This window comes from Streptomyces zinciresistens K42, from assembly GCF_000225525.1.
Lineage (GTDB): Bacteria > Actinomycetota > Actinomycetes > Streptomycetales > Streptomycetaceae > Streptomyces > Streptomyces zinciresistens.
Map to the genome: position 1 here is coordinate 1 of NZ_AGBF01000022.1, position 56,287 is coordinate 56,287.

At 72.8% G+C, this 56,287-nt stretch carries 56 protein-coding genes (1 of these 56 cut by a window edge); 17 read left to right on the forward strand and 39 right to left on the reverse strand.

Annotation, left to right across the window (positions count from 1 at the left end; all coding sequences use genetic code 11):
* Nucleotides 1-44 precede the first annotated feature (44 nt).
* Genes SZN_RS10105 through SZN_RS10130 form a run of 6 tightly spaced genes read left to right on the forward strand, consistent with a single transcriptional unit; the run spans nt 45 to nt 6,635 of the window.
* Nucleotides 45-1,139: an ADP-ribosylglycohydrolase family protein gene (locus SZN_RS10105; protein WP_063741744.1), complete on the forward strand. Its 1,095-nt coding sequence runs from the start codon at nt 45-47 to the stop codon at nt 1,137-1,139.
* A 7-nt stretch (nt 1,140-1,146) separates the two neighbouring features.
* Nucleotides 1,147-2,322: an ADP-ribosylglycohydrolase family protein gene (locus tag SZN_RS10110; RefSeq protein ID WP_007493916.1), complete on the forward strand. Its 1,176-nt coding sequence runs from the start codon at nt 1,147-1,149 to the stop codon at nt 2,320-2,322.
* The gene (locus tag SZN_RS10115; RefSeq protein ID WP_007493917.1) at nt 2,310-3,692 is read left to right on the forward strand and encodes an ADP-ribosylglycohydrolase family protein; all 1,383 of its coding nucleotides are present in this window, start codon (nt 2,310-2,312) and stop codon (nt 3,690-3,692) included. The genes SZN_RS10110 and SZN_RS10115 overlap by 13 nt, the downstream gene beginning before the upstream one ends.
* Complete coding sequence (gene rbsK / locus SZN_RS10120; protein ID WP_007493919.1) at nt 3,689-4,582, forward strand: ribokinase; 894 nt, start codon at nt 3,689-3,691, stop codon at nt 4,580-4,582. Before SZN_RS10115 ends, rbsK begins: the two co-directional genes overlap by 4 nt.
* Complete coding sequence (locus SZN_RS10125) at nt 4,579-5,787, forward strand: CaiB/BaiF CoA transferase family protein (protein WP_007493921.1); 1,209 nt, start codon at nt 4,579-4,581, stop codon at nt 5,785-5,787. Before rbsK ends, SZN_RS10125 begins: the two co-directional genes overlap by 4 nt.
* Nucleotides 5,784-6,635, forward strand: coding sequence for an HpcH/HpaI aldolase/citrate lyase family protein (locus SZN_RS10130; protein ID WP_007493923.1), 852 nt, complete (start codon nt 5,784-5,786; stop codon nt 6,633-6,635). The genes SZN_RS10125 and SZN_RS10130 overlap by 4 nt, the downstream gene beginning before the upstream one ends.
* 65 nt (nt 6,636-6,700) lie before the next feature.
* Here the strand turns inward: SZN_RS10130 and lgt are convergent, their stop codons facing one another.
* The 11 genes from lgt to hisI form a co-directional block, all read right to left on the reverse strand.
* On the reverse strand, nt 6,701-7,711 hold the full coding sequence (gene lgt / locus SZN_RS10135; RefSeq protein WP_007493925.1) for a prolipoprotein diacylglyceryl transferase: 1,011 nt from the start codon (nt 7,709-7,711) through the stop codon (nt 6,701-6,703).
* A 99-nt stretch (nt 7,712-7,810) separates the two neighbouring features.
* A complete protein-coding gene (locus SZN_RS10140) occupies nt 7,811-8,584 on the reverse strand; it encodes a DsbA family protein (protein WP_007493927.1) in 774 nt (257 codons plus the stop codon).
* A 129-nt stretch (nt 8,585-8,713) separates the two neighbouring features.
* Complete coding sequence (trpA, locus tag SZN_RS10145) at nt 8,714-9,532, reverse strand: tryptophan synthase subunit alpha (RefSeq protein ID WP_007493929.1); 819 nt, start codon at nt 9,530-9,532, stop codon at nt 8,714-8,716.
* Nucleotides 9,529-10,815: a tryptophan synthase subunit beta gene (gene trpB / locus SZN_RS10150; protein WP_007493931.1), complete on the reverse strand. Its 1,287-nt coding sequence runs from the start codon at nt 10,813-10,815 to the stop codon at nt 9,529-9,531. The genes trpA and trpB overlap by 4 nt, the downstream gene beginning before the upstream one ends.
* 59 nt (nt 10,816-10,874) lie before the next feature.
* Nucleotides 10,875-11,090, reverse strand: coding sequence for a tryptophan biosynthesis modulator TrpM (gene trpM / locus SZN_RS38430; protein WP_078508519.1), 216 nt, complete (start codon nt 11,088-11,090; stop codon nt 10,875-10,877).
* 21 nt (nt 11,091-11,111) lie between these two features.
* Nucleotides 11,112-11,921 (reverse strand): indole-3-glycerol phosphate synthase TrpC, encoded by an 810-nt coding sequence (trpC, locus tag SZN_RS10155; protein ID WP_043729669.1) that lies wholly within the window; start codon nt 11,919-11,921, stop codon nt 11,112-11,114.
* Nucleotides 11,922-12,055: 134 nt separating this feature from the next.
* A complete protein-coding gene (locus SZN_RS10160; protein WP_043729682.1) occupies nt 12,056-12,502 on the reverse strand; it encodes a DUF2752 domain-containing protein in 447 nt (148 codons plus the stop codon).
* 80 nt (nt 12,503-12,582) lie between these two features.
* The gene (locus tag SZN_RS10165; RefSeq protein WP_007493935.1) at nt 12,583-12,834 is read right to left on the reverse strand and encodes an HGxxPAAW family protein; all 252 of its coding nucleotides are present in this window, start codon (nt 12,832-12,834) and stop codon (nt 12,583-12,585) included.
* A gap of 218 nt (nt 12,835-13,052) precedes the next feature.
* A complete protein-coding gene (locus SZN_RS10170; protein ID WP_007493936.1) occupies nt 13,053-13,694 on the reverse strand; it encodes a TIGR02234 family membrane protein in 642 nt (213 codons plus the stop codon).
* Nucleotides 13,695-13,764: 70 nt separating this feature from the next.
* Nucleotides 13,765-15,258 carry an anthranilate synthase component I gene (locus SZN_RS10175; protein WP_007493937.1) on the reverse strand — a complete coding sequence of 498 codons (1,494 nt, stop codon included), beginning with the start codon at nt 15,256-15,258 and terminating at the stop codon, nt 13,765-13,767.
* Nucleotides 15,259-15,269: 11 nt separating this feature from the next.
* Nucleotides 15,270-15,677, reverse strand: a complete 408-nt coding sequence (gene hisI, locus SZN_RS10180) for a phosphoribosyl-AMP cyclohydrolase (protein WP_007493938.1) — start codon at nt 15,675-15,677, stop codon at nt 15,270-15,272.
* Nucleotides 15,678-15,772: 95 nt separating this feature from the next.
* On the opposite strand from hisI, the gene SZN_RS10185 reads away from it, so the two are divergent.
* The gene (locus SZN_RS10185; RefSeq protein WP_007493939.1) at nt 15,773-16,408 is read left to right on the forward strand and encodes a TIGR03085 family metal-binding protein; all 636 of its coding nucleotides are present in this window, start codon (nt 15,773-15,775) and stop codon (nt 16,406-16,408) included.
* A 31-nt stretch (nt 16,409-16,439) separates the two neighbouring features.
* On the opposite strand, the gene hisF is transcribed toward SZN_RS10185, so the two are convergent.
* The 8 genes from hisF to hisD are packed head-to-tail and all read right to left on the reverse strand — an operon-like array spanning nt 16,440 to nt 22,180.
* A complete protein-coding gene (hisF, locus tag SZN_RS10190; protein WP_007493941.1) occupies nt 16,440-17,195 on the reverse strand; it encodes an imidazole glycerol phosphate synthase subunit HisF in 756 nt (251 codons plus the stop codon).
* On the reverse strand, nt 17,192-17,605 hold the full coding sequence (locus SZN_RS10195) for a RidA family protein (protein WP_007493943.1): 414 nt from the start codon (nt 17,603-17,605) through the stop codon (nt 17,192-17,194). The genes hisF and SZN_RS10195 overlap by 4 nt, the downstream gene beginning before the upstream one ends.
* A 16-nt stretch (nt 17,606-17,621) precedes the next feature.
* Entirely contained in the window at nt 17,622-18,344 is a 723-nt protein-coding gene (priA, locus tag SZN_RS10200) for a bifunctional 1-(5-phosphoribosyl)-5-((5-phosphoribosylamino)methylideneamino)imidazole-4-carboxamide isomerase/phosphoribosylanthranilate isomerase PriA (protein ID WP_007493945.1), read from the reverse strand.
* A 4-nt stretch (nt 18,345-18,348) separates the two neighbouring features.
* Nucleotides 18,349-18,993: an imidazole glycerol phosphate synthase subunit HisH gene (gene hisH, locus SZN_RS10205; protein WP_007493947.1), complete on the reverse strand. Its 645-nt coding sequence runs from the start codon at nt 18,991-18,993 to the stop codon at nt 18,349-18,351.
* Nucleotides 18,990-19,157, reverse strand: coding sequence for a hypothetical protein (locus SZN_RS41310; RefSeq protein ID WP_007493949.1), 168 nt, complete (start codon nt 19,155-19,157; stop codon nt 18,990-18,992). The genes hisH and SZN_RS41310 overlap by 4 nt, the downstream gene beginning before the upstream one ends.
* A gap of 4 nt (nt 19,158-19,161) precedes the next feature.
* Nucleotides 19,162-19,755 (reverse strand): imidazoleglycerol-phosphate dehydratase HisB, encoded by a 594-nt coding sequence (gene hisB, locus SZN_RS10215; protein WP_007493951.1) that lies wholly within the window; start codon nt 19,753-19,755, stop codon nt 19,162-19,164.
* Entirely contained in the window at nt 19,752-20,858 is a 1,107-nt protein-coding gene (locus SZN_RS10220; protein ID WP_007493954.1) for a histidinol-phosphate transaminase, read from the reverse strand. Before SZN_RS10220 ends, hisB begins: the two co-directional genes overlap by 4 nt.
* Entirely contained in the window at nt 20,855-22,180 is a 1,326-nt protein-coding gene (gene hisD, locus SZN_RS10225) for a histidinol dehydrogenase (RefSeq protein ID WP_007493955.1), read from the reverse strand. The genes SZN_RS10220 and hisD overlap by 4 nt, the downstream gene beginning before the upstream one ends.
* A 174-nt stretch (nt 22,181-22,354) precedes the next feature.
* Here hisD and SZN_RS10230 point away from each other — a divergent pair, with 174 nt between their 5' ends.
* The 4 genes from SZN_RS10230 to ybaK all read left to right on the forward strand — a co-directional run bounded on the left by SZN_RS10230 (nt 22,355) and on the right by ybaK (nt 26,413).
* The gene (locus tag SZN_RS10230; protein ID WP_007493956.1) at nt 22,355-23,932 is read left to right on the forward strand and encodes a hypothetical protein; all 1,578 of its coding nucleotides are present in this window, start codon (nt 22,355-22,357) and stop codon (nt 23,930-23,932) included.
* Between the two features lie 159 nt (nt 23,933-24,091).
* On the forward strand, nt 24,092-25,135 hold the full coding sequence (locus SZN_RS10235; protein ID WP_007493957.1) for a hypothetical protein: 1,044 nt from the start codon (nt 24,092-24,094) through the stop codon (nt 25,133-25,135).
* An 11-nt stretch (nt 25,136-25,146) separates the two neighbouring features.
* Nucleotides 25,147-25,884 (forward strand): LON peptidase substrate-binding domain-containing protein, encoded by a 738-nt coding sequence (locus SZN_RS10240; RefSeq protein WP_007493959.1) that lies wholly within the window; start codon nt 25,147-25,149, stop codon nt 25,882-25,884.
* 28 nt (nt 25,885-25,912) lie between these two features.
* Entirely contained in the window at nt 25,913-26,413 is a 501-nt protein-coding gene (gene ybaK, locus SZN_RS10245; RefSeq protein ID WP_007493961.1) for a Cys-tRNA(Pro) deacylase, read from the forward strand.
* Nucleotides 26,414-26,578: 165 nt separating this feature from the next.
* On the opposite strand, the gene SZN_RS10250 is transcribed toward ybaK, so the two are convergent.
* The 4 genes from SZN_RS10250 to SZN_RS10265 form a co-directional block, all read right to left on the reverse strand.
* Entirely contained in the window at nt 26,579-27,334 is a 756-nt protein-coding gene (locus SZN_RS10250; RefSeq protein WP_050815043.1) for a hypothetical protein, read from the reverse strand.
* A gap of 34 nt (nt 27,335-27,368) precedes the next feature.
* Nucleotides 27,369-28,193, reverse strand: a complete 825-nt coding sequence (locus SZN_RS10255; protein ID WP_007493965.1) for an ABC transporter permease — start codon at nt 28,191-28,193, stop codon at nt 27,369-27,371.
* A gap of 82 nt (nt 28,194-28,275) precedes the next feature.
* A complete protein-coding gene (locus SZN_RS10260; RefSeq protein WP_007493967.1) occupies nt 28,276-29,250 on the reverse strand; it encodes an ABC transporter ATP-binding protein in 975 nt (324 codons plus the stop codon).
* 202 nt (nt 29,251-29,452) lie between these two features.
* Nucleotides 29,453-30,667 (reverse strand): NYN domain-containing protein, encoded by a 1,215-nt coding sequence (locus tag SZN_RS10265; RefSeq protein WP_007493968.1) that lies wholly within the window; start codon nt 30,665-30,667, stop codon nt 29,453-29,455.
* 248 nt (nt 30,668-30,915) lie between these two features.
* On the opposite strand from SZN_RS10265, the gene SZN_RS41315 reads away from it, so the two are divergent.
* Complete coding sequence (locus SZN_RS41315) at nt 30,916-31,080, forward strand: hypothetical protein (protein ID WP_007493970.1); 165 nt, start codon at nt 30,916-30,918, stop codon at nt 31,078-31,080.
* A gap of 95 nt (nt 31,081-31,175) precedes the next feature.
* Here the strand turns inward: SZN_RS41315 and dnaE are convergent, their stop codons facing one another.
* Nucleotides 31,176-34,715, reverse strand: a complete 3,540-nt coding sequence (dnaE, locus tag SZN_RS10270; protein WP_007493972.1) for a DNA polymerase III subunit alpha — start codon at nt 34,713-34,715, stop codon at nt 31,176-31,178.
* 201 nt (nt 34,716-34,916) lie between these two features.
* Between dnaE and SZN_RS10275 the strand changes: the two genes are divergently transcribed.
* The 3 genes from SZN_RS10275 to SZN_RS10285 all read left to right on the forward strand — a co-directional run bounded on the left by SZN_RS10275 (nt 34,917) and on the right by SZN_RS10285 (nt 37,942).
* The gene (locus SZN_RS10275; protein ID WP_007493974.1) at nt 34,917-36,242 is read left to right on the forward strand and encodes a DUF2252 domain-containing protein; all 1,326 of its coding nucleotides are present in this window, start codon (nt 34,917-34,919) and stop codon (nt 36,240-36,242) included.
* Nucleotides 36,243-36,330: 88 nt separating this feature from the next.
* Nucleotides 36,331-37,026 carry a hypothetical protein gene (locus SZN_RS10280; RefSeq protein WP_007493975.1) on the forward strand — a complete coding sequence of 232 codons (696 nt, stop codon included), beginning with the start codon at nt 36,331-36,333 and terminating at the stop codon, nt 37,024-37,026.
* A 76-nt stretch (nt 37,027-37,102) separates the two neighbouring features.
* Nucleotides 37,103-37,942: a thioredoxin domain-containing protein gene (locus tag SZN_RS10285; protein ID WP_043729722.1), complete on the forward strand. Its 840-nt coding sequence runs from the start codon at nt 37,103-37,105 to the stop codon at nt 37,940-37,942.
* Between the two features lie 175 nt (nt 37,943-38,117).
* On the opposite strand, the gene SZN_RS10290 is transcribed toward SZN_RS10285, so the two are convergent.
* On the reverse strand, nt 38,118-38,687 hold the full coding sequence (locus tag SZN_RS10290) for a dienelactone hydrolase family protein (protein ID WP_007493979.1): 570 nt from the start codon (nt 38,685-38,687) through the stop codon (nt 38,118-38,120).
* A 95-nt stretch (nt 38,688-38,782) separates the two neighbouring features.
* On the opposite strand from SZN_RS10290, the gene SZN_RS10295 reads away from it, so the two are divergent.
* A complete protein-coding gene (locus tag SZN_RS10295; RefSeq protein WP_007493981.1) occupies nt 38,783-39,901 on the forward strand; it encodes a mechanosensitive ion channel family protein in 1,119 nt (372 codons plus the stop codon).
* A gap of 45 nt (nt 39,902-39,946) precedes the next feature.
* Here SZN_RS10295 and SZN_RS10300 read toward each other — a convergent pair whose 3' ends face one another.
* From SZN_RS10300 to SZN_RS38435, 6 genes are all read right to left on the reverse strand, one after another.
* Nucleotides 39,947-40,687 (reverse strand): SDR family NAD(P)-dependent oxidoreductase, encoded by a 741-nt coding sequence (locus tag SZN_RS10300; RefSeq protein ID WP_043729688.1) that lies wholly within the window; start codon nt 40,685-40,687, stop codon nt 39,947-39,949.
* A gap of 38 nt (nt 40,688-40,725) precedes the next feature.
* Complete coding sequence (locus tag SZN_RS10305) at nt 40,726-42,312, reverse strand: Na+/H+ antiporter (RefSeq protein ID WP_043729729.1); 1,587 nt, start codon at nt 42,310-42,312, stop codon at nt 40,726-40,728.
* 86 nt (nt 42,313-42,398) lie between these two features.
* Nucleotides 42,399-42,869: a GNAT family N-acetyltransferase gene (locus SZN_RS10310; protein WP_007493984.1), complete on the reverse strand. Its 471-nt coding sequence runs from the start codon at nt 42,867-42,869 to the stop codon at nt 42,399-42,401.
* Entirely contained in the window at nt 42,866-43,810 is a 945-nt protein-coding gene (locus SZN_RS10315) for an RluA family pseudouridine synthase (RefSeq protein ID WP_007493985.1), read from the reverse strand. Before SZN_RS10315 ends, SZN_RS10310 begins: the two co-directional genes overlap by 4 nt.
* Nucleotides 43,811-43,872: 62 nt before the next feature.
* On the reverse strand, nt 43,873-44,529 hold the full coding sequence (gene lspA / locus SZN_RS10320) for a signal peptidase II (protein ID WP_007493986.1): 657 nt from the start codon (nt 44,527-44,529) through the stop codon (nt 43,873-43,875).
* Between the two features lie 70 nt (nt 44,530-44,599).
* Complete coding sequence (locus SZN_RS38435; RefSeq protein WP_078508520.1) at nt 44,600-45,796, reverse strand: TraR/DksA family transcriptional regulator; 1,197 nt, start codon at nt 45,794-45,796, stop codon at nt 44,600-44,602.
* Between the two features lie 594 nt (nt 45,797-46,390).
* Between SZN_RS38435 and ileS the strand changes: the two genes are divergently transcribed.
* Nucleotides 46,391-49,528, forward strand: a complete 3,138-nt coding sequence (gene ileS / locus SZN_RS10335) for an isoleucine--tRNA ligase (RefSeq protein WP_007493990.1) — start codon at nt 46,391-46,393, stop codon at nt 49,526-49,528.
* 210 nt (nt 49,529-49,738) lie between these two features.
* Here ileS and SZN_RS10340 read toward each other — a convergent pair whose 3' ends face one another.
* The 8 genes from SZN_RS10340 to murG all read right to left on the reverse strand — a co-directional run.
* Nucleotides 49,739-50,962 (reverse strand): DivIVA domain-containing protein, encoded by a 1,224-nt coding sequence (locus SZN_RS10340; RefSeq protein ID WP_007493992.1) that lies wholly within the window; start codon nt 50,960-50,962, stop codon nt 49,739-49,741.
* 55 nt (nt 50,963-51,017) lie between these two features.
* Complete coding sequence (locus SZN_RS10345) at nt 51,018-51,305, reverse strand: YggT family protein (RefSeq protein ID WP_007493994.1); 288 nt, start codon at nt 51,303-51,305, stop codon at nt 51,018-51,020.
* Nucleotides 51,306-51,364: 59 nt separating this feature from the next.
* Entirely contained in the window at nt 51,365-52,006 is a 642-nt protein-coding gene (locus SZN_RS10350; RefSeq protein WP_007493996.1) for a cell division protein SepF, read from the reverse strand.
* A 122-nt stretch (nt 52,007-52,128) separates the two neighbouring features.
* On the reverse strand, nt 52,129-52,848 hold the full coding sequence (locus SZN_RS10355; protein ID WP_043729743.1) for a YggS family pyridoxal phosphate-dependent enzyme: 720 nt from the start codon (nt 52,846-52,848) through the stop codon (nt 52,129-52,131).
* Nucleotides 52,849-52,854: 6 nt separating this feature from the next.
* Nucleotides 52,855-53,583, reverse strand: coding sequence for a peptidoglycan editing factor PgeF (gene pgeF / locus SZN_RS10360; RefSeq protein ID WP_043729694.1), 729 nt, complete (start codon nt 53,581-53,583; stop codon nt 52,855-52,857).
* A 10-nt stretch (nt 53,584-53,593) separates the two neighbouring features.
* Nucleotides 53,594-54,796: a cell division protein FtsZ gene (ftsZ, locus tag SZN_RS10365; RefSeq protein WP_007494000.1), complete on the reverse strand. Its 1,203-nt coding sequence runs from the start codon at nt 54,794-54,796 to the stop codon at nt 53,594-53,596.
* Between the two features lie 288 nt (nt 54,797-55,084).
* A complete protein-coding gene (locus SZN_RS10370; RefSeq protein WP_007494001.1) occupies nt 55,085-55,882 on the reverse strand; it encodes a cell division protein FtsQ/DivIB in 798 nt (265 codons plus the stop codon).
* Nucleotides 55,883-55,908: 26 nt separating this feature from the next.
* On the reverse strand, nt 55,909-56,287 hold the end of the coding sequence (murG, locus tag SZN_RS10375; RefSeq protein WP_007494002.1) for an undecaprenyldiphospho-muramoylpentapeptide beta-N-acetylglucosaminyltransferase. The gene runs 713 nt beyond the window's last position; the window shows 379 of its 1,092 coding nt (coding positions 714-1,092); the start codon falls outside the window, past its right edge; it ends in the stop codon at nt 55,909-55,911.

The window sequence follows — 56,287 nt, forward strand, 5'->3', positions numbered from 1 at the left end:
GGCCGGTCCGCGGCGAGGCCGACAGCGGTCAGCGCGTACTCGGCCTGCTCCTCGGACTGGCCGCGGGCGACGCCGCCGGATGGCCGGCCGCCCGCCACCGGGCCGCCCGTATGCCCGACTGGACCCGCCGGCTCACACGCGAGCTGGAGACCTTCGCCGAGCAGAACGCCACCACCACGCTCCCGGTGCCCATCGCCCTCAACCAGCCCCCGGAGCCGCTGCGCCTCGGCCCCTCCGACGACGCGGAATGGGCGGCCTTCACAGCGGAGGCGCTGCTGCGGGCGGGCGACGACACCGCCCTCGGCGACCTCAGCCGGGAACGCCGCACCCGCGCCGCCATCGACCTCACCTGGAACGCCCTGGCCGCCGAGGTGGCCGCCGCCGCCGACCGCGCGCCCGAGGTCGAGTCGGCCGTACTGCCCCTGCGCGCCCGGATCTCGGTGCGCGCCGGACTCGGCAACCTCGCCACCGGTCTGCGCCCGCCGGCCACCGGCCACGACAACCCCCACCACTTCGACGACGCGGCCTGCGTCCGGGCGTGCGTGCTGGCCGTCGCCCACCCGGGCGACCCCCGCGCCGCGGCCGGCCTCGCCGAGTTCGACGCCCGCTACACCCAGGACGGCGACGGCGTGCACGGTGCGCGGGCGATGGCCGCGGCCCTGGCCCTCGCGCTGGCCGGCGCGGACGCCGCCGCGTGTGTGTCGGCCGCGCTCGCCGAACTGCCCGAGGCCACGGAGATCGGCCGCAACGCCCGCCACGCGCTCACCCTCGCGCGCGGCGCCGACAGCGCGTTCGCCCTGGTCCCCCTGCTGGAGCACCAGATCGTCGACCACGTCTACAGCTACGGCGTCGCCGCCGCCGAGACCGTCCCGGTCGCCCTCGCCCTCGTGGCCGCCTCGCACGGCCGGATCGCCGAGGCGGTGCCCGCGGCGGCCTGCCTGTCGCGGGTCGCCGACTCGGCACCGGCCCTGGCGGGGGCCCTGACCGGCGCGCTCGGCGGCGGCGCGGCGATCCCCGCGGCCTGGCGCGCGGCGTGCCGCACCCTCTCCGGCTGCGCGCTCCCCCGGCTGACGGGCACCGACCTGGTGGAACTCGCCGAACTGCTGGTAGCCGTACAACCGGCCCGACCGGAGGGATGATTCGGGCATGACGCCCATCGCAGAAGAAGGCAGAGGGCCGCGTCTCGACGAGCGGATCACCGGCGCCCTGGTCGGCGCGGCGGTCGGCGACGCCCTCGGCGGGCCGGTGGAGGGCTACTCCCCCGACCAGATCCTGGAGCGCCACGGCGGCCGCGTCCACGGCGTCGTCGGCCCCTGGAACGGCGACGCCTGGCGCACGGCCCGCCCCCTCGCGCCGTACCACAAGGGCGACGGCCACGTCACCGACGACACGTTGATGACCCACGCGCTGATCCGCGTCTACGCGGCCGTCCGCGACCACCTGGACGCGTACGCCGTCGCCGACCACCTGGTCCCGGACCTGATGACGAACCCCCGCTGGATCCCGGAGCTGGAGGCCGAGGCGCTGCCCCTGCACCGCGTCTTCCTCGCCGAGAAGTGGCTGGTGGCCAGAATCCACTACGGCCACGCGGACCCGCGGGAGGCCGGCGTCGGCAACATCGTCAACTGCGGTGCCGCGATGTACATGGCCCCCGTCGGCCTGGTCAACGCGGCCGATCCGGGGGCGGCGTACGCCGAGGCGCTGGACGTCGCGGGCGCCCATCAGTCCTCGTACGGCCGGGAGGCGGCGGGCGTGTTCGCGGCGGCCGTCGCGGCGGCGTGCGCCCCCGGCGCGACACCTGACTCGGTCGTGGCGGCCTGTCTCGCCGTGGCCCGGGACGGCACGCGCACGGCGATCGAGAAGGTCTGCGAGGCGGCCCGCGGGCACACGGACTTCGAGTCCGCGCTGCTCCCGCTGCGCGCGGCGGTCGCCCCCTACGACACGGTCGGCCCCGACTACCGGCGGCCCTCGCTGGGCGCGCGCAGGCCCTCGCGGCTGCACGCCGTCGAGGAACTCCCCGTCGCCCTGGGCATGTTGCTGGTCGCGGGCGGCGACGTCCGGCAGGCCGTCCTGGGCTCGGTCAACTACGGCCGCGACTGCGACTCGATCGCCACGATGGCGGGCGCGCTCGCGGGCGCGCTCGGCTCACCGGTCCCCGAGGACTGGGCGAAGGCGGTCGCCGAGGCCAGCCGGCTGGACCTGTGGGAGCCCGCGCGCACCCTCACCGGGGTGGCCCGCGAGATCCACTCCCGTGACGTGCGCCGCCGCCGCGCGCACGAGGCGGCGTTCGCCGCGCTGGAGGGCCGGCCGTGCTCCGGCTGACCTGGGTGCAGCCCGAGGACCTCCTCGGCCACGAACTGCGCCAGGCGGCCCTGGACGGCCGGGAGCCGGCCCGCGTCGCGGAGCGCTGGCGGGCGGCGGGCGGCGGCGAGGCCCCCCTCGCGGCGGGCGCCTCACCGCGGCCCGCGTCCCGCTGCCTGCGGACCCTGGCCGAGGACCTGCTGGACGAACTGGCGGACCTGCCCAGCGGGTTGGCGGACCTGGAGCCCACCGGCCTCGCGCGGATCAGGGCCGCCTGCCCGGCCTGGCCCGCCCCGGCCGCGTCCCGGACCGTGCCCGCCGTGCACCGCTTCGAGGCGGCCTGGCTGGGCCGCGCCGTCGGCTGCCTGCTCGGCAAGCCGGTGGAGAAGCTGCCCCTCGGCGCGATCCGCGCACTCGCCGCGGCCACCGGCAACTGGCCCCTGAACACGTACTTCACGGCCCGGGGCGTCCCCGCGGAACTGCTCGCGGCCCACCCCTGGAACCGGCGCTCGGCGGCCACGTCCCTCGCCGAGAACATCGACGGGATGCCCGAGGACGACGACCTCAACTACCCGCTGCTCAACCTCCTGTTGGTCCGGCGCCACGGCCGCGGCTTCAGCACCGCGGACGTGGCCCGCCTCTGGCTCGACGAGCTGCCGCCCGGCCGTACCTTCACCGCCGAGCGGATCGCCGTGCGCAACCTCCTCCTCGGCATCGAACCCCCGGACACCGCCCGCCACCGCAACCCCTTCCGGGAGTGGATCGGCGCCCTCATCCGCGCCGACGTGCACGGCTGGACCAACCCCGGCGACCCCGCCGCCGCGGCCGAACAGGCGCACCGCGACGCGGTCCTCACCCACACCGCCAACGGCGTCTACGCCGCGATGTTCGCGGCGGCGGTCGTCGCCGCGGCGGCCACCGCGGACGGGCCCGGGGACGTCCACCGCTGCCTGCGCACCGGCCTCACCGTGGTCCCGCCGCGCTCACGGCTGGCCCGCGCGGTCCGGGACGCGATCCGGCTGGCGGGCGAGCACGCCGAGTTCGACACGGTCGTGGACCGGCTGCACGCCGCCCACGCGGGCACCCACCACTGGGTCCACGCCGTCCCCAACACCGCGCTGATCGCCGCGGCCCTCACCCACGCCGACGGCGACTTCACCGGATCCGTCTGCCGTGCCGTGTCGGGCGGCTGGGACACCGACTCCAACGGCGCCGCGGCCGGCGGCGTCGCCGCCCTCCTCGCCGGTTCGCCCGCCGCGCTCCCGGCCCGCTGGACGGCCCCCCTCAAGAACCGGCTCAGCACCTCCGTCGGCGCCTTCGACGGCACCGGCTTCGACGAACTGGCCCGGCTCACCCACCGCCCCACCCCCTCGGAGGCCGCTCGCCCATGACCGACATCGTCGTGCTCGGCAGCACGAACATGGACCTCGTCACCTATGTGGAGAAGGCCCCGCAGCGCGGCGAGACCGTGCCGGGCCGGGAGTTGCGCACCATCCCCGGCGGCAAGGGCGCCAACCAGGCCATCGCGGCGGCCCGCGCGGGCGGCACCGTCTCGATGATCGGCGCCGTCGGCAACGACGCCTTCGGCACCCGGCTGCGCTCCACCCTCGAACACAGCGGCGTGGACACCGACGACCTCCGCACGGCCGACGGCCCCTCCGGCACCGCGCACATCGTCGTCGACGCCGAGGGCGGCAACGCGATCGTCGTGGTCCCCGGCGCCAACGGCACCCTCGACCACCTCAGCCCCGGCGACGAGGGCGTCATCGCCTCCGCCTCGACCCTGCTGCTCCAGCTGGAGATCCCGCTCCCCGCGGTGCTGGCCGGCGCGCGGGCCGCCCGCCGCCACGGCGTCCGCACGGTCCTCACCCCCTCCCCCGCCCAGCCGCTTCCCGGCGAACTCCTCGCCGCCGTCGACCTGTTGGTCCCCAACGAGCACGAGGCCGCCGTCCTCACCGGCCGCACCGACCCGCGCGAGGCGGCCGGCGCGCTGCTCGACCGGGTGCCGGAGGTGGTCGTCACCCTGGGCGCCGCGGGCTGCCTCTACGCCGCCCGCGGCGCCGAGCCGCTGACCGTGCCCGCCCCCGAGGTCACCGCCGTCGACACCACGGGCGCGGGCGACACCTTCGTCGGCGCCCTCGCGGTCGCCTCCGGCGAGGGCCGCCCCATGCCGGACGCCCTGCGGTGGGCGGCCGCGGCGGCCGCGCTGTCGGTGCAGCGCGAGGGCGCCACGGTGTCGATGCCGTACCGCCCCGAGATCGACGAGCTGTACGCGTCATGAGCGCCCCCGGCACCCGGCCCCCCGCCCCCCTGACCGGACTGCGCGTCCTGGACCTCGCCACCCTGTTCGCGGGCCCGCTGTGCGCCACGATGCTCGGCGACTTCGGCGCGGAGGTCATCAAGGTCGAGCACCCCGACCGGCCGGACCCCTGCCGCGGCCACGGTCCCGCGAAGGACGGGGTGGGCCTGTGGTGGAAGGTCCTGGGCCGCAACAAGCGCACCCTCACCCTGAACCTGTCCCGGCCCGGCGGCCGCACCACCCTGCTGCGGCTGGCCGCGACCGCGGACGTCGTCGTGGAGAACTTCCGCCCCGGCACCCTGGAGAAGTGGGACCTCGGCTGGCAGGAGCTGTCCGCCGTCAACCCCCGGCTGATCCTCACCCGCGTCACCGGCTTCGGGCAGTTCGGCCCCTACGCCCGCCGGCCCGGCTTCGGCACCCTCGCCGAGGCGATGAGCGGCTTCGCGGCGCTCACCGGCGAACCGGACGCGCCCCCGACGCTGCCGCCGTTCGGCCTGGCCGACTCCATCGCGGGCCTGGCGACCGCGTACGCCGTGATGACCGCGCTGGCCGCCCGTGAGCGCACCGGCGAGGGCCAGGTCGTCGACATGGCCCTCATCGAGCCGATGCTGCTGGCCCTCGGCCCCCAGCCGACCTGGTACGACCAGCTCGGCTATGTCCAGGAGCGCACCGGCAACCGCTCCGCGAACAACGCCCCGCGCAACACCTACCGCACCGCGGACGGCACCTGGGTAGCCGTCTCCACCTCCGCGCAGTCGATCGCCGAGCGGGTGATGCACCTGGTGGGGCGCCCCGAACTGATCGAGGAGCCGTGGTTCGCGACGGGCGCCGACCGGGCCCGCCACGCCGACGTCCTGGACCGGGCGGTCGGCGACTGGATCGCCCGCCACACCCGCGCGGACGTCCTCGCCGCCTTCGAGAAGGCGGAGGCGGCCATCGCCCCGATCCAGGACGTACGGGAGGTGATGACCGACCCGCAGTACGCGGCCCTGGACACGATCACCACCGTCGAGGACCCCGAACTCGGGCCGCTGCGCATGCAGAACGTCCTGTTCCGGCTGTCCGCCACGCCCGGCGCCGTCCGCTGGGCCGGCCGCCCGCACGGCGCCGACACCGACGAGATCCTCGGCGAGCTCGGCATGACGGCGGCCGAGCTGGCGGACCTGCGGGCGGAGGGCGCCCTGTGACGGACCCGGCGGGCACCGCCCCCTACCCGCTGACCTGGCTGTACGCCCCCGGCGACCGGCCGCGCGTGGTGGCCCGCGCCCTGACCTCGGGTGCCGACGTCGTCATCGTCGACCTGGAGGACGCGGTGGCCCCGGACCGCAAGGACTACGCGCGGGCGGCCACGGCCGACCTGCTCTGCGAGGCCGGTCATCCGGTGCCCGTCCACGTCCGGGTGAATCCGCTGGGCACCCCGCGCGCCGAGCGGGACGTGACGGTGCTGGCGGCCCTGCCCGGCCTGGCCGCCCTGCGGCTGCCGAAGGTGACCGCGCCCGAGCAGATCGTCCACCTCGCCGAGACCACCCCGGCGTCGGCCCCGGGCACCACCCCGCTGCACGCCCTGCTGGAGTCGGCCCTCGGCATCGAACGGGCGCACGCGATCGCCGCCGCCCACCCGTCCCTGCGCGGCATCTCGCTCGGCGAGTCCGATCTGCGGGCCGACCTCGGCGTACGCGAGGACGCGGGCCTCGACTGGTGCCGCTCCCGCGTCGTGGTGGCCGCGCGGGCGGCGGGGCTGTCGCCGCCCGCGCAGTCGATCCACCCGGACATCCGGGACCTGGAGGGGCTCGCGGCGTCCTGCGCCCGGGGCCGCACCCTGGGCTTCCTGGGCCGGGCGGCCATCCACCCCCGTCAGCTCCCCGTGATCGAACGGGCCTATCTGCCCACGGAGGCGGAGCTGGAACAGGCGGAGACCGTCGTCAAGGCGGCCACCGCCCAGCAGGGCGCGCAGGCGCTCCAGGACGGCACGTTCATCGACGCGGCCGTGGTCGCCGCCGCGCAGCGCACCCTCACCCTGGTCCGCCGCACCTGACCCGGCCGCGGCAACGCGAAGGGCGCCCGGATCACTCCGGGCGCCCTCCGTGCGTACGGTCGGTCTCACGCCTTCTTGGCCGTCGACCCCGCCTCGTCCTTGGCCTCGCCGGGTCCTTCGCGCGACACGTCGTCGCCGTCGCCGTGCTTCCCGTCACCGGTCGCCGTGTCCGTGGCCGTGTCCGCCTGATCCGTGGCGGCGTCCTCGGTCCCGGCGTCGTCCTTCGCGGTGTCCGCGGCCGCGGAGCCGTCGTCGTCGGAGGCGCCCGGCTCGACCACGGCCTCCCGGCCCGGCCGCTTCTTCGAGGAGAGCACGATGTAGACGACCGCGAGCACGAAGACGACCAGCGCGGTCCAGTTGTTCAGGCGCAGCCCGAGGATCTGCTTGGCCTCGTCCACCCGCAGGTACTCGACCCAGAACCGGCCCACGCAGTAGGCGGCGACGTACAGCGCGAACGCGCGCCCGTGGCCGAGCCGGAAGCGGCGGTCCGCCCAGATCACCAGCACGGCGACGCCGATGCTCCACAGGGACTCGTACAGGAAGGTCGGGTGGTAGGTGCCCGGCACCCGCCCGTCCGTCGAGGACGTGATCTCCAGCGCCCACGGCAGATCCGTGGGACGGCCGTACAGCTCCTGGTTGAACCAGTTGCCCCAGCGGCCCAGCGCCTGGGCGATGGCGATACCGGGGGCGATGGCGTCGGCGTAGGCGGGCAGCGGGATACCGCGTCGGCGGCAGCCGATCCAGGCACCCACCGCGCCCAGCGCGATCGCGCCCCAGATACCGAGTCCGCCTTCCCAGATCTTGAAGGCGTCGACCCAGTTCCGGCCTTCGCCGAAGTAGAGCTGGTAGTCGGTGATCACGTGGTAGAGGCGTCCGCCGACCAGGCCGAACGGCACGGCCCAGACCGCGATGTCGGCCACCGTGCCGGCCCGCCCGCCCCGGGCGATCCAGCGTTTGTTGCCGAGCCAGACGGCTACGAAGACACCGAGGATGATGCAGAAGGCGTAGCCGCGCAGCGGAATGGGACCGAGGTAGATCACTCCGCGCGACGGGCTGGGGATGTAGGCAAGTTCCATGGCAAGGACGACGCTACCCTGCCGGGCCGCACCGGTGGCGGGCAGCCCGGCTACGGGTCCATAACGGGCGGTGCCCGGCGCGGGCCCCGCGGCCCCGGCTCAGCCGGCGGCGGCCTGCTCCACCATCTGCTTGAGCTTGGCGGGCGTCATCGTCTGGTCCTGGTAGATGTTCTTGCCGTTCAGCAGGACGGTGGGGGTGCCGCTGAAGCCGCCCTTCTGGAACGCCTCGGCGGACTTCTTGACCCAGCCGCTGTGGGTGCCCTTCTCCACGCACCGCCGGAAGGCGGGCGTGTCGAGGCCCTGGACCTTGCCCGCCAGCTTCAGCAGCGTGCTGTTCTCGGCGAAGGCGTCGTCGGTCTCCGGGGGCTGGTTGCGGTAGAGCACCTCGTGGTACTGCGGGAACTTCCCGACGTCCTGGGCGCAGGCGGCGGCGTTGGCCGCGTTGTGCGAGCCGTTGCCGCCCATGTTGCCGTCGATGATCGTCGCAAGGTGGTACTCGACCTTGAGCTTGCCGGCGTCGGTCAGCTCCTTGACCGTCGAGCGGTACGCGTCCTCATAGGCCCGGCAGGCCGGGCAGCGGAAGTCCTCCCAGACCGTGAGCGTCGACTTGGCACTCTCCTTGCCCACCGGGATCGCGAGGCCGTCCTTGCCCTGGGCGCCCGAGGGGCCGACGACCGGACCGGCGTCGCTGCCGCCGTCCTTGCCCGCGTTGGCCGCCACGACGCCGATCACCGCCGCGAGGCCCAGTACGCAGACGACGCTGGCGCCCACGATCAGCGCACGGCGCCGCTTGTCGGCGGCCTTCTGCTTCTCCCGCTCGACCGCCAGCCGCTCGCGGGCGGTCCGCTTCCCGTCACGATTCTTTTCGCTCACACCCGCAGGAACGAACCGGGGAGGCGCACCGCGCCTCCCCGGTCCCAGGTCCACCCGTTCGAGCGACTCGTACGAAAGACCCTTTGTCGGACAGTTCCTCCGCCCGGCGGCTGCTACGCCCGGCGGCTGCTACGCCCGGCGGCGCACGCCCTCGGCCAGCTCGCCCGCGAGCGCGCGGACCGCCTCGACGCCCGCCGCCTCGTCGGGCGCGTCCAGCATCCGCTTGACGAAGGCCGAACCGACGATGACGCCGTCGGCGAAGCCGGCGACCTCGGCCGCCTGGGCGGCGTCGGAGACGCCGAGCCCGACGCAGACGGGCAGCGGGCTGCCGGTGGCGCGGGTGCGCTCCACCAGGTCCTGCGCCTGGGCGCCGACAGACGCGCGGGTGCCGGTGACCCCCATCAGGGAGGCCGCGTAGACGAAGCCGCTGCCCGCCGCGGTGATCTTCGCGAGCCGTTCTTCCCTGCTGCTGGGCGCCACGACGAAGACCGTCGCGAGCCCGTGCTTGTCGGCGTGCTCCCGCCACAGGGCCGACTCCTGGACCGGCAGGTCGGGCAGGATGCATCCGGCGCCGCCCGCCTGCGCGAGCTCCGCGGTGAAGCGCTCGACGCCGTAGCGGTCGACGGGGTTCCAGTACGTCATCACGAGGATCGGCTTGCCGGTGGCCTCGTACGCCTCGCGGACCGTGCGCAGGACGTCGGCGATCCGGACACCGCCGCGCAGGGCGATGTCGTCGGCGGTCTGGATGACGGGGCCGTCCAGGACGGGGTCGCTGTGCGGCAGCCCGACCTCCACGACGTCGGCGCCGCCGTCGAGGGCGGCCCTGACCGCCGCGATGCCGCCGTCCACGGTCGGGAACCCGGCCGGGAGGTAGGCGATGAGCGCCGCGCGCCCCTCGGCCTTCGCGGCGGCGAGGGTGTCGCTCAACAGCTGGATGGTGCCGCTCACTTGGCGTCCCCCTCGATCTCGGCGGCGTCGGTGTCCGCGTCGGCCGCGACCTCGGCGTCGGTGTCGTACAGGCCGAAGTAGCGTGCGGCGGTGTCCATGTCCTTGTCGCCGCGGCCGGACAGGTTGACGACGATCAGGCCGTCCTCGCCCAGCTCCCTGCCGACCTCCAGGGCGCCGGCGAGCGCGTGGGCGCTCTCGATCGCCGGGATGATGCCCTCGGTGCGCGACAGCAGGCGCAGTGCCCGCATGGCCGCGTCGTCGGTCACCGCGCGGTACTCGCCGCGGCCGCTGTCCTTGAGGTAGGAGTGCTCGGGGCCGATGCCGGGGTAGTCCAGGCCGGCCGAGATCGAGTACGGCTCGGTGATCTGGCCCTCGTCGTCCTGGAGGACGTAGGAGCGCGAGCCGTGCAGGATGCCGGGTTCGCCCGCGGTCAGGGTGGCCGCGTGCTCACCGGAGCCGATGCCGTGCCCGGCGGGCTCGCAGCCGATGAGGCGGACGTCCGCGTCGGGGATGAAGGCGTGGAAGAGGCCGATGGCGTTGGAGCCGCCGCCGACGCAGGCGACCGCCGCGTCGGGGAGGCGGCCGGTGCGCTCCAGGAGCTGGCGGCGGGCCTCGACGCCGATGACGCGGTGGAAGTCGCGGACCATGGCCGGGAAGGGGTGCGGGCCGGCGACCGTGCCGAAGAGGTAGTGGGTGCGGTCGACGTTGGCGACCCAGTCGCGGAACGCCTCGTTGATGGCGTCCTTGAGGGTGCGGCTGCCGGACTTCACGGCGACGACCTCGGCGCCGAGCATGCGCATACGGGCCACGTTCAGGGCCTGGCGCTCGGTGTCGATCTCGCCCATGTAGATCGTGCAGTCGAGGCCGAACAGCGCGCAGGCGGTGGCGGTGGCGACGCCGTGCTGGCCGGCGCCGGTCTCGGCGATCACCCGGGTCTTGCCCATCCGCTGGGTGAGCAGGGCCTGGCCGAGCACGTTGTTGATCTTGTGGGAGCCGGTGTGGTTGAGGTCTTCCCGCTTCAGGAAGATCCGGGCGCCGCCGGCGTGTCCGGCGAACCGCGGCACCTCGGTGAGGGAGCTGGGGCGGCCGGTGTAGTGGACCAGCAGGCCGTCGAGCTCGCGGGCGAACTCGGGGTCGTGCTTGGCCTTGTCGTACTCGACGGCCACCTCGTCCACGGCGGCGACGAGCGCCTCCGGGATGAAGGTGCCGCCGAACGCGCCGAAGTAGCCCTCGGCGTCGGGGACCCGGCCCTCCGGGTCGGGGATGAAGAACTCGCTGGGCATGCGGATACCTCACGGTGAGTGCGGAGAAGAGACACTGTTCGCCGTGGGGCGGGGGGTGATCACACGACCGCGGTCCGTGTGCGGTCGCTCGGGCGGCTCCCCGCGCCCCTGGGGGCGCGCTGCCATCGGCGGCCGTTGACCTGCCCGGGTTCGTCCCCGATGACGTAGCGCACGCGACGGCCGTGCACCCGGCGTGCGGGCGCGCGGCAGCCACGGGGGCGGCAGCCGCGCGCGAGGCGGGCGTACCTGTCCGTGGTCGTCGTCGTGGGCGTCATCGGGGCGACTCTATCGGGTGATCAGCCGCGGCCGTGCCGCAGCGCGGGGTGCTCGCCGGCCGCCACCAGGTCGGAGACCGCGGCCTTCGGGTCCTTGCCGGTGACCAGCGACTCGCCGACCAGGACGGCGTCGGCCCCGGCGTTGGCGTAGGCGATGAGGTCGTGGGGGCCGCGCACGCCCGACTCGGCCACCTTGACGAGGGTGTCGGGGATCTCCGGCGCGATCCGCTCGAAGGTGCCCCGGTCCACCTCAAGGGTCTTCAGGTTGCGGGCGTTGACGCCGATGATCCGCGCGCCCGCGTCCACCGCGCGCTCGACCTCGTCCTCGTCGTGCACCTCGACCAGCGGGGTGAGGCCGATGGACTCGGCGCGCTCGATCAGGGACTCCAGCGCGGGCTGTTCGAGGGCCGCGACGATCAGCAGCGCGAGGTCGGCGCCGTACGCGCGGGCCTCCCACAGCTGGTACGAGGTGACGATGAAGTCCTTGCGCAGGACCGGGATGTCCACACGCGCGCGGACGGCCTCCAGGTCGGCCAGCGAGCCGCCGAAGCGGCGCTGCTCGGTGAGGACGGAGATGACGGCCGCGCCGCCCGCCTCGTAGTCGGCGGCGAGCGCGGCGGGGTCGGCGATCGCGGCCAGCGCGCCCTTGGAGGGGCTGGAGCGCTTGACCTCGCAGATGACCTTGACGCCGTCGCCCTTGAGCGCGGCGACGCCGTCCTTGGCGGCGGGGGCCTTCGCCGCGCGCTCCTTGAGCTCGTCGAGGCTGACGCGCGCCTGCCGCTCCGCGAGGTCGGCACGGACTCCGTCGATGATCTCGTCGAGCACACTCACGCGAGCGGCCCCCTTTCAGACGGTCGGCTGTGAAAGCGGTACGAAACCGGTGGTCACTGCGATGGTATCCGGAGCGGGGCGCGGGCCCCGCATCCGGTTGACGGCGGTCCCACTACCTGGACGTCCGCCGGTGATCAAGGATGCAGCCAGCCACCGAACGGCAGGTTCCGGACAAGGGTGAAGACCAGCGTCAACGTGCCGAGCGCCCACATCCGCGCCGGTGAGAGGTCGAGGCGCGGCGGCCGCCCGCGCACGGCGCGGACCACCCAGACGGTCCACAGCACGGCGAGGACGGCGAACCCGGCGACGGCGAGGGCGTTCGCCTGGAGGGCCGCCGGGAGGTCGCCCCCGACCAGGGCGTGGGCGCTGCGCAGTCCGCCGCAGCCGGGGCAGAAGACGCCGGTCAACCGCAGGAGCGGGCAGGGCGGGTAGTGGCCGGGTTCGTTGGGGTCGACGGCGCCCACGTAGGCGAAGGCGGCCGCGACGGCGGCGAGCACGCCCACCGGAACGGCCAGCCGTGCCGGCAGGGAGCGCGCGCCGGTCCGGGTCACCCGCTGGGTATCGGCGTTCACATCACGCATTGTGCCCCGCTCACGCGAGAGGGGCGCCCCCGGGCACGCCGTACGGTGCCCGGTCGCCCCTCGGCGGAGACTGGCTCCGGTCAGCTCCTGGCAGCCGCCGCCTGGGCCGCCTGCTCCCTGAGCGACTCCAGGTGGGCGTCCTTGGTCTGGCCCATGCCCATCGAACTCATGAGCCGGCCGACGACGCCGCCGAGGACGACGATGGCCATGCCCGCCCAGAAGCCCGCCGGCACGGCCATCACCATGAAGACGCCCGAGACGCAGAAACCGATGAAGGCGATCGAAACACCGGTCCAGGCGGCCGGGGTGTGACCGTGGCTGCTGCCCGCCATTGCTTGCTCCTCGTTGCCGTGTACGTGTCGTACGTGGGTGAGCCCGTCGCTCGCTGCCATTGTCCCGCACGCCCACCGGCGCCGTGCTCGGGGGTCGCCGCACACCCGGCCGGGACCCCGGCGAGGGCCGCCGCGGGCGGAGGGCGGCGCGGTGCTGGGGCGGGTTTCGAAAGGAGCGTCGTCCGCCCGCAGGGCGGGCGGGACTTTCGAAACCCGCCCTAGGCTCCGGTCGGGTCCTCGCCGCGGTCGAGGGCCTTCCAGAGCTCCTCGGGGCGGTCGGGGTCGGGCGCCCGGGAGGCGGCGCGGGAGCGGGGGGCGCCGCCGCGCTCGTAGCGTCCGCCCATGCCCGGCCACTGCCGTCCGTAGCGCAGCGCCAGCAGTCCCGCGAGCAGGATCAGGGCACCGCCGACGGCCGCGACGTACGGCCACGCGGTGTGGGTGAGGGCCTGGACGGTGGCGGAGGTGTCGCCGGACGCCTCGGCGGCCTTCTCGTCGAGGGCCGCGCTGTCGGAGACGCCGGTGAGGGCGGCGGCGACGGTGCCCGCCCCGGAGAGCGCGAGCAGCCCGGCCACCAGGAGGCGGCCGGCCCGGCGCACGGCGAAGACGGCGACGAGCGCGGCGAGTCCCACTACGGCCAGGGCCGCGGGGACACCCGTGACGTCGCTGCCCTTGGCGGTGAGCGGGAAGGCGCCGCCGCCCACCGCGGTCGTGCCCTGCGACCAGAGCTGGCGGGTGGACAGCAGCGCCACGGCCGAGCCGAGGGCCCCGCACAGCAGGGCGACGGCGAGGCTCAGTCGGCCCGCCCGGACGGCGGCCGGGGCTTCGGAACGGGGGTGAGGTACGGCAGTCACGTACTCCACTATCGCCCGGACCCGCGACGATCGGTCACCCGGGGTTCACGTGAGACGGGCCACGCGGGTCACCGGGCGGTCACGGCCGGCCGAGCCGGTTGGCGGTGTGCACCGCGCGCAGCACCGCCGCCGCCTTGTTGCGGCACTCGGTGTCCTCCGCGACGGGGTCGGAGTCGGCGACGACGCCGGCGCCCGCCTGGACGTACGCCGTGCCGCCGCGCAGCAGGGCCGTGCGGATGGCGATGGCCGTGTCGGAGTCGCCCGCGAAGTCGAGGTAGCCGACGCAGCCGCCGTACAACCCCCTTCTGGAGGGCTCCAGTTCGTCGATGATCTGCATCGCGCGGGGCTTGGGCGCGCCCGAGAGGGTGCCCGCCGGGAAGCACGCCGTCAGGACATCGAAGGCGGTGCGGCCGGGCGCGACGCGGCCGGTCACGGTCGAGACGATGTGCATCACGTGGGAGTAGCGCTCGACGGACATGAAGTCGACGACCTCGACCGAGCCGGGTTCGCAGACCCGTCCGAGGTCGTTGCGGCCGAGGTCGACGAGCATGAGGTGCTCGGCGCGCTCCTTGGGGTCGGCGAGCAGTTCGTCGGCGAGGGCCTGGTCCTCCTGCGGGGTCGCCCCGCGCCAGCGGGTGCCGGCGATGGGGTGCACCATGGCCCGGCCGTCCTCGACCTTGACCAGCGCCTCGGGTGAGGAGCCGACGACGTCGAAGCCGTCGAAGCGGAACAGGTACATGTACGGCGAGGGGTTGGTGGCCCGCAGGACGCGGTAGACGTCGAGCGCGCTCGCCGTGCACGGTGTCTCGAACCGCTGGGAGGGCACGACCTGGAACGCCTCGCCCGCGCGGATGCGCTCCTTGATGTCCTGAACGGCCTCCTGGAAGTCCTCGCCGCCCCACAGCGCGGTGTACTCGGGCAGCTCGGAGGGGGGCAGGACGGCCGGGGGCTGGGCGACGGGGCGCGCGAGGTCCGCCTCCATGGCGTCGAGGCGGGCGACCGCGTCGGCGTGGGCCTCGTCGACGCCGGTGTCGAGGTCGTTGTGGTTGATCGCGTTGGCGATCAGCCAGACGGAGCCCTCCCAGTGGTCCATGACGGCGAGGTCGCTGGTGAGCAGCATGGTCAGCTCGGGCAGCCGAAGGTCGTCGCGCTCGCCGGGGCCGATCCTCTCCAGGCGGCGCACGATGTCGTAGCCGAGGTAGCCGACCATGCCGCCGGTGAAGGGCGGCAGGTTCAGGTCGTGGGTGAGGTCGCGCGGGGTGTGCAGGGCCTCCACGGTGGCGCGCAGCGCGGCCAGCGGGTCGCCGTGCCGGGGCACGCCGACGGGCGCGGTGCCGAGCCAGTGGGCCTGTCCGGCGTGCTCGGTGAGGGTGGCCGCGGACCGGACGCCCACGAAGGAGTACCGGGACCAGGAGCGGCCGTTCTCCGCGGACTCCAGCAGGAAGGTGCCGGGGCGCTCGGCGGCGAGCTTGCGGTAGAGGGCGACCGGGGTGTCGCCGTCGGCGAGGAGCTTGCGGGTGACCGGGATGACGCGGCGGTCGGTGGCCAGCTTGCGGAACGTCTCGAGGTCCATGGCGGCTGACCCTACTGATCCGCGGGCGCCGCGCCGGAACCGGCGGCGTCCAGCAGCACGTCGGCGTCGAAGCAGGTCCGCGCTCCGGTGTGGCAGGCGGCGCCCACCTGGTCCACCTTCACGAGCAGGGTGTCCGCGTCGCAGTCCAGGGCGACGGACTTCACCCACTGGACGTGGCCGGAGGTGTCGCCCTTGACCCAGTACTCCTGGCGGCTGCGCGACCAGTAGGTGCAGCGGCCGGTGGTGAGGGTGCGGTGCAGCGCCTCGTCGTCCATCCAGCCGAGCATCAGCACCTCTCCGGTGTCGTACTGCTGGGCGACGGCGGGCAGGAGGCCGTCCGCGCCGCGCTTGAGGCGTGCGGCGACGGCGGGGTCCAGCCGGCTGGGCTGACGGGGCGTGCTGGTGCTCATGCCCGCCATTGTGCCGCCTGCCACTGACAGTGACGGACCGGTGTCCGACGGGTGGACGGGGGTGGCGGGTGGGCGGACCCGGCACGCGGTCGTAGGCTGGCGGCATGTCGACCTTCGCGAAGCGTGAACGACTTCTCCTGGCCGACCTCTTGGAGGCGGAGGGGCCCGAGGCCCCCACCCTCTGCGAGGGCTGGACGACCCGTGATCTCGCCGCGCACGTGGTGGTGCGCGAGCGGCGGCCCGACGCGGCCGCGGGCATGCTGGTCAAACCGCTGGCCTCCCGCCTGGACCGGGCGATGGAGGAGTTCGCGGCGAAGCCGTACGAGGAGCTGATCCAGCTCATCCGCACCGGCCCGCCGCGCTTCTCGCCGTTCCAGCTCAAGCAGGTGGACGAGGCGTCGAACACGATCGAGTTCTACGTCCACACCGAGGACGTCCGCCGGGCCCGGCCGGACTGGTCGCCGCGCGAGCTCGACCCGGTCTTCCAGGACGCCCTGTGGTCGCGTCTGGAGCGCGCGGCGCGGCTGATGGGCCGGGGCTCGCCCACCGGCGTGGTGCTGCGCCGCCCCGACGGCCAGACGGTGGTCGCCCACCGCGGCGCCCCCGTCGTCACCGTCACCGGCGACCCCTCGGAACTGCTGCTGTTCACCTACGGCCGGCAGGACGCGGCCAAGGTCGTCCTGGAGGGCGACGAGAACGCGATCGCCAAGCTGCACACGACACGGCAGCTGGGGATCTGAGAGCGGGCGCGCGGACGCGCCCGCCCCGCGGTCAGCGCACGGGGTGGCCCGTCGCGCGGAGGGTTTCCTTGACCTCGCTGATGCGCAGGTCGCCGAAGTGGAAGACGGAGGCCGCGAGGACCGCGTCCGCGCCCGCGTCGACGGCCGGCGGGAAGTCGGTGAGTCCGCCGGCGCCGCCGGAGGCGATCACCGGGATCGTCACGTGCGCGCGCACGGCCCGGATCATCTCCAGGTCGTAGCCGTCCTTGGTGCCGTCCGCGTCCATCGAGTTGAGCAGGATCTCGCCCGCGCCCAGCTCGGCGGCCCGGTGGGCCCACTCGACGGCGTCGATGCCGGTGCCGCGGCGGCCGCCGTGGGTGGTGACCTCGAAGGTGCCCCCGGGGGTGCGCCGGGCGTCGACCGACAGCACCAGCACCTGCCGGCCGAACCGCTCGGCGATCTCGCGGATCAGTTCGGGGCGGGCGATGGCGGCGGTGTTGACGCCCACCTTGTCCGCGCCCGCGCGCAGCAGCTTGTCGACGTCCTCGGCGGTACGGACGCCGCCGCCGACCGTCAGCGGGATGAACACCTGCTCGGCGGTGCGGCGCACCACGTCGTAGGTGGTCTCGCGGTCGCCCGAGGAGGCGGTGATGTCGAGGAAGGTCAGTTCGTCGGCGCCCTCGGCGTCGTACACCTTGGCCATCTCGACGGGGTCGCCCGCGTCGCGCAGGTTCTGGAAGTTGACGCCCTTGACGACCCGGCCGCCGTCCACGTCCAGGCAGGGGATGACTCGGACCGCCAGGGTCATGGGAGCGGCTCCTCCAACGTGCTTCTGCATGCTTCCATTTCCACTTCGACCAGGATGCGCGAGTCCGCGAAGCCCTCCACGACGAGCAGCGTCGAGACGGGGCGCACGCCGTCGAAGAGCTCCTTGTGGGCCCGGCCGACGGCCTCCACGTCCCGTGCGTGGACGAGGTACATCCGGGTGCGGATCACGGACTCGGCGCCGAGTCCGAACTCACCGATGGCGGCGAGCGCGTTGGCGAAGGCCACCCGTGCCTGCTCGTACGGATCGCCCTCGCCGTGGAGCACCTCGCCCCGGAAGGAGGTCGTCCCGCCGACCAGGACGCGGTCGCCCGCGGCGACGGCGCGCGCGAACCCGAACGCGTCCTCCCGGGGGCTGCCGCTCCGCGCGCGCCGTACGCCCTCGGACGTCATGACACTGCGTCCGTCTTCATGACACGGCCTCCAGGGCTTCCTCCAGGGTGAACGCCTTCGCGTAGAGGGCCTTCCCGACGATGGAGCCCTCGACACCGAGCGGGACCAGCTCGGCGATGGCCCGCAGGTCGTCGAGGGAGGAGACGCCGCCGGAGGCGACGACGGGGCGGTCCGTCGCCGCGCAGACGTTCTTCAGCAGTTCCAGGTTCGGGCCCTGGAGCGTGCCGTCCTTGGCGATGTCCGTGACGACGTACCGGGCGCAGCCCTCGGCGTTCAGGCGCTCCAGCGTCGTGTAGAGGTCGCCGCCGTCGCGGGTCCAGCCGCGGCCGCGCAGGGTGGTGCCGCGGACGTCGAGGCCGACGGCGATCTTGTCGCCGTGCTCGGCGATGACCTTGGCGACCCACTCGGGTGTCTCCAGGGCGGCCGTGCCGAGGTTCACGCGCGTGCAGCCCGTGGCGAGCGCGGCGGCCAGGGAGGCGTCGTCGCGGATGCCGCCGGACAGCTCGACCTTGATGTCCATCGCCCGTGCGACCTCGGCGATCAGCTCCCGGTTGTCGCCGGTGCCGAAGGCGGCGTCGAGGTCGACCAGGTGCAGCCACTCGGCGCCCGACCGCTGCCAGGCCAGGGCGGCCTCCAGTGGGGAGCCGTAGGAGGTCTCGGTGCCGGACTCGCCGTGCACGAGGCGCACGGCCTGGCCGTCGCGGACGTCGACGGCGGGGAGGAGTTCGAGCTTGGGCATGTCTCTACAGGGTTCCGATCCAGTTGGTGAGCAGCTGCGCTCCGGCGTCGCCGGACTTCTCGGGGTGGAACTGGGTGGCCCACAGCGGGCCGTTCTCGACGGCGGCCACGAAGGGCTTGCCGTGCGTGGACCAGGTGACCCTGGGCGGGGTCATCGCCGGGTTCAGCGTGTCGAAGCTCCACTCCTGGACGGCGTAGGAGTGCACGAAGTAGAAGCGCGCGTCGGCGTCCAGGCCGGCGAACAGTTCGCTGCCGGGCGCCGCGTCCACGGTGTTCCAGCCCATGTGGGGCACGATCTCGGCCTGGAGCGGCTCCACCGAGCCGGGCCATTCGCCCAGGCCCTCGGTCTCCTCGCCGTGCTCGATGCCGCGCGCGAAGAGGATCTGCATGCCGACGCAGATGCCCATCACCGGACGCCCGCCGGAGAGCCGGCGGTCGATGATCCAGTCGCCGCGTGCCCCGGTCAGCCCCTTCATGCAGGCGGCGAAGGCGCCCACGCCCGGCACGAGCAGCCCGTCGGCGTTCATGGCCGCGTCGAAGTCACGGGTGACCTCCACGTCCGCACCCGCGCGCGTGAGGGCGCGCTCGGCGGAGCGGATGTTCCCGAAGCCGTAGTCGAAGACGACGACCTTCTTCGGGCCGGGGCTCATGAGTACCACACCTCCAGCCGCACGATGCCCGCGGTGAGGCACATCGCGGCTGCTATCGCCAGCAGCACGACGATGTTCTTCGAGACCTTCTGCTTGATGAAGGAGTACACGCCGCCGGCGAGGAAGAGGCCGACGACGATGAAAGCGGTGGACGAACCGTTCATGGGGTTAGAGCGCGCCCTTCGTGGAGGGGAGGATGCCGACCGCGCGCGGGTCGCGCTCGGAGGCGTACCGCAGGGCCCGTGCCAGCGCCTTGAACTGGCATTCCACGATGTGGTGGGCGTTGCGGCCGTAGGGCACGTGCACGTGCAGCGCGATCTGTGCCTGGGCGACGAAGGACTCCAGGATGTGCCGGGTCATCGTGGTGTCGTACTCGCCGATCATCGGCGCCATGGTCTCGGGCTCGGTGTGCACGAGGTAGGGGCGGCCGGACAGGTCGACCGTCACCTGGGCCAGCGACTCGTCCAGCGGGACGGTGCAGTTGCCGAAGCGGTAGATGCCCACCTTGTCGCCGAGGGCCTGCTTGAAGGCGGCGCCCAGCGCGAGGGCGGTGTCCTCGATGGTGTGGTGGGAGTCGATGTGCAGGTCGCCCTCGGTCTTCACGGTGAGGTCGAACAGGCCGTGCCGGCCGAGCTGGTCCAGCATGTGGTCGTAGAAACCGACCCCGGTCGCCACCTCGACCCTGCCGGTCCCGTCGAGGTCGATCTCGACGAGGACGGAGGTCTCCTTGGTGACGCGTTCCACGCGTCCTACCCGGCTCATGCGCTCTGCTCCTTCTTCACATCACGGACCGCGTCGAGGAACGCGTCGTTCTCTTCGGGGGTTCCGGCGGTCACCCGCAGCCATCCCGGCACGCCGTTGTCCCGGACCAGGACGCCCCGGTCGAGGATCTGCCGCCAGGCGGTGCGGGCGTCGGCGAAGCGGCCGAACTGCACGAAGTTCGCGTCGGAGGCGGTGACCTCGTAGCCGAGGGCGAGCAGTTCGCGCACCAGCCGGTCCCGCTCCGCCTTGAGCTGGTCGACATACTTCAGCAGCGTGTCGGTGTGCTCCAGGGCGGCCAGGGCGGTCGCCTGGGTGACGGCCGACAGGTGGTAGGGCAGCCGTACGAGCTGCACGGCGTCCACCACCGCGGGGTGCGCGGCGAGATAGCCCAGGCGCAGGCCGGCCGCGCCGAACGCCTTCGACATCGTGCGGGAGACGACCAGGTGGGGGCGGCCCTCGATCAGCGGCAGCAGCGAGTCGCCGTGGCTGAACTCGACGTAGGCCTCGTCGACGACGACCATGGAGGGCTTCGCGGCCTGGGCGGCCTCGTACAGGGCGAGGACGGTGTCGCCGGGGACCGCGTTGCCGGTGGGGTTGTTGGGGGTGGTCACGAAGACGACGTCGGGGCGGTGCTCGGCGATGGCCTTCTCGGCGGCGGCGAGGTCGATGGTGAAGTCGTCGTTGCGGGGGCCGGAGATCCAGCCGGTGCCGGTGCCGCGGGAGATCAGCGCGTGCATCGAGTACGACGGCTCGAAGCCGATCGCCGTGCGGCCCGGTCCGCCGAAGGTCTGCAGGAGCTGCTGGAGGACCTCGTTGGAGCCGTTGGCGGCCCAGACGTTGGCGAGGCCGACCCGGTGGCCGGAGGTGTCGGTGAGGTACCGGGCGAGGCGGGTGCGCAGCTCCACCGCGTCCCGGTCGGGGTAGCGGTTGAGGTCGCGGGCCGCCGCGCGGACCCGCTCGGCGATCCGCTCGACCAGCGGCTCGGGCAGCGGGTAGGGGTTCTCGTTGGTGTTCAGCCGGACGGGGACGTCCAGTTGGGGCGCGCCGTAGGGGGACTTGCCGCGCAGTTCGTCCCGTACGGGGAGATCGTCGATGCCGCTCACTTGCTTCCGGGTACCTTCCAGCCGAACCTCGCCTTGACCGCCGCCCCGTGGGCCGGCAGGTCCTCCGCCTCGGCCAGCGTCACCACGTGCTGTGCGACGTCGGCGAGCGCGTCCTCGGTGTAGTCGACGATGTGGATGCCGCGCAGGAAGGACTGGACGGACAGGCCGGAGGAGTGGCAGGCGCAGCCGCCGGTGGGCAGCACGTGGTTGGAGCCGGCGGCGTAGTCGCCGAGCGAGACCGGCGCCCAGGGGCCGATGAAGATCGCGCCGGCGTTGCGCACCCGGTCGGCGACGGCGGCGGCGTCGGCCGTCTGGATCTCCAGGTGCTCGGCCGCGTAGGCGTCGACCACGCGCAGTCCCTCGTCGACGCCGTCGACCAGGACGATCGCGGACTGCCTGCCCTTGAGGGCGGGCACGATCCGGTCGTCGATGTGCTTGGTGGCCGCGACCTGCGACTCCAGCTCCTTCTCGACCGCGTCCGCGAGTGCCGCGGAGTCGGTGACGAGGACGGCGGCGGCCAGCGGGTCGTGCTCGGCCTGGCTGATCAGGTCGGAGGCGACGTGGACCGGGTCGGCGGTGGCGTCGGCGAGGACCGCGATCTCGGTCGGGCCCGCCTCGGCGTCGATGCCGATCTTGCCGGTGAAGTAGCGCTTGGCGGCGGCGACCCAGATGTTGCCGGGGCCGGTGACCATGGTGGCGGGCGGGCAGGACTCGGTGCCGTGGGCGAACATCGCGACGGCCGTGGCGCCGCCCGCGGCGTACACCTCGTCGACGCCGAGCAGCGCGCACGCGGCGAGGATGGTCGGGTGCGGCAGCCCGCCGAACTCGGCCTGGGGCGGCGAGGCGAGGGCGATCGAGGGGACGCCGGCCTCCTGCGCCGGGACGGCGTTCATGATCACGGAGGACGGGTAGACCGAGCGGCCGCCCGGCGCGTACAGGCCGACGCGGTCGACCGGCACCCACTTCTCGGTGACCGTGCCGCCGGGCACGACCTGGGTGGTGCGGTCGGTGCGCCGCTGCTCGCGGTGGACGAGGCGGGCGCGCCGGACGGACTCCTCCAGGGCGGCGCGCACGGCCGGGTCGAGCTCTTCGAGCGCGCGCGCGAGGGCGGCCTCGGGCACCCTGACCCGGTCGAGCCTGACCCCGTCGAACTTCTCCGCGAAGTCGATCAGTGCCGCGTCTCCCCGATGGTGCACGGCCTCGCAGATCGGGCGCACCTTCTCCAGGGCGGCCGATACGTCGAACTCGGCCCGGGGCAGCAGGTCGCGCAGGGCCGGACCCTCGGGGAGGGCGTCGCCGCGCAGATCGATTCGGGAGATCACGTGCCCAATTCTCTCAGACCCGCGTCGGGGGCCGTTCGCGCGTATCAATGGCTGATACAGAACGCGGCGGAATCCGGAAGATCCTCTTCACTTCCCGTGTTCGGCCGGTCACTCAGCGGGCATGACGGGGGTACGGGGCAACCGACTCGCCCGGCGGGGAGGGAGGGTGACGCGATGACCGAGGGGGCCGGCGTCCGGGGCGGCGACCTGCCGGACGATCTCACCGCCGCCGAGGCGGGCATGTGGCAGGCCTTCCGCAACGGCAGCGTGTACGACCTGAGCAGCGGCGACCCGGTCGTCGACGACCCGCACGGCGGGCATCCCTGGGGCGAGGAGCGCTCGGTGCGGGCGCGCATCGTGTGCTGGCTGCTGCTGGACGGGCCGCCCGCCCTCGCGGGCCGGGTCAGCGCGCTGAAGCTGGCGGGTGTGCGCGTGGACGGGGCGCTGGATCTGGCGGGCGGCCAGGTGGAGCCGTACGTGGAGATGCGGGCCTGCCGCTTCGAGCGGGAGGTGCTGCTGCCGGAGGCCCGGCTGTCGACCGTGCGGCTGGTGGACTGCTCCGTACCGCGCCTGGAGGCCGCGCGGGTCAGCACCGAGGGCGACCTGCATCTGCCGCGCTGCCGCTTCCACAACGGCGTCCGGCTCACCGACGCCCGCATCGGCACCGATCTGCTGCTCAACCAGGCGATCGTCTACCGGGACCGCAGCGGGCGCTCCATGGCCGCCGACGGCATGACGGTCGGCCAGGACCTCCAGGCGGAGATGCTGGAGTCGCACGGCGAGCTGAGCCTGCGCGGCGCGAGCATCGGCGTGTCGCTGAGCCTGCGGGGCGCGCGGCTGGTCAACCCCTACACCCGGCTCGCGCTGAACGCCCCGCAGCTGACCGTCGGCCGCACGCTGTACCTGACCCCGGCGGGCGTCGGCGGTCCGCTGCTGAGCGGCCGTACGCCCGCGCGCGGGACGCGTGTGCAGCGCTTCGAGTGCCGGGGCGGGGTGCGGCTGGACGACGGGCGGTTCGGGGACGCGGTCGACCTGGAGGGGGCCCGGTTCGCGTTCACCGAGGAGCAGGAGCTGTCGCTGCGCCGCGTCCAGACGCCGGAGCTGCGCTTCCTGGGCGAGCGTCCGGAGCGCGGCCGGGTGGTGCTGTCCGGGGCGCGCGTGGTCAACCTGATGGACCGGGCGGACGCGTGGCCGGGCCCCGGTCTGCTGCAGATGGGCGGCTTCACCTACGAGAACCTCGTGCCGCGCGGCCCGTTCCCGCTGCGGCGGCGGCTCGCCTGGGTGTCCGCGGCGACCGCCGAGTACCACCCGGAGCCGTACGAGCGGCTGGCGGCCGTCCTGCGGGCCGGCGGTGAGGACGAGGACGCGCGCGAGGTGCTGCTCGCCAAGCAGCGCAGACGCCGCGAGACGCTGCCGCCCGCCGCCAAGCTGTGGGGCTACGCCCAGGACTGGATGGTCGCCTACGGCTATCGGCCCGGTCGGGCCGCCGTGTGGATGGCCGTGCTGTGGGCGGCGGGCTCGGTGGCGTTCACCTACGCCGACCCCCCGCCGGTCAGGAGCGGCGAGCGCCCGTCGTGGAACCCTCCCCTGTTCGCGCTGGATCTGCTGCTGCCGGTGATCGACCTGGGCCAGGTGGGGTTCTGGCTGTTCAGGGGCGCCTGGCAGTGGCTGGTCGCGGCGATGATCCTGCTGGGCTGGATTCTCGCGACGACGGTGGCGACCGGGGCGACGCGGATGCTGCGCCGCAACTGAGCGGCCGGATGTGGCGGGAAGTGTGTGACATCTGAGCTGATTTCATGGATGTCCGACAGTTGTTGAACGATTGACTTTTACTCTTTCTTGACCTGCCCGCGTACAACTTTCCGCCTCCTGGTCCTTCCCCCTGGCGTGGGTGCGACCGGCGGACTTTCAATGGTCGACACCATGGCTCTCACGCTCCCGTTCGGCCGGGCCTCCCGGACGACAAGGAAGGCGGCACACCCCGCCGCCGGCTTGGCCTCCGACGCGGAGGTCCTGCTCGACGCGCCCGACGACCGCCTCGGCCCCGCGCTGGTCGCGGCGGGGCAGGGCCGCCCCGAGCCCGCCGCCGCCGTGCTCGCCGCCACCCGCGAGAACGCGCAGTGGGAGCACCGCGACCGCTACACGCTGCATCTGGCCTCCTTCGCGCGCTCGCGCCCCGAGTGGCTGCAGACCTGGTACGCCGCCGCCCCGCACGACCCGGACGTCCTGCTGGTGCGCGCCCAGCTCGCGGTCGACCACGCCTGGCGCTCCCCCGCGCGCGCCGAGGTGCTGCGCGGGGTCAGCCCGCTGATCACCGCCGCCGCGCGCGGCGACGACCGCGACCCCGTGCCCTGGCGGCTCGCGCTGGACCACGCGCGCGGCTCCCGGGCCGGCCACACCTACTTCGGCGAGCTGTGGGAGGCGGCGCTGCGCCGCGCCCCGCTGCACTACGGCTGCCATGTGGCGGCCCTGCGCTATCTGCGCGCCTCCTGGCACGGCTCCCACCGCGAGTGCCTGGACTTCGCCGACCGGGCCGCGCAGGACGCCCCGCCCGACTCCCTCGTCCAGGCCCTGCCGGCCCGCGCGGCCCTCGCCTACTACCACGACGGCTGCGGTCCGGGCGTGCCGCCCGAGCGGCTGGACGCGGCGGCCGACCGGGCCGTGGCGCTCTCCGCCAGGTTCCCGGCGGCCGACCTGTGGCCGGCGGCGGTCCGCAACAAGCTGACGTACGTCCTGGTGCGGCTCGGCCGCTGGGAGGACGCGCTGGAGCAGCTGCGCCTGATCGGGCCGTACGCCACGTCGTACCCGTGGAGCCGGTTCGCGGAGGATCCGCTCGGCCGGTTCCTGGAGGTGCGCGAGGAGGTCCGGCTGCGGGCGGGCGGCACGCCGAGCGCCGGACGCGGCGCGCGTCCGGCGGGTGGGCGGGCCGGACGCGTACCGCCCGCGGCCCATTAGGCTTTGGCGCCGTGACCGTCCGCCTTCCGCTCTTCCCCCTGAACTCGGTGCTCTTCCCGGGTCTCGTGCTGCCGCTGAACATCTTCGAGGAGCGCTATCGCGCGATGATGCGCGAGCTGCTGAAGACCCCCGAGGAGGAGCCGCGCCGCTTCGCCGTCGTGACGATCCGCGACGGCCACGAGCTGGCTCCGAGCGCTCCCGGCATGCCGGACCCCGCCGCCGTGCCCGAGCGGGGCCCGGCGGCGGGCTTCGGCCCGGACCCGCTGAAGGCGTTCCACGCGGTGGGCTGCATCGCGGACGCGGCGACGATCCGGGAGCGCGCCGACGGCACCTTCGAGGTGCTGGCGACGGGGACGACCCGGGTGCGGCTGGTCTCGGTGGACGCCTCGGGCGCCTTTCTCAGCGCCGAGCTGGAGGAGCTGGCGGAGGAGCCGGGCGACGAGGCCGGGGCGCTGGCGGAAGGGGTGCTGCGGGCCTTCCGGCAGTACCAGAAGCGCCTCGCGGGCGCCCGCGAGCGGTCCCTGTCCGCGACGGCCGACCTCCCGGACCAGCCGTCGGTGGTGTCCTACCTGGTGGCGGCCGCGATGATGCTGGACACGCCGACCAAGCAGCGCCTGCTGCAGGCGCCGGACACGGCGTCCCGGCTGCGCGACGAGCTGCGGCTCCTGCGCGCCGAGTCCTCGATCATCCGTACGCTGCCCTCGCTCCCGGCGTCGGACCTGACCCGCGGGCCCACGAGCCTGAACTGACGCACCACCTCTGGGGAGACCGGCCGCCATGGCGAAGAAGTCGAAGAAACAGCAGTCCGCGGGGACGCCCGCGACCGTCGCGCTCACCGCGGCGGGCGTCGCGTTCACGGTCCACTCCTACGACCACGACCCCGCCCACCCCTCCTACGGCGAGGAGGCCGCCGAGGCGATGGGCGTCTCGCCGGACCGCGTCTTCAAGACGCTGGTGGCGGACGTGGACGGCGCACTGACCGTGGCCGTGGTCCCGGTGGCGGGCCGGCTGGACCTCAAGGCGCTGGCCGCCGCCGTCGGCGGCAAGCGGGCCGCGATGGCCGATCCGGCCCTCGCCGAACGCGCCACGGGCTACGTCCTCGGCGGCATCTCCCCGCTGGGCCAGCGCAAGCGGCTGCCCGCGGTGCTGGACTCCACCGCCTCCGGGCACGCCACGATCTGCGTCTCGGCGGGCCGGCGCGGCCTGGAGATCGAGCTGTCCCCCGCGGACCTGGCCGCCCTCACCGGCGCGGTCCTCGCTCCCGTCGGCCGTGCGTGAACTCTCGACGGCGGGGGTGTCCCCGGTTAAGTACGGGGGACATGTCGAAGAGAACACGGAAGCGCAAGTGGCGCACCAGGAAGGGCCGCGCGAACCACGGACGCCGCCCGGCGTGAGGCACCCCCGCCCAGGGGGCCGGCCGTGTCCCCTGGGCGTTCCCCGGCGTCAGCCCAGCGGCGCGCCGTAGGGGTCCTTCGCCTGCCCCTGAGGGGGCTGCTGCGGGAACGGGTCCGGGTCGCGCGGGCCGAACAGCGCGGTCAGCCCGAGATGCGCCACCAGCGCGGCCAGCGGCCAGGCGAGCCAGGCCCCCTTGGCGCCGAGCTTGAGCGGCGCGGAGAAGGTGACGCCCTTGCCGACGTCCTTGGCGCGGGCCACGACGTCCTGGGCGGGTCCGAGCCACACCCCGACCCGCCAGGCCAGCAGGGACCCGAGGAACCCTCCGACGGCCAGGGCCACCACGAGCGGGACACCGCCGCGGCGCCGCCACAGGAAGACCGCGAGCGCGCTGAGCAGCCCGAAGCCGAGCGCGAGCAGAGTGAACGTTCCGTCGACCCCGACGGCCTGCTCGCCCTCGGAGTCCTTGAGGTAGACGACCCAGCTCTTGTCGACGACGTCCCCGACCAGCGGCACGCTCGGCGCCAGCCACCACCACAGGACACCGAGGAGCGCCCCGAAGACGGCCACCGCCACCATGACCACGGCGGCCTCGCGCACTTCGGTCTTCATGCCGGGACCGTCCTGTCGGGACGAGCCGTACACGCCGTACGGCCCGGGAGGACCGTACGGGTCCCGGGCACCGCTCGGAGCGTCGGACAGGGCGTCGTACGGCCCGGCTGCCGGGTACCCGGCAGCGGGCTGCTGCCACCCCCCGTCGGGGGACGGTTCACGCGGCGGGGGTGGAGGAGTCAGCGGAGCGGTCACCCTGCCATCGTGCCAGGCCGACCTGTGCGGCGCGTCACCGGACGGCCGCCCGGCGGTACGCCCAGGTGGCCACGGCGAGCGAGACGACGCCGACCGCCGCGCACACGGCGAGGTCGCGCAGGACCAGCGCCCATTCGGGCCGCGCGCCGAACGTCCGGGCGAACGCCTCCACGCCGTACGTCGACGGCAGCAGGTCCCGGGCGAAGCGGACCGCCTCCGGCATCCGGTCGGCGGGCAGCACACCCAGCAGCAGCGCGGCGGACATGCCCAGCTGGCCCAGGAGCGTCGCCAGTTCCGGCCGGGGCGCGAGCAGGCCCAGGGCGGCGCCCAGCCCGGCGAGCGCGGCGCCCGCGAGCGGGATCACGGCGGCCAGCACCCACAGCTGCGCCACCGGCAGCCCGAACAGCGCGGACCCGAACAGGGCCGTCACCACGGTCCCCGGCACGGTGAAGGAGGCGTACGCCCCGGCCGCGCCCAGCACCACGGCGGCGGGCGGCACCGGCAGCGTGGCGTAGTGGTCGAGGCCGCCGCTGGCGCGCAGCTGGCCGAAGTACTGCGCGAGCAGGTTCAGCGCGACGAAGGCGACCACGAGCACGGACGAGCCGGCCACCACGGTCCGCGCCTCGGCCCCGCCGTCGACGACCCCGCGCATCAGGATCATGATCCCGACGGACTGGAAGGTCGCCACGAAGAGCAGCGGGATCCGCGCGACCCTCGCCCGGGACAGCTGCGCCCGGTAGACGGCGCACAGCGACGGCCACAGCCGCGCGCGCGGCCCGAGCTCGGCCATGGCCGCCCGGGACGGCTCGTCCGCGGCCAGGGCGCTGCCCGGCAGAACCTCGGCGGGTACGACACTCACGTGGCGCTGCTCCCTTTCACACGGGGGATCTCGGGGGAGGTGGCCCTGTTCCGTACAGATACGCACACGGGGGCGCGGGTGCTCAAGCCTTCACCAGCCCCTGCTGCGCTGCCCCGCCCAGCGCGAGGTAGACGTCCTCCAGGCTCGGCGTGGCGAGCGTGAAGTCGTCCAGCGCGGCGAAGGCGGCCCCGCCGGTGACGGTGGCCACGACCGTGCGGGCCTCCTCGGGGGCGAGGCGCAGCGTCCAGCGGCGGCCGGACTCCACGGCCCGGTCCTGGAGCGCGGCCACCTCGGGGACCTCCAGGGGGGCGCGGTCGCGCCACAGCAGCTGGACGCGCACCTCGCCGGCGACGCGTTCCTTGAGCCCGGAGGGGGTGTCGCAGGCGATGACCCGGCCCCGGTCGAGCACCGCGACCCGGTCGAGGACGGTCTCGGCCTCGATGACGTTGTGGGTGACGAGCAGCACGGTCGTGCCGTGCTCGGCGCGCCGCCGGTCCACGGCCGACCACACGGCCCGCCGCGCCACCGGGTCCATCGCGGTGGTCGGCTCGTCCAGCACGAGCAGGGGGCGCTCCCCCACCAGCACGGCGGCGAAGCAGGCCAGCCGGCGCTGCCCGCCGGACAGCTTCTTCAGCGGCCGTCCGGCGATCGGGGTGAGGCCCAGCTCCTCCAGTACGGCGTCCCGCTCGGCACGCGCCCGCCGTACGTCCAAGCCGCGCAGCCGCCCGGTGGTCTCGGCGGCGAGGGACACGGTCAGCTCGTCGAGGGCGCTGGACTCCTGGCCGAGGTAGGCGAGGATGCGCGCCGCCCGGTCGGGGTGGCGCACGATGTCGTGGCCGAGGATCTCGACGCCGCCCGCGTCGGGCCGCATCAGCCCGGTCAGCTGGCGTACGAGGGTGGTCTTGCCGGCGCCGTTGGGGCCGAGCAGTCCGAAGATCTCACCGCGCCGGATGTCGAGGCGCACGTCGTCGGTGGCCCGCACCTCGGGCGTGCCCGGGGCGCCGCGCCGGCCGCGGACCGCCGGATAGGTCTTCGTCAGCCCGCGCACGGCGCACACGACGTCACCACCGTGTCGACATGCCTGTCCCGCGCGCGTACTCACAAAGGACGAGAGTACGGGGTCCGGGCCCCGCTGCCGCCCTCGGGGCGGCCACTCGCCGCACATCGCCCGCGCGCGGCGCGAAACACCCCTGGTGCCCGCACCTGTGGGGCACGAGCGTCCGTCCCGTGCCGCCCGGCCGCACCGTCACCCGTCCGGCTCATTCTCCGGCGGGCGCCCGCTCCGTCGCGGTCCGGACGTCGATCTCCCGCCAGAACCCGGCCCGGATGGCGTACCGGTCGTGCTCGTCGATCTGGTCGTCCTTGTGCGCGAGGAGCCCGAACCGGGCCGCGTACCTGAGCAGTTCCCCGTCGATCCGGTGCGGGATCCGCGGATACATCCCGGACAGCTTCTGCAGACCGGCCTGCTCCCCGAGCCGCACCGTCCACCGCCGCGCGAAGACCTGTCCGACCTCGTAGGGGTCGCCGCCGACGGTCGTGATGTCCTCCTCCCGGTCGGCCCAGCGCTGCTCGGCCGTGGTCAGCTGCGCGAGGGTCGGCATGGCGGCCACCTCGGGCGGCTCGGCCGAGGCGCCGGGCCGGTCGACCCAGCCCTTGTCGGAGGACCAGCGCAGCGTGGCGCTCGCCGGGGGCTGGGCCGGCTGGACGCCGGGGGCGCGCAGCGCGGCGAGGTCCTTGGGCGTGGGCACGCCCTTGGGCGCCGGTACGCGCTCCTGTGTGCCGTTGTCCGCGGCGGCCTGGGCGTGTTCGGCGTCCTGCGCGGTGCGTTCGGCGCGCGCGCCGAGCGCGGCGTCGGGGAGGGGGGCGGACAGGATCGCGGCGATCTCGGGACGGGGCGCGGGCGGCGGGGCGCACACCCCGGAGAGCTCCTTGGCGCGGACGGCCCGGGTGATCCAGACGCGGTCCAGCACCCGGCGTTCGTCGGCCTCGGCGACCAGGTCCTCGGACTGGTTGTAGTCGCCGTCGGCGGCCTGCACGGCCCACAGGTGCACGGCGACACCGTGCTCCTTGGCGGCCATCATGCCCGGCAGCAGATCGCCGTCGCCGGTCACGAGGACGATGTCGGAGCAGGCGCGGTTGCGGGCGAGTTCGGTCAGTTCGGCGTGCATCGCCGCGTCGACGCCCTTCTGCGCCCAGCGGCCGTCGCTGCGGGTCAGGGCGCCGAGCCGGACGGTGACCCGCGGCATCACCCGCAGTCTGCGGTGCTCGGGCTGCGGCACCCGGTCGGGGGCGCCGTCGAACCAGTAGATGCGCAGCAGGGGGCGCTGGGTGTCGGACTCTGCGCGTTCGCGCAGCCCTTGGACGAGGGCGGCGTGGTCGACGGTGATGCGGGACCTGGAGGGTTCTCCGGCGAGCAGGCTGGCGGCGGCCCCCAGCAGATACCCGGCGTCCACCAGGACGATGCAGCGGTCCACGCGACTCACCCTCTTTCCCGGGAGGTTTGCTTCCAGCTTCCTTCGAGTCTGCCCGACCGTGCGGGTGTTAACGGGCCGAACTCGATCTTCGGCGTGGCGTTCCGGGGTGCCGTGGCGCGGTCGCGCCGCACCGCGCGCCCCGACCTCCACTGTCACACACGGTAATTATCCGACATGCACTCTTTGTCAGCCTATGTGAATCTGATCCCGGCCCTGGCCCCTAGATCCCCCTCAGGAGGCAGATCACCATGGCCAAGAACAAGAAGCAGGACCGGAAGCAGTCCCCGTCCGAGCGCGCTCAGCAGCAGTCGCAGCCCTCCGCGATGGAGCCGCAGGCGGAGCAGCGCATCACGCAGGTGACGCCGGGCGACATGGCCCGCAAGGGCCGGGAGAAGCGCTTCGGCCACAACTGACTCTGCGTAGAGGGTGTTGAGACCCGGATACGGCGAAGGGGCGCGTCCCGAGAAACACGGGACGCGCCCCTCACGCGTGGCGGCCGGGTGGCCGCTCAGCCCGCCAGGCAGGACGGCCCGAGCAGCACCTTGAGATCGCCGAACAGCGCCGGATCGGGCTTGACCCGGTGCCGGTCCAGCCGCAGGACGGTCGTCCTGGTCGGGCCTTGGAGCCGGATGCGGACCTCGCTCTCGCCCCGGTGGTGGGTGAGGATCTCGCCGAGCCGGCTGACCATCGGCGGGGTGACCCGGGTGGCCGGGATGGTGAGGACCACGGGCGCGTTGGTGCCCGCGTGGGACAGGTCGGGGACCTGGAGCTCCATCGCGACCAGCCGCGGCACGTCCTCGCGCTTGTCGAGCCGGCCCTTGACGAACACGACGGCGTCCTCGACGAGTTGGGTGGACACCAGCTGGTACGTGGCCGGGAAGAACATGCACTCCAGGGAGCCGGCGAGGTCCTCGACGGTGGCGATCGCCCAGGCGTTGCCCTGCTTGGTCATCTTGCGCTGGAGGCCCGAGATGATGCCGCCGATGGTCACCACCGCGCCGTCGGCGTGCTCACCCCCGGTGAGCTGGGCGATGCCCGCGTCGGCCTTGTCGGACAGCACGTGCTCCAGGCCGAAGAGCGGGTGGTCGGAGACGTAGAGGCCGAGCATCTCCCGCTCCTGGGCGAGCAGATACGTCTTCTCCCACTCCTCGTCGGTGAAGACCACGTCGAGCCCGAAGCCGGGCTCGTCGCTCTCCTCCTCGCCCATGCCGCCGAAGAGGTCGAACTGGCCCTCGGCCTCCTTGCGCTTGACCGCGACCACGTTGTCGATCATCGGCTCGAAGTGCGCGGTGAGGCCCTTGCGGGTGTGCCCCAGGGTGTCGAACGCGCCCGCCTTGATCAGCGACTCGGTGGTGCGCTTGTTGCAGGCGACCGCCTCGACCTTGTCGAGGTAGTCGGGGAAGGAGGCGTACTTGCCCTTGGCCTTGCGGCTCCTGATGATCGACTCGACCACGTTGGTGCCGACGTTGCGCACGGCTTCCAGGCCGAAGAGGATCACGTCGTCGCCCTGGGCGGCGAAGTTGTGCACCGACTCGTTGACGTTGGGCGGGAGCACCTTGATGCCCATGCGGCGGCACTCGTTGAGGTAGACGGCCGACTTGTCCTTGTCGTCCTTGACCGAGGTGAGCAGCCCGGCCATGTACTCGGCGGGGTGGTTCGCCTTCAGGTACGCGGTCCAGTACGAGACCAGGCCGTAGGCGGCGGAGTGCGCCTTGTTGAAGGCGTAGCCGGCGAACGGGACCAGCACGTCCCACAGGGCCTGGACGGCCTCGTCGCTGTAGCCGTTCTTCTGGGCGCCGGCCTGGAAGATGGTGAAGTTCTTCGCCAGTTCGTCGGGCTTCTTCTTGCCCATCACGCGGCGCAGGATGTCGGCCTCGCCGAGCGAGTAGCCGGCGATGATCTGGGCGGCCTTCTGCACCTGCTCCTGGTAGACGATCAGGCCGTAGGTGACGTCCAGGACCTCCCTGAGGGGCTCTTCGAGCTCCTTGTGGATGGGGGTGATCTCCTGGAGCTTGTTCTTGCGCAGCGCGTAGTTGGTGTGCGAGTCCATGCCCATCGGGCCCGGACGGTACAGCGCGGAGACGGCGGAGATGTCCTCGAAGTTGTCGGGCTTCATCAGGCGCAGCAGGGACCGCATGGGGCCGCCGTCGAACTGGAAGACGCCCAGGGTGTCGCCGCGCTGGAGGAGTTCGAAGGTCTTCGGATCGTCGAGCGGCAGGGCCAGCAGGTCGAGTTCGACGCCCTTGTTGGACTTCACCATCTTGACGGCGTCGTCCATGATCGTCAGGTTGCGCAGGCCGAGGAAGTCCATCTTCAGCAGGCCGAGCGACTCGCACTGCGGGTAGTCCCACTGCGTGATGGTCACGCCGTCGGTGTGCCGCACCCAGATCGGGGCGTGGTCGACGATGGGCTCGCTGGACATGATCACGCCCGCGGCGTGCACGCCCATCTGCCGGACCAGGCCCTCGACGCCCTTGGCGGTGTCGATGACCTTCTTCACATCCGGCTCGTTCTCGTACATCCCCCGGATCTCGCCCGCCTCGTTGTAGCGCGGGTGGGTCGGGTTGGTGATGCCGTCGAGGTCGATGCCCTTGCCGAGGACGTCGGCGGGCATGGCCTTGGTGAGGCGGTCGCCCATCGCGTACGGGTAGCCCAGCACGCGCGCGGAGTCCTTGATGGCGTTCTTCGCCTTGATCTTGCCGTAGGTGCCGATCATGGCGACCTTGTCGGCGCCGTACTTCTCCGTCACGTACCGGATCACCTCGACGCGCCTGCGCTCGTCGAAGTCGATGTCGACGTCGGGCATGGAGACGCGCTCGGGGTTGAGGAACCGCTCGAAGATCAGGCCGTGCGGGATCGGGTCGAGGTCGGTGATGCCCATGGCGTACGCGACGATCGAACCGGCCGCGGAGCCTCGGCCGGGGCCGACCGCGATGCCGTTCTTCTTGGCCCACATGATGAAGTCTGCGACCACGAGGAAGTAGCCCGGGAACCCCATCTGGATGATGACGTCCATCTCGTACTCGGCCTGCTTCTGGCGGTCGTCGGGGATGCCGCCGGGGAAGCGGCGCTCCATGCCGAGGCGGACCTCCTCCTTGAACCAGGTGACCTCGGTGTAGCCGTCGGGGATGTCGAACTTCGGCATCAGGTTCCGGGACTCGAACATGCCCTCGGTGTCGACCATCTCGGCGATCAGGAGGGTGTTGGCGCAGCCCTCCTGCCAGGCGTCCGAGGAGTCGATGGCGTACATCTCGTCCGTGGACTTCAGGTAGTAGCCGGTGCCGTCGAACTTGAAGCGGTCGGGGTCGGAGAGGTTCTTGCCGGTCTGGATGCACAGCAGGGCGTCGTGGGCGGTCGCCTCGTGCGCGTACGTGTAGTGCGAGTCGTTGGTGACCAGCGGGGGGATGCCGAGCTTCTTGCCGATCTCCAGCAGGCCGTCGCGGACCCGGTGCTCGATCTCGATGCCGTGGTCCATCAGCTCCAGGAAGTAGCGGTCCTTGCCGAAGATGTCCTGGTAGTCGGCGGCGGCCTTCAGGGCCTCGTCGTACTGGCCGAGGCGCAGCCGGGTCTGGAGCTCGCCGGAGGGGCAGCCGGTGGAGGCGACGATCCCCTCGGACCACTGGGCGATGGTCTCCTTGTCCATCCGGGGCCACTTCTGGAGCCAGCCCTCGGCGTAGGCGTCGGAGGAGAGCCGGAAGATGTTGTGCAGGCCCGTCTTGTTCACGGCCCACATCGTCTTGTGGGTGTAACCGCCGGAGCCGGAGACGTCGTCGCGCTTCTGGTGCGGCTGGCCCCACTGGATCTTGCGCTTGTTGCGCCGGGACTCGGGGGCGACGTACGCCTCGATGCCGATGATCGGGGTGACGCCGGCCTTCTTCGCCGAGTGGAAGAAGTCGTAGGCCCCGTGGAGGTTGCCGTGGTCGGACATGGCGATGTGCGTCATGCCCATCTCGTTGCACGCGTCGAACATGTCCTTCAGCCGCGCGGCACCGTCCAGCAGCGAGTACTGGGTGTGGACGTGCAGGTGCGTGAACGGCGGCTTTGACACGGCTTGGCCTCCATGGAGAACACTCGGTGACGGGCGGGCGGACACTTCCCGGGACAGCTCGGAAGTCTATGCCTCGGGACTGACACACGCGGGCCGCGCCCGCGTACCTTCACCACGAGGGGCGCGGGCACTTTCCCGCGGACCCACCCGTTGGAGACGACAGAAACGCTGTCGTACACATGCACCAGGAGGCACCCAGCGATGTCGGTCCCCCAGCTCGACGACGAGCAGCGCGGCGACGAGATCCTCGCCGTCTTCGACACCGCCTTCGGCGAGCTCCTGGCCGCCGACCCGGCCGCCTTCCGCGTGAAGTTCCGGAAGATGGCGGCCTCGGCCTTCGCGTTCTACCGCGGCACGGCCTGCCTCTTCTACCACGACCTGGAGGGCGAGCGCCGCGGCGGCCCGTACCTGGACGAGCGCACGTCCCGGGTGTGGATCCACGGCGACCTGCACGCGGAGAACTTCGGCACCTACATGGACGCCAACGGCCGGCTCGTGTTCAACGTCAACGACTTCGACGAGGCCTACGTCGGCCCCTTCACCTGGGACCTCAAGCGCTTCGCCGCCTCGGTAGCCCTCATCGGGTACGCGAAGGCGTTCGGCGACGACCAGATCACCGAGCTGGTGCGCGTCTACGCCGCCGCCTACCGCGAGCGCGTGCGCGCGCTGGCGACGGGCGCGAAGAGCGACGAGGTGCCGCCCTTCACGCTGGACACCGCCCAGGGCCCGCTCCTGGACGCGCTGCGCGACGCCCGCGCGCTGACCCGCTTCGGGCTGCTGGAGTCGATGACGGAGATCCGCGACTTCGAGCGCCGCTTCGCCCCGGGCGGCGGCTCCGTCGAACTGGACGCCGCCACGCGGTACAAGGTGCTCGCGGCCTTCGACGGCTATCTGGAGACGCTGCCGGACGCCTCGCTGGCCCGCCCCGACTCCTACCGGGTCAAGGACGTGGTGGGCCGCCGCGGCATCGGCATCGGCTCGGCCGGGCTGCCGTCGTACAACATCCTGCTGGAGGGCCACACCGACGCCCTGGAGAACGACGTCGTGATCTACATCAAGCAGGCCCAGACCCCGGCCGTCTCCCGGCACGTCGCGGACCAGGCGCTGCGCGACTACTTCCAGCACGAGGGCCACCGCACGGTGATCTCCCAGCGCGCCCTCCAGGACAACGCCGACCCGTGGCTCGGCTGGACCGAGCTGGACGGCGCGGGCCAGCTGGTCGCCGAGGTCTCGCCGTACGCCGTGGACCTGGACTGGGGCGACATCGACGACCCGGAGGAGGTCGCGGCGGTGGTCGCCGACCTCGGCCGGGCCACGGCCACCATGCACGCGGCGGCGGACGAAACCTCGGGCGAGTCGCTGGTGCCGTTCTCCACCGAGCGGGCCATCGACGCGGCGATCGCGGCCGACGAGGACGGCTTCGCCGACGTGCTGGTCTCCTTCGCCCACGACTACGGCGCACGCGCGCGTGCCGACCACCAGATCTTCGTGGACCTGTTCCGCAACGGCCGGATCCCCGGTCTGTGACGGCCCGGGGACCCAGGGTCGCGATCCGGCCGTCCGCGGACACCCTTTAGGGGTCTCTTACGGCAGTACGTGACACACTTCCAGCGCCATGGACATTTCCGGGACCCAGCTGCGAGCCGTACGGGCGGCGCTGTTCACGTCACTCGTCGTGACGCTGAGCAGCGCGTCGCACGTGCTGCTGTCCCGGGCACCCCTGCCGCTGAACACGGTGGCCGTGCTCGCGGCCGTCGTGTTCGCCGTCGCCTACGCCCTCGCCGGGCGGGAGCGGACCTTCGGCCGGATCGCCGCGCTGCTGATCCCGCTGGAGCTGGCCGCCGACACGATCCTCACCACCGGGCAGCACATGTGCTACGGCCCTGCGGGCGGCCCGGTCGCGGGCCCGCTGGCCTCGGTCGGCTGGGACGTGCTGTGCGGCGACGGCACCGAGGTCGGCACCCCGCTGGCGCAGGTCAGCGGCGACCCCGGCCGGGTCGCGGCGCTGCTCGCCGAGTCGACCCCGGCCACCGCCTGGCTGCTGCTGGCCGCGCACGTGTGCGTCGGCCTCGTCGCCGCCGCCTGGCTGCGGCGCGGCGAGCGGGCGCTGGTCCAGGTGCTGCGGGCGCTGGGCGCGAGCACCTTCCGGCCGCTGCGGATCGCGCAGGCGGCCGGCACGGCGCGCGCGACCGAGCGCCCCGGGCGCGGACCGCTCCCCCAGCGCCGGACGGCCTCCGCCCCGAACCTGCTCCTCGCGTACTCCCTGGGGCGGCGTGGACCGCCGTGCTCCCCCGCCCTCACCTGCGGGTGAGCGGCGTCCGGCACCGCATTCCCACCCCCACGCATCCCGCACACGGCATGTGTGCGTTCCCATGGAGAAGACCGACATGAGCAAGCGGAACAACCAGGCGGCGAAGACGGCGGCGCGCGAGCGCCTGCGGATCGAGCGCGAGCGCGAGGCGAAGCGGGCGAAGGTGAAGCGGCAGGTCGTCGTGGCCTGCTCGCTCGTGGCCGTCCTCGCCGCGGCGGGCGGCATCGGCTACGCCGTCGTCCAGGCCAACAAGCCCAGCCAGTGGGAGGCCGTGAAGTCCGACAAGATCGTCGCCCCGGCCAACACCTCGGGCAAGGACGGCCTGACGGTCCTCGTCGGCAAGGACAGCGCGAAGAAGACCCTCAAGATGTACGAGGACCCGCGCTGCCCGGTCTGCGCCGCGTTCGAGCAGGCGGTCGGCACGACGGTCGAGAAGGACCTCGCGGCCGGCAAGTACAAGGTCCAGTACATCGGCGGCACGTTCATCGACGGCGACTCGCTGGGCAGCGGCAAGATCGGCTCGGGCGGTGAGGGGTCCAAGAGCGCGATGAGCGCCATGGGCGCCGCGCTCAACGTCAGCCCCGACGCCTTCATGAAGTACAAGACCGCCCTGTACTCGACGAAGTTCCACCCCGAGGAGTCGCAGGACAAGTTCAAGGACGACGCCTACCTGATCAAGGTCGCCGACACGGTTCCGGAGCTGAAGGGCAACGCCACGTTCCGGAACGCGCTGAAGAAGGGCACCTACGACGCCTGGGCGCTGGCGATGTCGAAGACCTTCGACACCAACAAGGACGGCGTCACGGGCACGCCGAGCTTCGTCATGGACGGCAAGATCCTCAAGACCGCGCAGGGCAGCCAGCCGATGACGGTCCCGGACTTCAACCAGGTCGTCGGGGCCGCGCTCAAGGGCTGACCCGCCGTCGGTGAAGAGCGGGCGAACATTCGGACGTTCGCCCGCTCTCGTCCGTACCGAGCAGTAACCTGATCGGTCGTGACCAGTCGGCCCCTGGGCCCGCTCCTACCGGACCCTCAGCGGCACCCAGAAGGTCGAGCGCGCCCACGACCCCGTCTGACCCGCGCCGGGAGCGCTACAGGGAGCCGAGGAAGCCGAGCGCCACCCGCCAGGTGGCCTCGGCCGCCTCCGCGTCGTAGTCCGCCAGCCCCGGGTCGGTGTAGAGGTGGCCGGCGCCCCGGTAGCGGTGGACCTCGACGTCGGCGCCCGCTCTGCCCATCTGGAGATACCAGGCGCTGAGCCAGTCGTCGGTCTCGAAGGGGTCCGGCTCGGCCACGTGCAGCTGCACCGGCAGCTCCCGCACCGAGGCGCTCGCCGCGATGTCCGAGGTGCCGTGCAGGAGCAGCAGCCCGCGCGCCTTCTCGTCGCCGAGCGCCAGCGTCTGCGCCACGGAGGCGCCCAGCGAGAACCCGGCGTAGACCAGTCCCCGCCCGGAGTAGGGCGCGGCGGCCAGCACGGCCCGCTTCAGCAGCTCGTCCTTGCCGATCGACTCGTTGAACTCCATGCCCTCCTCGACCGTCTCGAACGTACGGCCCTCGAAGAGGTCCGGCGTCCACACCTCGTGTCCGGCGGCCCGCAGCCGGTCGGCGGCCGCGCGCACCGCGGGCCTGAGGCCATAGGTCGAGTGAAAGAGCATGATGTCCATGGGGCCATGGTGCCAGCCGGGTACGACAACGCCGTGACGACCGCCTCACCGGCTCGGATGTTCACGACCCCCCGGGGCTGGTTACGTTCGAAGGCATGGAGAACGTACTCCGACCACTGATCGTCATCGGCGGCGCGGTGCTGCTCACCCTGTTCATCGGGTGGGCCACCGACCGTCTGCTCCGCAAGGCCGACGAACGGCACAGCGAGACGCCCCTGTGGGGCCTGCTGCGCCGGATACGGGTGCCGTACCAGCTCGTGCTGTGCACGGCCCTGCTGAGAGGGTCGTACGACGAGGCGAAGCTGCTGCTGGAGTACCGGGTCGCCCTCGGCCGGGGGCTGACCCTGGTGCTGATCGGCGCGGCCGCCTGGCTGGCGATCCGGATAGCGGCCGCCGTCGTGGAGACCTCGTACAGCCGCTACGCGCGCGTCCACCGCGACGCCGCCCGGGTGCGCCGGGTGCGCACCCAGGTGACGCTGATCATGCGGGTGGTGTCCGCGGTGGTCGGCGTGGTCGCCGCAGCCGCGATGCTGCTGACCTTCCCCGCGTTCCGGGCGGCCGGAGCCTCCCTGCTGGCCTCGGCGGGCATCCTCGGCATCGTCGCCGGTGTCGCCGCCCAGTCCACGCTGAGCAACATGTTCGCCGGGCTGCAGATCGCCTTCGGCGACATGGTGCGCATCGGGGACACCGTGGTGGTCGACGACGAGTGGGGCACCGTCGAGGAGATCACCCTGACGTTCCTGACCGTCCGGACGTGGGACGAGCGCCGGATCACCATGCCGGTCTCGTACTTCACCGCCAAGGCGTTCGAGAACTGGTCGCGCGGCGGCGCCCAGATGACCGGCACCGTCTTCCTGCACCTGGACCACTCGGCGCCGATGGAGGCGATGCGCGCCCGGCTGCGCGACATCCTGCGCGGCTGCCCGGCATGGGACGGCCGCGACCACGGCCTCGTCGTCACCGACTCCACCCCGAGCACGATGGAGGTGCGGGCCCTGGTCACCGCGAAGGACGCGGACGACCTGTGGACGGTCCGGGTCACGGTGCGCGAGCAGCTGATCCGCTGGCTGGCCGAGCAGCACCCGTACGCGCTGCCGCGCGTCAACGCCACGGACGCGGCCCTGCCGCCCGGCTTCCCCGTCCCCGGCCGGATACCGGGCGCCCGCCGCACCGTCCACCACGACCATCAGCCGGTCCGCCCCGACCGGCCCTGACCGGCCCCGACCAGCCCTGACCGGCCCTGACCGGCCCTGACCGGCTCAGTGGCCGCGCTCGGCCCCTCCGTCGACCTGGACGATCTGCGAGGTGATGTGCCCGGCGCCGTGGGACGCCAGCCAGTGCAGGGTCGCGGCGACGTCCCCCGGCGTGCCGGCCCGTCCCGTCGAGGTCTCCGCGACGAGGCGGGCGCGCCGCTCCTCGTCCATGCCGGCGCCGAAGAACCCGGTGTCGTCGACATAGCCGGGGGCGACCACGTTCACGGTGATCCCGCGCGGGCCCAGCTGCCGGGCCAGGTCGTGGGCGTACGGGTGCAGCGCGGCCTTGGACGCCGCGTACGCCCCGCTGCCCGAACCCCGCAACGCGGCGATGGAGCTGAGGAAGAGCACCCGTCCGCCGGGGTCGGCCAGGCGGTCCTTGAGCGCCTCGGTGAGCAGGGCGGCGGTCAGGGTGTTCAGGCCGAAGTTCAGGGTCCAGTCGTGCAGGACGACGTCGAGGGGCTCGTCGCTGTCCACGCGCGGCTCCAGGTACCCGGAGCCGCCGGCGCTGTGGACGAGGACGTCCACCGTGCCGAGCCGGTCCGCCACGAACCGCTCCACCGCGCGCACCTCGCGCGGCCTGCTCAGGTCCGCCGCGCAGACCAGGGCCCCGGGCACCGCGGCCCGCTCCAGCACCTCCGCGCGGCGGCCGAGCAGCAGGACCTGATCGCCGTCCGCCGCGAACAGCTGCGCCGTCGCGAGCCCGATCCCCGTACCGCCTCCGCTGATCACCACGTTGCGAGCCATGATCAGATCGTACGAAGCAACGGGTCCCCGCACCACGTTCACCGCAGGCTGCGCACGTCCAAATGCCGCAGCACCCGGTCCACCACCTCCGGATCGGCACCCGGCTCGCTGCGCGCGGCCAGCACCTCGTGCCGGGCGGCGCTCAGCAGCTCGCCCTGGATGCGCCGGACCCGCTTCAGCCGGCGGACCCGGTGGTGGACCGCCTCCCTGCGCTCGTCCTCGCCCATCTCCGGGCTGATCCGCACCCCGATCTCGAAGGCCCGGCGCAGCATCTGCTCCGACAGCTCCTCCGGCAGGTCCTCCACGGACTCGATCTCGCGGAGCCGGCGCTTGGCCGCCCGCGCCGCGCGCACCGCGAGCTGCTTCTCGAAGTCCCTCTCCCGCTCGCTGTCGGCGCGCACCCCGAGCCGCCGCACCAGCCGCGGCAGGGTCAGCCCCTGGAGCACCAGGGTCCCCATGATCACTCCGAAGGCGATGAACACGATCTCGTCCCGGTCCGGGAAGGGCGTGCCCGCGTCGGTCTCCAGGGGGATGGCCAGCGCCAGGGCCACGGACGCCACGCCGCGCATCCCGGACCACCACATGACGACGGTCTCGCGCCAGCTCATCGGGATCTCCTCCTCGACGTCCCGCTTGGCGTGCATCCGTTGGGTGAGCCAGGTGGCCGGCAGCAGGTAGAGCAGCCGCACCAGGACGACGACGACGACCACCGCGGCGGCCCAGCCGAGCAGTTCCCCCCAGCGGCCGGAGGCCGTGCGCAGCGCGTTGTGCAGTTCGAGCCCGATCAGCCCGAAGGCGACGCCGGTGACGAGGGTGTCGACGATGTCCCAGAAGGTGTGCCCGGCGAGCCGCGTCATCACGTCGTCGGCGTCGGTGGCGTACTCGGAGAGGAACAGGGCCGTGGTCAGCACGGCGAGGACGCCCGAGCCGCGCAGTTCCTCGGCGAGCACGTAGGAGGCGTACGGCACGAGCAGGGTGAGCCCGATCTGGAGGGTGGCGTCGCCGAGCAGGTCCATCACCTTGTTGGCGCCCCAGCCGAGGGCGAGTCCGACGGCCACCGCCACGACCGCCGAGAGGACGAGGTCCAGGCCCGCCTGCCACGCCGAGAAGGAGCCGCTGACCACGGCGGCGATGGCCACGTGGTAGAGCACGATGGCCGTGACGTCGTTGAAGAGCCCTTCGCCCTCCAGGATGGACACCAGCCGGCGGGGCAGCCCGAGCCGGCCCGCGACGGCGGTCGCCGCGACGGGGTCGGGCGGCGCGACGAGCGCGCCGAGCGCCAGGGCGGCGGCGAGGGGCAGGCCGGGCACGATGGCCTGGGCGACCGCGGCCACGCAGATCATCGTGACGAACACCAGCGCCACGGCCAGCAGGAGGATGGGCCGCACATTGGCCGCGAACTGCCGCCAGGAGGTGCGCCGTACGGCGGCGTAGAGCAGCGGGGGCAGCAGCAGGGGGAGGATCAGGTCCGGCGGCACGTTGACGTTCGGGACGAACGGCAGCAGCGCGAGGACGATCCCGAGCAGGGTCATCAGCACGGGCGCCGGCAGCCCGAGCCGGTCCCCGGCCGGGACGCTCACCAGGGCCCCGAGCAACAGCACGAACAGCAGGGCCAACTGATCCACGGTCAGCACTCCGGAGAGATCGGTGTCCACAGGGCAGCTTCAAGCCTGCCACGCCGCCGCTCTCACCAGCGGATACGGACGCCCCGCTACAGAACGCGCCGCATGGAGCGGTGGGGTATCCCCGCGTCGGGGAACTCCGGGCCGTACGCCGCGTAGCCGAGACGCTCGTAGAACCCGAGCGCGTGGGTCTGGGCGTGCAGGTCCACGGCGGCGAGGCCCCGCGCGCGGGCCGCGTCCTCGACGGCCCGCACCAGCGCGGCGCCGACCCCGAGGCCGCGGGCCTGCCGGGTCACGGCCAGCCGGCCGAGCGAGCCCACCGAGGGATCGCCGCCGGTCCGGTCCGCGGCGGCCTCGCCGGAGAGCAGGCGTCCGGTGCCGAGCGGCTCGCCGTCCTCTCCGGTCGCGAGCACGTGCAGCGCGCCGGCGTCGAGGGCGTCGTACTCGATGTCCTGGGGGACGCCCTGCTCGACGACGAAGACCTCCTTGCGGACCGCGAAGCACGCCTCGCGGTCGGCGGGGTCCTCGGCGACGCGCACGGTGTACGTCGGTGTGCTCATGCCCACGTCTCCTCGCGGACCTGCTCCAGGGCGTCTCGGAGGTCGGCCGGGTAGTCGCTGGCGAACTCGGCCCACCGGCCGTCCCCGGGGTGCTCGAAGCCGAGGCGCACGGCGTGCAGCCACTGCCGGGTCAGCCGCAGCCGATTGGCGAGGGTCGGGTCGGCGCCGTAGGTCAGATCGCCGACGCAGGGATGCCGGTGGGCCGCCATGTGGACGCGGATCTGGTGGGTGCGGCCCGTCTCCAGCTTCACGTCGAGCAGGGAGGCCGCGCGGAACGCCTCGATGAGGTCGTAGTGCGTGACGGAGGGCTTGCCCTCTGCCGTGACCGCCCACTTGTAGTCGTGCTGGGGGTGGCGGCCGATGGGGGCGTCGATGGTCCCGCTGGTCGGATCGGGGTGGCCCTGGACGAGCGTGTGGTACCGCTTGTCGACCGTGCGCTCCTTGAACTGGCGCTTGAGCGAGGTGTACGCGTACTCGGACTTGGCGACGACCATCAGACCGGAGGTGCCCACGTCCAGGCGGTGCACGATGCCCTGGCGCTCGGCGGCCCCGGAGGTGGAGATCCGGTAGCCGGCGGCGGCCAGGCCGCCGATGACCGTCGGTCCGCTCCAGCCCGGACTCGGGTGCGCGGCGACACCGACCGGCTTCGCGATGACCACCACGTCGTCGTCGTCGTGCACGATCTCCATGCCCTCGACGGGCTCGGCGACGATCTGCACCGGGGCGGGCGCCTGCGGCATCTCCACTTCCAGCCAGGCGCCGCCGTGGACGCGCTCGGACTTGCCGACGACCGTGCCGTCGACCAGCACCTTGCCCGCCGCGGCCAGCTCGGCCGCCTTCGTGCGGGAGAAGCCGAACATGCGGGAGATGGCGGCGTCGACGCGCTCGCCCTCCAGGCCGTCGGGCACGGGCAGGGTACGGATCTCGGGAATCGTGCTCACCCGTCGAGTATGCCGGACGGGCCCGGCGGCCCCGTACGGGCCTGTGGAAAACCCCGCCGGGCTCAGTCCTTGTGGACGGTGCCGTCCGGGTCCAGGCCCTTGAAGGAGAGCAGCACGATCAGGATGCCGCCGCTGACGATCGCGGTGTCGGCGAGGTTGAACACGGCGAAGCCCTTGGGCGCGATGAAGTCCACGACGGCGCCCTGGAAGACGGCCGGGGCGCGGAAGATCCGGTCGGTGAGGTTGCCGAGGGCGCCTCCGAGCAGCAGGCCGAGCGCGATCGCCCACGGGACGCTGTACAGCTTGCGGGCAAGCCGGATGATCACCACGATCACGGCGGCCGCGATCGCCGTGAAGATGACGGTGAACGCCTCGCCGAAGCCGAAGGCGGCGCCCGCGTTGCGGATGCCCTCGAACCGGAGCCAGTCCCCGACGACGTCGATCGGCGGCTGGTGCTCCAGCTTGGCCACCACGAGCATCTTGCTGCTCAGGTCGATGGCGTACGCGATCATGGCGACCACGAAGAGCACGGCGATCCGCCGCCGTCCCCTGGGCCGGTCCGCGCCGGTCCCGAGCGGCGCGCCGTCGCCGGAGGGGTCCGCCGGCGCCGTGCCCCCGGCGTCGCCGGCGGCCTTCGCGTCCGCGTCGGACGGCTGGTGCCCGGCACCCGCGGGCTCCGGGGTGTCCGGCGTACCGATGATGCGCTCCGGCTCTGCCACGTGCGTCCCTCGACCTAGGTACCTGACTGAGGACGAGCGTACGGCACGTCCCGCGGGCCCGGCGTGCCCGTCAGTAGCGGCGCTCCTGCTTCTGCTTGCACTCCACGCACAGGGTCGCGCGCGGGAACGCCTGCATCCTGGCCTTGCCGATGGGGTTGCCGCAGCTCTCGCACAGGCCGTAGGTGCCCGCGTCCAGCCGCTCCAGGGCGCGCTCGGCCTGCGTGAGCATCTCGCGCGCGTTGGCGGCGAGCGCCAGCTCGTGCTCACGCGTGATGTTCTTGGCACCCGTGTCGGCCTGGTCGTCGCCCGCGCCGTCCCCGGAATCCCTCATCAGGCCCACGAGTGACTGCTCGGACGAGGTGATCTCCGCGCGCAGCCGCACGACCTCGGCCGTCAGCTCGGCCCGCGCCTCCTCGACCTCCTGGGGCGTCCAGGGGTCCTCACCGGGGCGCACCGCGAGCTCGCCGGGCTCCGCCGCGGCCACGCGCGCGTCGGGAACGGCCTTCCGCACGGCCGTGGCCGTGTCAGGAGTCTTCTTCGCAACCACCGTCGTGGCTCCCGTCTGCTCCGCGGCCTGGGCCGCTCCCGCCTTCTTGGCCCTGCTCCCGGCGCCGCCCTCCTCGGCGGCCCCCTCGCCCGCGCCGCCCGCGCGTGCGGCGGGCTTCTCGTCCGCCGCCCGCCCGCGCGCCGCCTTCTTCCCGGTGGCCTTCTTGGTGACCGCCGTCCCGGCGGCCGGTGTCGCGGCCGTCTTCTTCGCGGCCGCCCTGCGGGTGGCCGTGCCGCCTCCTCCCGCCTTCTTCGCCGTCCCCCCGGCGGCGCTCCCGGCGGCCCGCCCGCCGCCGGTCTCACCGTCCGCCTCCGCGGGCCCGGCGGCGGCCCGGGAGGCTGCCTTGCCACCCGTCGCCTTCTTCGTCCCGGCCTTCCTCGCCTCGGCCTTCTTCGTCCCGGCCTTCTTCACCTGGGCCTTCTTCGCTTCGGCCTTCTTCGCGGTGCTCCTCCTGGCCGCGCTCCGCTCGGCCGCGCTCGTCCCGGCCGTGCCCGCCGTGCCCGCACCGGAAGCCGCCGCCCTGCCGCCGCCGGCCTCCCGCACCGTCTTCACCGGCGGGCGGTCCGGCGTGCCGCGCTCCCCCGCGGAGCCGCCCCGCGCGCTCTTCCTGCCGCTCACGTCCTTGGCCGCGGCGTCTGCGGGAGCCGCCCCTCCGGAGGCGTCCGCATGAGGGGACCTGCTCGACGCCGACTGCCGTACGGCGGTCTTCTTCGCCACCATGCCGCGGCCCCTTCACATATTGTGATCTTGCTCGCGAATCGTGCTGGGACGATAAATCGACTCCGGTCCCGCGGCAACGGGGCACACCACCCGATTCGCCCGCCTCGCGCAGGGAGCACGCCAGACATGCATGCGTTGTGCCCAGCTCCCCGCCGGGTATGCCGCCGGGGCGGCCGTCCCGGAATCCGGACGGGCGCACCGCGCCATTCGGGTCAGCGCACCGGCCGCGCCCGCCGGCCCCCGGCTGCCCGGAAATCCGGTCGGCCGCTGTCACCGGGGCGCCGTACACTGGGCGCAGCGAAACAGCATCGATGGGGACGAGTAGCGACGTACGCGGCCCAGAGCGACCCGGGGACGGTGTGAGCCCGGGGGCGAGCGCGACGTGAAGATCACCCCGGAGCCGTCGGAAGAAAGCCTCCCCGAGGCGAGTAGAACCGGCATCGCGACCCCAATGAGGGGGCTCACCGGCGCACACCCCGCGCCGAGGAGCCAAGGAGGGTGGTACCGCGGGAGCGCGCCGAAACCGGCGCAGGCAGGACACGGCTCTCGTCCCTCCGGACGGAAGGCAGCAAGTCCGCCGGAGGAAGCCCGCTGATGACACAGCCGACGTACCGCCAGGTGCCCGCCCAGGTCGACCTGCCCGCGCTCGAACACGCGGTGCTCGACTTCTGGCGCGAGCAGAAGATCTTCGCCAAGAGCCTGGAGCAGTCCGAGGGACGCCCCGAGTGGGTGTTCTACGAGGGCCCGCCCACCGCCAACGGCATGCCCGGCGCCCACCACATCGAAGCCCGCGTCTTCAAGGACGTCTTCCCCCGCTTCCGCACCATGCGCGGCTACCACGTGGCCCGCAAGGCCGGCTGGGACTGCCACGGCCTCCCCGTGGAGCTGGCGGTCGAGAAGGAGCTCGGCTTCTCCGGCAAGCAGGACATCGAGGCGTACGGCATCGCCGAGTTCAACGACAAGTGCCGCGCGTCCGTGACCCGGCACACCGACGCCTTCGCCGAGCTGACGACCCGTATGGGCTACTGGGTCGACATCGACGACGCCTACCGCACGATGGACCCCGAGTACATCGAGTCCGTGTGGTGGTCGCTCAAGGAGATCTTCGGCAAGGGCCTGCTGGTGCAGGACCACCGCGTCGCCCCCTGGTGCCCGCGCTGCGGAACCGGCCTGTCCGACCACGAGCTGGCGCAGGGCTACGAGACGGTCGTCGACCCCTCGGTGTACGTCCGCTTCCCGCTCACCTCCGGCCCGCTCGCCGGCGAGGCCGCCCTGCTGGTGTGGACGACCACGCCGTGGACGCTCGTCTCCAACACGGCCGTGGCCGCGCACCCCGACGTCACCTACGTCGTCGCGACGAACGGCGAGGAGAAGGCCGTCGTCGCCGAACCGCTGGTCGCCAAGGCCCTCGGCGAGGGCTGGGAGACCACCGGGGAGTCCTTCACCGGCGCCGAGATGGAGCGCTGGACCTACCGGCGCCCCTTCGAGGTGATCGACTTCCCGGCCGAGGCCCACTACGTGGTCAACGCCGAGTACGTCACCACCGAGGACGGCACGGGCCTGGTCCACCAGTCCCCCGCCTTCGGCGAGGACGACCTCAAGGTCTGCCGGGCGTACGGCCTGCCCGTGGTCAACCCGGTCCGCCCCGACGGCACCTTCGAGGAGGACGTGCCGCTGGTCGGCGGCGTCTTCTTCAAGAAGGCGGACGAGCGGCTCACCGAGGACCTCCAGCGGCGCGGCCTGCTCTTCCGTCACATCCCGTACGAGCACAGCTATCCGCACTGCTGGCGCTGCCACACGGCGCTGCTGTACTACGCGCAGCCGTCCTGGTACATCCGCACCACTGCCGTCAAGGACCGCCTCCTCCAGGAGAACGAGAACACCAACTGGTTCCCGGACACGGTCAAGCACGGCCGCTACGGCGACTGGCTGAACAACAACATCGACTGGGCGCTGTCCCGCAACCGCTACTGGGGCACCCCGCTGCCGATCTGGCGCTGCGAGGACGACCACCTCACCTGCGTCGGCTCGCGCGCCGAGCTCACCGAGCTGACCGGCGCCGACCAGTCCGCCCTGGACCCGCACCGCCCGTACATCGACGACGTGACCTTCGGCTGCCCCCAGTGCGGCCAGACGGCCACGCGCGTACCCGAGGTGATCGACGCCTGGTACGACTCGGGCTCGATGCCGTTCGCGCAGTGGGGCTACCCGTACAGGAACAAGGAGCTGTTCGAGGCCCGCTACCCCGCGCAGTTCATCTGCGAGGCCATCGACCAGACCCGCGGCTGGTTCTACACGCTGATGGCGGTCGGCACCCTGGTGTTCGACAAGTCCTCGTACGAGAACGTCGTGTGCCTCGGCCACATCCTCGCCGAGGACGGCCGCAAGATGTCCAAGCACCTGGGCAACATCCTCCAGCCGATCCCGCTGATGGACCAGCACGGCGCCGACGCGGTGCGCTGGTTCATGGCCGCCGGCGGCTCCCCGTGGGCGGCACGCCGCGTGGGCCACGGCACGATCCAGGAGGTCGTCCGCAAGACGCTCCTGACGTACTGGAACACGGTCGCCTTCCAGGCCCTGTACGCCCGTACGTCGAACTGGGCGCCCTCCGCCGCCGACCCGGCCCCGGCCGACCGCCCGGTCCTGGACCGCTGGCTGCTGTCCGAACTGCACGCGCTGGTCGACCAGATGACCCAGTCCCTGGACGCCTACGACACCCAGCGCGCCGGCAAGCTCCTGTCGGCGTTCGTCGACGACCTGTCGAACTGGTACGTCCGCCGCTCGCGCCGCCGCTTCTGGCAGGGCGACAAGGCCGCGCTGCGCACCCTGCACGAGGTCGTCGAGACGGTCACGAAGCTGATGGCCCCGCTGACCCCGTTCATCACCGAGCGGGTCTGGCAGGACCTGGTCGTCCCGGTCGTCCCGGACGCCCCGGAGTCGGTGCACCTCGCGTCCTGGCCGGAGGCCGACCTGTCGGCGATCGACCCGGAGCTGTCCCGGCAGATGGTCCTGGTCCGCCGCCTGGTCGAACTCGGCCGCGCCACGCGCGCGGAGTCGGGCGTCAAGACCCGCCAGCCGCTGTCGCGCGCCCTGATCGCGGCCACCGGTTTCGAGGCCCTGGACACCGAGCTGCACGCGCAGATCACCGAGGAGCTGAACGTCGCCTCGCTCGCCTCGCTCTCCACGGTCGGCGGCAGCCTGGTGGACACCACCGCCAAGGCCAACTTCCGGGCGCTGGGCAAGCGGTTCGGCAAGCGGGTCCAGGACGTGGCGAAGGCCGTCGCCCACGCGGACGCCGCGGCCCTGTCGCTGGCCCTGCGGGAGGGCACGGCCTCGGTCGAGGTCGACGGTGAGACGGTCACGCTCGCCCCCGACGAGGTCATCATCACGGAGACCCCGCGCGAGGGCTGGTCGGTGGCGTCGGACTCGGGCGCGACGGTCGCGCTGGACCTGGAGATCACGGAGGAGCTGCGCCGGGCCGGCCTGGCCCGGGACGCGATCCGCCTGATCCAGGAGGCCCGCAAGAACAGCGGTCTGGACGTGGCCGACCGGATCGCCCTGCGCTGGACGGCGACGGACCCCGCGACGACCGCGGCGCTCACCGAGCACGCCGGGATGATCGCCGACGAGGTCCTGGCGACGGACTTCGCGCGGGGCGGGGCGGACTCCGGTTACGGCGACCCGTTCACGGACGAGGCCCTGACCCTGGCGTTCCGCCTGCGCAAGGCGTAGCCCTCGGGGCGGGAGACAGCGCGAGGGCCCGGTGCCGCCAGGATTCCCGGCGGCACCGGGCCCTCGGTGCCGCACGGCCGGGACAACTGCCCCATGGCCGAACACAGCAGGCATAGGACGTGAACACGCGTAGCACAAGGGCGGGGCCCCGGATCGAAATCCGGGGCCCCGCCCTGAACGCTGCCGACGCCTATGGCGTACTACCGAACGTCAGTTGTCGTCCTCGTCGATGAGGAACCCGCGCATCGGCGAGGGAGCCTGGCCCATCGGGCCGGGGCCCTGCGGCCGGACCGGAGCCATCGGCTGGGTCATCGCCGGGGACATCTGCTGCTGACCGCCGTAGGACGGAGCGGCCGGGGAGGGGCCGCCGCCCATCGGGTTGCCGCCGTAGGACGGGGCGCTCGCGCCGGCCGGAGCCATCGAGGGCGCCGGGGACGGCGGGAGGGACGCGGCGGCCGGCGTGCGCGGCGGGGCGAGCGAGTCGTCCGCCTGGGTCTCCAACTGGCGCAGCTGGGACTCCAGGTAGGACTTCAGCCGCGTGCGGTACTCGCGCTCGAAGCCGCGCAGGTCCTCGACCTTGCGCTCCAGCGTGGCGCGGGCGGACTCCAGGGAGCCCATCGCGACACGGTGCTTCTCCTGGGCGTCCCGCTCCAGGGCGTCGGCCTTGGCACGGGCGTCGCGCTCCAGACCCTCGGCACGCGAACGGGCCTCACCGACGATCTTGTTGGCCTCGGAACGCGCCTCGGCGATCGCCTGGTCGGCGGTCTGCTGGGCGAGCGACAGAACGCGGGCCGCGCTGTCGCCGCCGGGGCCGCCCTGACCGGGACCGCCCATGGGGCCACCCATCGGACCGCCCATGGGGCCGCCCATCTGCTGCATGGGGGGCTGGCCCATCTGCCCCTGACCCATCGGACCCTGGCCCATCTGCCCCTGACCCATCGGACCCTGGCCCATCGGACCCGGACCCTGGCCCATCGGGCCGGGACCCTGCGGACCACCCTGACCGCCGGGGCCGGCGGGCAGCTGCGGGGCACCGCTCGGCAGCTGGGGCGGACCACCCATGGGGCCACCCATCTGCTGCTGCGGCGGGCCCGATATCCCGGCGGGGACGGGACCCCCGTGACCGCGCATGCCCTGCTGCGGCATCCCGCCCTGGGGCATTCCCCCCTGAGGCATGCCCTGGGGCATGCCGCCCTGCTGGTCCTGCGGGCCGCCAGGACCCTCCGGCGGCTTGCGCATGTTCTGCTGGTTCTGGGCAGCAGCACGCGTCGCCGCGGCCAGCTTGGCGCGCAGGTCCTCGTTCTCGCGGAGCAGCCGGGTCAGCTCGGCTTCGACCTCGTCGAGGAAGGCATCGACCTCGTCCTCGTCATAGCCTTCTCGGAGGCGGACGGTCGTGAACTGCTTGTTCCGCACGTCCTCGGGGGTCAACGGCATCTCTTCACCTCAACGTAGTCATCGGCAGTCGGCAGGACCGTATCTGTCACATCGTTCACATCGCGCCTCGCACGAGTGTGATCAGGATGTAGACGATGATCATCAGAACGAAGAAGGACAGGTCGAGCGCCACGCCCCCGAGACGCAGCGGCGGGATAACCCGCCGCAGAAGCTTGAGCGGTGGATCAGTGACAGTGTAGGTGGCCTCCAGAACGACCACCATCGCCTTGCCGGGTTGCCAGGAGCGGGCGAACTGGAAGACGTAGTCCATGACCAACCGGAAGATGAGCACGATGAGGAAGACCATCAGCGCGATGTAGAGAACCTGCAAGACCACGCTCATGTCCGGTGTTTCCCTCTCCCCTGCCCCTGGCTTTGTGCCGTTGCTTCCGGTGGTGCGTCTCAGCTCTGGTTGAAGAACCCGCCCTCTGCGATACGGGCCTTGTCCTCCGCCGTGACATCGACGTTAGCAGGCGACAACAGGAACACCTTCTGCGTCACCCGCTCGATGCTGCCGTGAAGACCAAACACCAAACCGGCCGCAAAGTCGACAAGTCGCTTCGCGTCTGTGTCGTCCATCTCAGTCAGATTCATGATCACCGGAGTACCTTCACGGAAGTGTTCCCCGATGGTACGGGCCTCGTTGTAGGTCCGTGGGTGAAGTGTGGTGATCCGGTACGGCTCTCGTTCCGACACGACCTTGGGCATGATCACCGGTGCGTTCTTCTCCAGGCTTGCGCGTTCTTGTGTGATGGACGCCACGGGCGCGATGCGCGCGGGGCGGCCGGATTCCGCGGCGAGCGAAGCCGAACGGGCCACCGGTTCGCGCTGCGCGGGAGGATGGGCGATTCGCACTTCTTCGTCCCTTTGGGACTGATGTGCGTTGTGGGACTGGTGCGACGGCTCGCGCCGTCGGTGGTCCCGCTCGATCTCCGGGTCCAGTTCGGGTTCGAAGTCGTCGTCGGGGTCGAACCCCCGGCCGTCGTACCCATCGTCCTCCACGAGGCCGAGGTAGACCGCCATCTTGCGCATCGCGCCGGCCATGCTCCGAGTCCTCCGCTCTGTGGTGGATCGACTGCCAAGTGCCCGCGATCCACGCGGTCGTTACGCCCGCCTTTCGGCGACATTGACCATATTTTCTGCTGTGGTCCGACTTCTTGGCGACGTTACCCGAGCCCGGGGCGGACTCCGAGTACCGCAGTGCCGACGCGTACATGTGTCGCACCGGCCGCAACAGCCTCTTCGAGATCCGCACTCATGCCTGCGGACACCATGTTCGCAGCCGGATGGGCTCTGCGCAGGTCGGTCGACAAATCCATCAACCGCCCGAAGGCCGCCCGTTGCCGGCCCGCGTACTCCCCGGTGAGCGGGGCGACGGTCATCAGTCCGTCCAGTCTCAGCCCCGGGGCGGCGGCCACGAGGGCGGCCAACTCCTCGATGCCGCCCGGCGCCACACCACCGCGCTCGCCCCGCCCGCTCTCACCCGCGTCGAGGGCGACCTGGAGGAGGCAGCCCAGCTCGCGTCCGCGCCGGACGGCCTCCCTGGACAGCGCCGTCACCAGCTTCGAGCGGTCGACGGACTGCACGACGTCCGCGTAACCGGCGACGGAGCGCACCTTGTTGGTCTGGAGCTGGCCCACGAAGTGCCAGGTGAGCGGCAGATCCGAGCAGGCCGCGGCCTTGGGTGCCGCGTCCTGGTCGCGGTTCTCGGCGACATGGCGCACCCCGAGCTCCGCGAGGACGCGCACATCACTCGCGGGGTAGGTCTTCGTGACGACGATCAGGGTCACCTCCTCGCGGGGGCGCCCGGCGGCCGCGCACGCCTCCGCGATGCGCTGCTCCACTCTCGCCATATTCGCGGCGATTTCGTCCTTACGGTCCGTCATGTCCATTCAGTCCAGCCACACATAGCCCGCGAGCCGGCCCGTGGCCCGGTCGCGTCGGTACGAGAAGTGGTCCGACGACTCCCGCGTGCACACCGGGGACTGCTCCCGGTCGTGCACTCCGAGGCGCGCGAGCTGGGCGTGCACTCCGGCGGCCACGTCGACGGCGGGCGTGCCCCAACTCGTTTCGGCGTACGCCCCCGGCTCGACGGCGGACACCTCGGCGCGCATGGCTTCCGGCACTTCGTAGCACCGGCCGCAGACGGTGGGTCCGGTGCGGGCGACGATCCGGGCGGGGTCGGCGCCCAGCGCCGCCATCGCGCGCAGCGTCTCCGGGACGACCCCGGCGACCATGCCCGGCCGGCCCGCGTGGGCCGCGGCCACGACGCCGGCGACCGGGTCCGCCAGCAGCACCGGCACGCAGTCGGCGGTGAGCACCGCGAGGGCCAGGCCCCGCCGCGTGGTGACGACGGCGTCCGCCTTCGGCACCGGCCGCTCGCCCCAGGGTCCGTCGACCACGACGACGTCCGTGCCGTGCACCTGGTTCATCCAGACCACGTCCCCGGCGCCGAGGCCGAGGGACGCGGCGGCGCGTTCGCGGTTGGCCGCGACGGCCGCGGGGTCGTCACCGACCGCGCCGCCGAGATTGAGCTCCTCGTACGGAGCGGCGCTCACCCCGCCCCACCGGTCGGTGAAGCCGAAGTGCGCGCCGCTCACGGTGTCGCGCTGTCCTATCACGTCAGAGGGATCACTTCAGGAAGTCCGGGACGTCCAGTTCCTCCGCCGCGCTGTCGGCGTAGGTCCGCGACGGCGGGACGGGCGGGGCGACCGGGACGTCGGCGACCGGCTCGGGCGCCGGGGCCGGCTCCTCCTTCGGCGTCACGCTGCCGAGCGAGCCGAAGGACGGGCGGCTCTCGGTCTGCTGCGGCCGGGACGGGGCGGGCTCCTCGCGGCGGGCCGAGGACGAGGCCGAGCCGAGGACGTTGTCCCGGCGGGCCGGCGGCTGGCCGCCGTCGAAGCCGGCGGCGATCACGGTGACGCGGACCTCGTCGCCGAGGGCGTCGTCGATGACCGCACCGAAGATGATGTTGGCCTCGGGGTGGGCGGCCTCGCTGACCAGCTGGGCCGCCTCGTTGATCTCGAACAGGCCGAGGTCGGAGCCGCCGGAGATGGAGAGCAGCACACCGCGGGCGCCGTCGATGGACGCCTCCAGCAGCGGCGAGGAGATCGCCATCTCGGCCGCGGCCACCGCGCGGTCGTCGCCGCGGGCCGAGCCGATGCCCATGAGTGCCGAACCGGCCTCGGACATGACCGACTTGACGTCGGCGAAGTCGAGGTTGATGAGACCGGGGGTGGTGATGAGGTCGGTGATGCCCTGGACACCGGAGAGCAGGACCTGGTCGGCCGACTTGAAGGCGTCCAGCACCGAGACCTGGCGGTCCGAGATGGACAGCAGCCGGTCGTTGGGGATCACGATGAGGGTGTCGACCTCTTCGCGGAGTTCGGCGATGCCGTCCTCGGCCTGGTTGGCGCGGCGCCGTCCCTCGAAGGTGAAGGGGCGCGTGACCACACCGATGGTGAGGGCACCCAGCGAGCGGGCGATGTTGGCCACGACGGGCGCGCCGCCGGTGCCGGTGCCGCCGCCCTCGCCGGCCGTGACGAAGACCATGTCGGCCCCCTTGAGGACCTCCTCGATCTCCTCGCGGTGGTCCTCGGCGGCCTTGCGGCCGACGGCCGGGTTGGCTCCGGCGCCGAGTCCGCGGGTGAGTTCCCGGCCGACGTCGAGCTTGACGTCGGCGTCGCTCATCAACAGAGCTTGCGCGTCGGTGTTGATGGCGATGAACTCGACGCCCTTGAGACCGACCTCGATCATCCGGTTGATGGCATTGACACCACCGCCGCCGACACCGATGACTTTGATGACTGCGAGGTAGTTCTGCGGTGCTGCCACGTCGAAGGCCTCTCGCCTCGAGTTACGGGTCGTCGGATCACGGGAAGCGCTCTGCTTCACGAAACCGGCGACTGATGCCGAAGGGGACGGTCCATAGCGCCGACCCGAACCCTAACCCTGAAGTTTAGGGTTACCAGTGTGTCTGTTCCCTGAAGTCTTCTGAACAGGACACTAAGTCGACAAGTGGCGCGCGTTCAACGAACACGCCGAACCTCCCGTTTTTCTTTTCACCCTATGTGATCAGCCGTGTCGCTGCCCAACCAGGGTGCTGACCTGCGCAGACGTGCGTCAACTCCCGGCTGACGCCGGGGCGGTGGGAACGCTGACGTCGAAGTGCCGCGCACGCGGCGAGGCTTTCATGAGAGCGGTGAGCGCACGCGCCTTGGCCGCACCCTTTTCGCCACTGCCCCAGGAGACCGTGGTGCCGCCGGTCAGGACGAGCGAGATGTCGTCGTAGGAACGGACCTTGACGACCTGGGTGCCCCGCGCGACGGCCGCCGGGAGCGCGCCGGCCACCCGCACCGCCTCGCGCACCAGCCGGGCCTCTCCGAAGCGGCGCAGGCCGGCCGCGCCGGTGCCCGTGCGGGACACCGCCACCTGCAGCGCGGGGACGCCCTTCGGGGCCTGGGAGACCGTGGCGAACCGGACGCCCTCCTTGTCCACTTCGATGAAGTCCCGGTCCTTCTGGACGACGAGGACCGCGGTGCGCTCCACCACTCGGAGGCCGATTCCGCGCGGCCAGGCGCGCACGACGTCGACCTCGTCGATGCGGGGCAGCGCCCGGCGCAACCGGGCCTCGATCGCCCCGGTGTCGACGGAGACCAGCGGTGATCCGACCGGGACGTCGGCCGCCTCGCGGACCTGTGCGGGCGTCAGGACCCTGGTGCCGGAGATCGACACGCGGGTGACGCGCAGCCACTGGGAGCCGTACAGCAGCCAGACGGAGCCCCCGGGGAGGAGCACCAGGACGACGGCAAGAATGATGATCGTACGAAGACGGTTCCCTCTCAACCGCCGCCGGGCGAGGGGCGGGTCGGACGACTCCTGCTGGCGTTCACCGCGCTCGGCGGTCGTCGGTCCGGCCACGCTCCCTGCCCTCCGTCATACGGTTCCTAGCGGCGCTGCGAGGCGATCGCCTCGTACACCATGCCGACGAGCAGGTCGTCGGCGTCCCGGCGCCCGAACTCGCTTGCCGCGCGCGACATCTCGTACAGCCGGTGCGGGTCGGCGAGCACGGGCAGGACGTTCTGCTGCACCCACTCGGGCGTGAGTTCCGCGTCGTCGACCAGCAGTCCGCCGCCGGCCTTGACCACCGGCTGGGCGTTCAGCCGCTGTTCGCCGTTGCCGATGGGCAGCGGGACGTAGGCGGCCGGGAGCCCGACGGCGGAGAGTTCGGCGACGGTCATCGCGCCCGCGCGGCAGAGCATCATGTCCGCCGCGGCGTACGCGAGGTCCATCCGGTCCAGGTAACTTACCGGGATGTAGGGGGGC

What these genes read in the sequence shown, in the direction of transcription:
- SZN_RS10110 (WP_007493916.1), top strand. Translation starts at nt 1,147, where the DNA reads ATGACGCCCATCGCAGAAGAAGGCAGAGGGCCGCGTCTCGACGAGCGG.
- rbsK (WP_007493919.1), top strand. Translation starts at nt 3,689, where the DNA reads ATGACCGACATCGTCGTGCTCGGCAGCACGAACATGGACCTCGTCACC.
- SZN_RS10125 (WP_007493921.1), top strand. Translation starts at nt 4,579, where the DNA reads ATGAGCGCCCCCGGCACCCGGCCCCCCGCCCCCCTGACCGGACTGCGC.
- lgt (WP_007493925.1), bottom strand. Translation starts at nt 7,711, where the DNA reads ATGGAACTTGCCTACATCCCCAGCCCGTCGCGCGGAGTGATCTACCTC.
- trpB (WP_007493931.1), bottom strand. Translation starts at nt 10,815, where the DNA reads ATGCCCAGCGAGTTCTTCATCCCCGACCCGGAGGGCCGGGTCCCCGAC.
- trpM (WP_078508519.1), bottom strand. Translation starts at nt 11,090, where the DNA reads ATGACGCCCACGACGACGACCACGGACAGGTACGCCCGCCTCGCGCGC.
- SZN_RS10160 (WP_043729682.1), bottom strand. Translation starts at nt 12,502, where the DNA reads ATGCGTGATGTGAACGCCGATACCCAGCGGGTGACCCGGACCGGCGCG.
- SZN_RS10165 (WP_007493935.1), bottom strand. Translation starts at nt 12,834, where the DNA reads ATGGCGGGCAGCAGCCACGGTCACACCCCGGCCGCCTGGACCGGTGTT.
- SZN_RS10175 (WP_007493937.1), bottom strand. Translation starts at nt 15,258, where the DNA reads ATGGACCTCGAGACGTTCCGCAAGCTGGCCACCGACCGCCGCGTCATC.
- hisI (WP_007493938.1), bottom strand. Translation starts at nt 15,677, where the DNA reads ATGGCGGGCATGAGCACCAGCACGCCCCGTCAGCCCAGCCGGCTGGAC.
- SZN_RS10185 (WP_007493939.1), top strand. Translation starts at nt 15,773, where the DNA reads ATGTCGACCTTCGCGAAGCGTGAACGACTTCTCCTGGCCGACCTCTTG.
- hisF (WP_007493941.1), bottom strand. Translation starts at nt 17,195, where the DNA reads ATGACCCTGGCGGTCCGAGTCATCCCCTGCCTGGACGTGGACGGCGGC.
- SZN_RS10195 (WP_007493943.1), bottom strand. Translation starts at nt 17,605, where the DNA reads ATGACGTCCGAGGGCGTACGGCGCGCGCGGAGCGGCAGCCCCCGGGAG.
- priA (WP_007493945.1), bottom strand. Translation starts at nt 18,344, where the DNA reads ATGCCCAAGCTCGAACTCCTCCCCGCCGTCGACGTCCGCGACGGCCAG.
- hisH (WP_007493947.1), bottom strand. Translation starts at nt 18,993, where the DNA reads ATGAGCCCCGGCCCGAAGAAGGTCGTCGTCTTCGACTACGGCTTCGGG.
- SZN_RS41310 (WP_007493949.1), bottom strand. Translation starts at nt 19,157, where the DNA reads ATGAACGGTTCGTCCACCGCTTTCATCGTCGTCGGCCTCTTCCTCGCC.
- hisB (WP_007493951.1), bottom strand. Translation starts at nt 19,755, where the DNA reads ATGAGCCGGGTAGGACGCGTGGAACGCGTCACCAAGGAGACCTCCGTC.
- SZN_RS10230 (WP_007493956.1), top strand. Translation starts at nt 22,355, where the DNA reads ATGACCGAGGGGGCCGGCGTCCGGGGCGGCGACCTGCCGGACGATCTC.
- SZN_RS10235 (WP_007493957.1), top strand. Translation starts at nt 24,092, where the DNA reads ATGGTCGACACCATGGCTCTCACGCTCCCGTTCGGCCGGGCCTCCCGG.
- ybaK (WP_007493961.1), top strand. Translation starts at nt 25,913, where the DNA reads ATGGCGAAGAAGTCGAAGAAACAGCAGTCCGCGGGGACGCCCGCGACC.
- SZN_RS41315 (WP_007493970.1), top strand. Translation starts at nt 30,916, where the DNA reads ATGGCCAAGAACAAGAAGCAGGACCGGAAGCAGTCCCCGTCCGAGCGC.
- SZN_RS10275 (WP_007493974.1), top strand. Translation starts at nt 34,917, where the DNA reads ATGTCGGTCCCCCAGCTCGACGACGAGCAGCGCGGCGACGAGATCCTC.
- SZN_RS10280 (WP_007493975.1), top strand. Translation starts at nt 36,331, where the DNA reads ATGGACATTTCCGGGACCCAGCTGCGAGCCGTACGGGCGGCGCTGTTC.
- SZN_RS10285 (WP_043729722.1), top strand. Translation starts at nt 37,103, where the DNA reads ATGAGCAAGCGGAACAACCAGGCGGCGAAGACGGCGGCGCGCGAGCGC.
- SZN_RS10290 (WP_007493979.1), bottom strand. Translation starts at nt 38,687, where the DNA reads ATGGACATCATGCTCTTTCACTCGACCTATGGCCTCAGGCCCGCGGTG.
- SZN_RS10295 (WP_007493981.1), top strand. Translation starts at nt 38,783, where the DNA reads ATGGAGAACGTACTCCGACCACTGATCGTCATCGGCGGCGCGGTGCTG.
- SZN_RS10300 (WP_043729688.1), bottom strand. Translation starts at nt 40,687, where the DNA reads ATGGCTCGCAACGTGGTGATCAGCGGAGGCGGTACGGGGATCGGGCTC.
- SZN_RS10310 (WP_007493984.1), bottom strand. Translation starts at nt 42,869, where the DNA reads ATGAGCACACCGACGTACACCGTGCGCGTCGCCGAGGACCCCGCCGAC.
- SZN_RS38435 (WP_078508520.1), bottom strand. Translation starts at nt 45,796, where the DNA reads ATGGTGGCGAAGAAGACCGCCGTACGGCAGTCGGCGTCGAGCAGGTCC.
- ileS (WP_007493990.1), top strand. Translation starts at nt 46,391, where the DNA reads ATGACACAGCCGACGTACCGCCAGGTGCCCGCCCAGGTCGACCTGCCC.
- SZN_RS10340 (WP_007493992.1), bottom strand. Translation starts at nt 50,962, where the DNA reads ATGCCGTTGACCCCCGAGGACGTGCGGAACAAGCAGTTCACGACCGTC.
- SZN_RS10345 (WP_007493994.1), bottom strand. Translation starts at nt 51,305, where the DNA reads ATGAGCGTGGTCTTGCAGGTTCTCTACATCGCGCTGATGGTCTTCCTC.
- SZN_RS10350 (WP_007493996.1), bottom strand. Translation starts at nt 52,006, where the DNA reads ATGGCCGGCGCGATGCGCAAGATGGCGGTCTACCTCGGCCTCGTGGAG.
- SZN_RS10355 (WP_043729743.1), bottom strand. Translation starts at nt 52,848, where the DNA reads ATGACGGACCGTAAGGACGAAATCGCCGCGAATATGGCGAGAGTGGAG.